This is a genomic window from Burkholderia sp. LA-2-3-30-S1-D2 (assembly GCF_001523915.2).
In the GTDB taxonomy this organism is placed as follows: Bacteria; Pseudomonadota; Gammaproteobacteria; order Burkholderiales; family Burkholderiaceae; genus Burkholderia; species Burkholderia diffusa.
The window spans coordinates 1,205,305-1,262,975 of sequence record NZ_CP013384.1 but is presented as its reverse complement, the minus strand read 5'-3'; the positions used below and the strand labels follow the sequence as shown (position 1 = coordinate 1,262,975).

Sequence of the window (57,671 nt, the reverse complement as noted above, 5' to 3'; positions counted from 1 at the left end):
CCACAGTCCCTTCGGATGGAGATCGTCCTGCCACAGGTCGTACGCCCAGTCGCGCCAGCGGGTCGGAATCACCGGGCGTTCGCGCGGCAGATACGCTTGCGCGAGCCGCGCGGTGAGCGCGCGATACGCATCGTCGTCGCGCAGCGCGAGACGCGTGCGCGCGTTCTGCTCGTCGACCCACGCGCGGGCGCGCTTGCTGTCGAGCGCTTCGAGAAAACGGAAGGGATCGGCCCCGGCGGGCCAGCGGAAGGAATCGGACATGACGGAACGCACCTGACGGCAAACCGCGATTATGTCCGATCGCGGCATGCGCGACACCCGCGCATGCCGCGACAGAAGCTTACGGCTCCAGATGCAGTTCCTGGATCTTGCGCGTGATGGTGTTGCGGCCGATGCCGAGCCGCTCCGCCGCCTCGACCTTGCGGCCGCGCGTGAAGTCGAGCGCCTCGCGAATCACGGCCGCCTCGAAACGGCGCGCGAGCTCGTCCATCACGTCGGCCGAATTCTCGCGCAGCAGCCGCGCGACTTCGGTGCGCAGCCCGCTTTCCCACATCGGATAGCCGGCCGGCGCACCGTTCGGTGCGGCCGCGACGGGCGCCGCCGTCAACGGCACGCCACCCGCCGCCAGCTGCGCGCGCGCCGCGTCGCCCGCAACGCCGCCGCTCACGCCGCCGGGCGCATCCGCGCCATCGGCCATCGCGGTCACCGTTGCGCCTGCCGGCACGAGGTCGGGCGGCAAGTCCTTGATCTCGACCGTCTGCGCCGGCGCCATCACGGTCAGCCAGTTCGCGAGGTTCTCGAGCTGCCGCACATTGCCGGGAAACGGCAACGACGTCAGATACGCGAGCGCTTCGTCCGACACGCGCTTCGGCTCGACGCCGAGATCGCGTGCGCTCTTCTGCAGGAAGTGGCGCGTGAGGAGCGCGATGTCCTCGCTGCGCTCGCGTAGCGGCGGCAGCCGCAGCCGAATCACGTTGAGCCGGTGGTAAAGGTCCTCGCGGAACAGCCCCTGCCGCACGCGCGCCTCCAGATTCTGATGCGTCGCGGCGATCACGCGCACGTTCGCGCGCAGCGGGTTGTGGCCGCCGACCCGATAGAACTGGCCGTCCGACAGCACGCGCAACAGGCGAGTCTGCAGATCGAACGGCATGTCGCCGATTTCGTCGAGGAACAGCGTGCCGTTCTCGGCCTGCTCGAAGCGGCCCTGGCGCGTCGTCTGCGCGCCGGTGAACGCGCCGCGCTCATGGCCGAACAGTTCGGACTCCAGCAGGTCCTTCGGAATCGCCGCGGTGTTCAGCGCGATGAACGGGCCGTTCGCCCGCGGGCTGTGACGGTGCAGCGCCCGCGCGACGAGTTCCTTGCCGGTGCCCGATTCGCCGGTGATCAGCACGGTTGCGGCCGAATGCGACAGGCGGCCGATCGCGCGAAACATGTCCTGCATCGCGGGTGCCTGGCCGAGCATCTCGGGCGCCTCGGCGATGCGCTCGTCCTGCGGCGCACCGCCGCGCAGGCTCTCCTCGACCGCGCGGCGAATCAGCTCGACGGCCTTGTCGACGTCGAACGGCTTCGCGAGATATTCGAACGCGCCGCCCTGGAACGCCGCGACGGCGCTGTCGAGATCGGAGAACGCCGTCATGATGATGACGGGCAGGCCCGGCAAGCGCTCGTGCATCGCCTGCAACAACTCGAGGCCGGAGCCGCCCGGCATCCGGATGTCGGACACGAGCACCTGCGGCGTCTCGTGGTCGAGCGCGGCCAGCGCGTCGCGCACGTTCGCGAAGCTCTTCGTCGCGAAGCTGTCGCGGGCGAGTGCCTTTTCGAGCACCCAGCGGATCGATTGGTCGTCGTCTACTATCCAGATCGGCTTCATAGGTCGGTCAGGTATGGGTGAATCCGGTGAATCGCCATGCCGTCGCTCAGTGATCGAGCGGCAGCAGGATCTGAAATTCGGTACGGCCGGGCCGGCTCTCGACCTCGATCATCCCGTCGTGCTGCTGCACGAAGGTCTGCGCGAGCGTGAGACCGAGGCCGCTGCCGTCGTCGCGCCCGGACACGAGCGGGTAGAAGATCCGGTCGCGGATCTCCTCCGGAATGCCGGGCCCGTTGTCGACCACGTGCAAGTCCAGTGCCAGCTTGTACAGGCGCTTCGCGATCGTCACCTTGCGCGCGACGCGCGTGCGCAGCTCGATCTTCGCGTCGCCCTGCGCGATCCGTTCGCGCAGCGCCTGCGCGGCGTTGCGCACGATGTTCAGCAGCGCCTGGATCAACTGCTCCTTGTCGCCGCGCAGGTCCGGCACGCTCACGTCGTAATCGCGCTCGATGGAGAGCCCGCGCGGAAATTCCGCGAGCATCACCGCGCGCACGCGTTCGCACACTTCATGAATGTTGACGTCGCCGACGATGTGCGGATGCCGATGCGGCTCCAGCAACCGGTCGACGAGCGTCTGCAGGCGGTCGGACTCCTTGATGATCACCTGCGTGTATTCGCGCAACTCGCCGCGCTCGCGCTCGCTCAGTTCGAATTCGAGCAGCTGGGCTGCGCCGCGAATGCCGCCGAGCGGGTTCTTGATTTCATGCGCGAGGTTGCGGATCAGTTGCTTGTTGACCGCGGTCAGGTCGTGGATGCGTTCCTCGCGATCCGTGCGCGACTGCCGTTCGTTCTCGAACAGCTCGACGAGTACGAAATCGGGCGCGGTCTCGAGGAAGCCGACGATCGCATGCACGTGCAGCGGTTCTCGGCCGGGCCGATCCAGCACGGTATCGAGATGCGTCGCGTGAAAGCGCTCCTCGCCGATCGCGGTGATCGTCGACGCGAGCTCGTTCGCGTTCGGGAAAATCTCGCCCCACGGCCGCTGCGCGAGCTGCCGGCGCGAGATGTCGAGCATCGCCTCCGCGGATGGGTTCGCGTACGCGACCCGCAGCGTCTTGCGGTCGAGCACGATCACGACCGTCGGCAGCGCTTCCAGCCCCGCAAGCAGGCCCGAGCGCGTGAGCCGCTCGTCTTCCGTCAGTCGCTCGGGCTGCCCCGTCTTCGCCTTGATCAGATTCTTCAGAGCCATCGTGCGTGTCGTCGCGTCTCACCGGGTCGAAAAATGGAAATGCTCGGAACAAAAAAGGGACGGCTGGACGCCGTCCCCTTTCAGACTCCGCGGTTCCCGCCGCAAGCCGCGCGACGGGAACGAACCGGCATGACGGCGCTGAATCGAAGCGCCATCGCCGATTACAGCGAGTAGTACATCTCGAACTCGATCGGATGCGTCGTCATGCGGAACTTCGCCAGTTCCTGCTCCTTCAGCGCGAGGTATGCATCGATCATGCCGTCGGTGAATACGCCACCGCGCGTCAGGAACTCGCGATCCTTGTCGAGTGCTTCCAGTGCCTGGTCGAGGCCTGCGCAGACGGTCGGGATCTTTGCATCCTCTTCCGGCGGCAGGTCGTACAGGTTCTTGTCCGCGGCTTCGCCCGGGTGGATCTTGTTCTGGATCCCGTCGAGACCGGCCATCATCAGTGCCGTGAAGCACAGGTACGGGTTCGCCATCGGATCCGGGAAGCGCGTTTCGATACGGCGGCCCTTCGGGTTCGACACGTGCGGAATGCGGATCGATGCCGAACGGTTACGCGCCGAGTAAGCGAGCTTGACCGGTGCTTCGAAGTGCGGGACCAGACGCTTGTACGAGTTCGTCGTCGGGTTCGTGATCGCGTTCAGTGCACGGGCGTGCTTGATGATGCCGCCGATGTAGAACAGCGCCAGTTCCGACAGGCCGGCATAGCCGTTGCCCGCGAACAGGTTCTGGCCGTCTTTCCAGATCGACTGGTGAACGTGCATGCCCGAACCGTTGTCACCGACGACCGGCTTCGGCATGAACGTCGCCGTCTTGCCGTACGAGTGCGCGACGTTATGGATGATGTACTTCGACCATTGCGTCCAGTCGGCGCGCTGCACCAGCGTCGAGAACTTCGTGCCGATTTCGTTCTGGCCCTGGCCCGCCACTTCGTGGTGGTGCACTTCGACCGGGATGCCGAGCTGTTCGAGCAGCAGGCACATTTCCGAACGCATGTCCTGGAACGTGTCGACCGGCGCGACCGGGAAGTAGCCGCCCTTCGTGCCCGGACGGTGGCCCGTGTTGCCGCCTTCGAATTCCTTGCCTGCCGACCACGGTGCTTCTTCCGAGTTGATCTTCACGAAGCAGCCCGACATGTCCGTGTTCCACTGGACCGAGTCGAAAATGAAGAATTCCGGTTCCGGACCGAAGTAGGCCGTGTCGCCGATGCCCGTGCTCTTCAGGTACGCTTCGCCGCGCTTCGCGAGCGAACGCGGATCGCGCTCGTAGCCCTTGCCGTCGGCCGGCTCGACCACGTCGCAGGTCAGCACGAGGGTCGACTCTTCGTAGAACGGGTCGATGAACGCAGCGCTCGGGTCCGGCATGAGCAGCATGTCCGACGCCTCGATGCCCTTCCAGCCGGCGATCGACGAGCCGTCGAATGCATGACCGCTTTCGAACTTGTCTTCGTCAAACGCCGAAACCGGCACCGACACGTGCTGTTCCTTGCCGCGCGTATCCGTGAAGCGGAAATCGATGAACTTGACGTCCTCGTCCTTCACGAGCTGCATGACGTCGGCGACGGTTTTACTCATAACCTCTTCTCCTGATTGAACAATTCCGGCGGACTGGGAACCGCCTCGTTTATCGAGCTGCCCGGAGTCTGGCTTTGGCGCAGCGCGCCCCGGGTCGACCGAATTCTATATAGCAGCAACCGTGCCAGCCATGCACAGAAGCGACATGAATCGCGCCAGCCCGCGCCACGGCAGGGCCCGGCTGCGCGATTCCGGGGCCGGGCGCCGCATCGGCGATCGCCTCGCCGCACTTCAATGGTGCAAACGGCGAAGCGCGCCGATGCCGTTGAATCATTCTGGTGCATTCGTGCCATTCTGCACTTTTTTGGTGAACACGTGGGCGGTGCATACCCTGCCGGGCAAGCGGACATCCGCGCGGCGGCACCGCGCTAGAATGATCGTTTGACCGATACGGAGACCTCCTGCCATGAGTACGCTCGACCAGCTTTACGCGAAGGCCGAAGAACGCCGCGCCCAGGGCGCGCTCCCCTATGCCGGCGCACTGCTGCCGGTCGAGGCTTTCGAACTGTTGCAGCTCGACCCGTCGGCACGCCTCGTCGACGTGCGCACCCGCGCCGAGCTCGACTGGATCGGCCGCCCGCTCGTCGGCGACAGCCAGTACCTGCACCTCGAATGGACGCGCTACCCTGGCAGCGTGCCGAACGCCGAATTCGTCGATCAGCTGAAAGCGGCCCTCCCGGCCGATACGCCCATCCTGTTCCTCTGCCGCAGCGCCGCGCGCTCGAAGCTCGCCGCGGTCGCGTCGACGCAGGCCGGCTTCACGAAGGCCTTCGACCTGCTCGAAGGCTTCGAGGGCGGCAAGGATGCGGAAGGCCACCGCAAGACGGTCGACGGCTGGTGCTTCCGGAAACTGCCGTGGATCGGCGCCTGACGGCGCATCCGCCGAAGCACGCCCGATTGCGACATCGTCGGGGCGGGCGATGACATCCCGATGACGGGCCGCGTTGCGCGGCCCGTGGTTTTTGCGCGGCCTCTCCGCGGCCCGCATCGGTAACCGGTGCGCGGCCCTCAGGCGCGCGGCACGTCCGGCTCGACTACGTCGCCACCGAGCAGGTGGACGCCTTCGCGCAGCTTCACGAACGCGGCCGCGACCGCCTCCGGCTCGCCCTTCACGCCGAGGTCGATATGCCGGCGCGCGTAGATCCCGCCGCGCTCGGCGTCGCCCACGCTTGGCAGGCTGAACACGCGCACGCCCGGAAAATCGCGCTCGATCTTCTCCATCAGCGGCGTGAGCGTCGATTCCGGCAGTTCGAACACGTACAGCGAGCGCTCCGCGTGCGGCGTCGCGTGATGGAGATGCCCGTACTTCGTGTCGAGCACCCATTCGATCATCGGCCACGCCATCACCGGGAAGCCGGGCACGAAATGGAGATCGCCGACCGAGAACCCGGGAATCCGGTTGTAGCCGTTCGGGATGATCGTCGCGCCCGCCGGGAACACGCCCATGTTGAAGCGATGCTGGTTTTCCGGCGATTCGAAATCGACCGGCCTGGCCGGATCGGTGTGCGTCTCGCGGATGCGCTCCGAGATCAGCGCCTTTGCTTCCGGGTGCAGCTCGAGCGGCACGCCGAGCGCGGCGGCCGCGCACTGGCGCGTGTGGTCGTCCGGCGTCGCGCCGATCCCGCCGGTGGAGAACACGATGTCGCCGGACGCGATCGCGCGAGCGAGCGTGGCGGTGATCCGCACCGGATCGTCGCCGACGTATTCGGCCCAGTCGAGCGCGAGGCCGCGCGCGCCGAGGAGCTCGATGACCTTGCTCAGGTGCTTGTCCTGCCGGCGGCCCGAAAGGATTTCGTCGCCGATGATGATGATGCCGATGCTCATGCCTGCCCCATGTCGATTGCAGTGGCGCGCGAACTCGCGCGCAGGTCGTCCAGCGCGCGCAGGCAATAGTGCCCGAACCACAGCGCCGAGAAGACGAGGATGAAAGCGTAAACCCAGATCATGGCCGCCGCCACGAACGGAAACAGCACCATCATCCAGACCGACGACACCCACACGAAGGTGGGCACGGTACCGAGCAGCCCCGTCGCGACGCCGATGCCGATCAGCGGCCAACGATGCTGCCGCACCAGCGCACGGCGCTCGTCGCGGCTCGCGTGCTGCGCGAGCGCGTCGTAGGTCATCACGCGGTAGGTCAGCCAGCCCCAGATCACCGGCGGCAGCAGCGCGAAGAACGGCGGAATCAGCCACAGCGGGATCGTGACGACCAGCAGCACGACGCCGACGACGGCCGCGCCGAGCGAATTGAACACGCTGCCGAAGAACGTGCCGCCCCGCTTCGCCTCGAGCGTCGCGAACTGCCGGTTCGACAGGTGCTTGATCACGACCGGCATCGAGATCGTCGCGATCAGCAGCAGCACGGTCAGCACGATCAGCGGAATCGCGAGCGAGACGACGACGAACGGCGCGACGACCGCATGCAGCTGCGACATCCCGATCGCGTCGAACATGCGGTACAGCACGGCCGTGAGCACGAAGCCGTCGAGCGCGCCGCGCGCGGCATCGATCAGCGTCTGCCACGAGAACCACAGCACGACGCCCCACAGCAGCGCCGAGACGACGAACGGCATCAGGGTGAGCCACAGCATGCGCGGGTGCAGCGCGCTGACGAAGGCCCGGACGAAGGAGCGCAGCAAGTCGTTCATGCGAACCTGTATCGACGATGAAAAACGGGGAAAGGATAAACCACACGGCCCGCATGCGCCAAAGCGCATGCGGGCCGTGCAGGAGAGCCGTTCAACGGGAAAGCGACGGGGTCAGGCCGACGCCGCGCCGCGCTTCGCGGGAACGAGGCGCCGGAAGATGCGCACGAACGCGAGGCCGTGCTGCGCCCAGAAGCCGTCGCCGTAGGACACGCCTTCGACCTGCTCACGGATGCCGGTCGGCTCGACCGTACGGTTCCACGACGCGGTGCCGAACATCATGTCCCACCACGGGAACAGCACGCCGAAGTTGCACCCGTACTTGGTGCCTTCGTGGCCGTAGCCGACCGCGTGGTGGCGCCGGTGGAAGGTCGGGCTCACGAGCAGGCGCTCGCCGAGCCAGCCGAACGACAGCCGCGCATTCGTATGCTGGATGCTCTGCATGAAGTTCGTGACGGCGGTCAACACGACGAACTGCGACGGCGTCACGCCGATCACGAGCGCGATCGCCGCGAAGAAGCACGACTGGATCACGTTGTCGAGCAGGTGGTTGCGGTCGTCGCACCACAGCGACATCTGCCGCTGGCTGTGATGTACCGCGTGCAGTTCCCACCAGATGCCGAACTTGTGCTGCCAGCGGTGATACCAGTAGCCGGCGAAGTCGAGCACGACGAGGTAGATCGCGAACGCGACGATCGGCCGCGACGTCACGCCCGGCCACAGATAGTCGAGGTTGACGTTCGCGACGCCGTGCAGGCGCAGCCATGCCTGGAAGTGGTCGAACACCGGCTGCAGCGCGAAGAAGAAGAACAGCGTATAGATGCCGAGCTTCGAGATCGCCGTATAGATCACGTCGACCCGCACCGCGCGGCGGTTCTGCCAGCGCTCGACCGGCAGCAGCGCCTCGAGCGGGCGCAGCAGCGCGAACATCAGCACCATCTGCAGCGCGCCGATGATCACCCAGTACAGCGCGTCGTAGGTGTCCTCGTCATAGCCCATCAGGTTGAACTTGAAGAGGAGCGGCTGCACGACATCGACATACAGCCAGGTCTGGATGTCCGACACGAACGCATCGATCAGGTGCAGCATCGTTCGCCTCCGCCCGTCACGCGCCGTTCGCAGCCTTCCACGGCGCGCGGTCGTAGAAGTAGATCCCGTGCGGCGAACGGCCGACGGCGATCGTCTGCACCAGCTTGCGCGATGCGAGATCGATGATACCGACCTTCTTCGCGAAACGGAACGTCACCCACAGCGTCTTCTTGTCGGCGGACAATTCCATGTCGTCCGGCCCCGGCAGCAGGCCGGTGATGTCGCCGACGTTGGTGAGCGTGTTCTCGTCGATGATGCTGATCGTGTTCGCAACCCGGTTCGTGACGGCGACGTGCGTGCCGTCGGCAAGCGAGCGGAAGTTGTGCGCGCCGTTGCCCGTATGGATCTGCTTGACGACCTTCTGGTTGCGCCAGTCGACCACCGCGACGTAATCCGCGCCGGTCATCCCGACCAGCAGGAACTTGTCGTCCGGCGTGAGCCACAGGCCCGCCGGCACCTTGCCGACCTTCATCTTCCACTTGACCGTCTGCGTCGGCAGATCGATCGCCGCGATCTCGCCGGACACCTGCAGCGACACGAGCAGCGTCTTGCTGTCCTTCGTGAATGCGAGGTGGCTCGGCATCACCGCGAGCGGCACGCGCTTCGCGAGATGCACGTCGTGGCCGTCGTAGCTGTAGATGTCGACGCGGTCGAGCCGCAACCCCGCCGCCGCGAACCACTTGCGGTCGGGCGAGAAGCCGAGCTGGTACGGATCGTCGATCCCCTCGACGGTGCGCTGCAGCTTGCCCGTCTTCGGATCGAGGAACATCAGGCTGTTCGAGACCGAATTCGCGACGATCAGCGACGAATTGTCCGGCGTCGCCATCAGATGGTGCGGTTCCTTGCCGGTCGGCAGCGTGGAAACGACTTCGCGGGTCTGCTGGTCGATCAGGGAAAGCGTCGCCTCGGCCGAATTGAGGATGATCACGTTATTCGCGTGTGCGGCGGGCGCCAGCACGGCGGCGGCCAGCGCAAGCGTGCGGCCGAAGGAAAGGAAAGTGCGCATGAAGACTCACGTCGTGGAACAGCATTCATTGTAGAACGCTCGGCAAGCCCCACCGGTTGACCTGAGGCGGCATTGCGCCACTTCGACGCAGGTCGCGGCTGCCATGCGACCGGCGCCTTGGAGCGGCCGGGACCTGCAACCGGTGCGGGCCCGGCCGATCGCCGGTACGCTAGCGCTGCATCGACTCCCACACCTTGTGCAGACGCTTGACAGAGACAGGCATCGGCGTGCGCAGTTCCTGCGCGAACAGCGAAATTCGCAGCTCCTCCAGCAGCCAGCGGAATTCCGCGAGGCGCGGATCGGCGACACCGCCGCGCTGCGACACCGCGCGCTGATACTGCTGGACGAGCGGCAGCAGCTCGCCGGACTGCTTCGCGTCGCGCGCCGGGTCGGCCTTCAGCTTGTCGATCCGCAGCGCGATGCCCTTCAGGTAGCGCGGGAAGTGTGCAAGCTGCACGTAAGGCGTGTCGATCACGAAGCGCTTGCCGACCAGCGCAGCGAGCTGCTGCTGCAGATCGGCGTGAGCCTGCGCGAACGGCTTCGCCTGCGCGAGCTTCTTCGCAAGCCCCGCATACTCGGCGAGGATCTGCCCGACGAGCCGCGCGATCTCCTGCGCGAGCAGGTTCAGGCGGCTCCGGCCCTCGTCGCGGCGCGCGTGGAAGCTCGCGTCGTCGTCGGGCAGCGGATCCTGCAGGCACGCGCGGTCGAGCGCCGTGTCGATCAGCTGGTCGCGCAACTCGTCCTGCGTGCCGAGCGACATGTACTGCATCGCCATCTCGCGCAGCCCCGGCAGGTTCTTCTCGAGGAACTTGATCGGCTCCTTCAGCTGCAGCGCGAACAGTCGCCGCAAACCCGCCCGGTGGATCCGCGCGGCCTCCTCCGGCGAGTCGAACACCTCGACGTCGCAATGCGTGCCGCGATCGACGAGCGCGGGATAGCCGTACAGTGTCTGGCCACGGCGGCGGATCTCCAGCAGCTCGGGGAGCTTGCCGAAGTTCCACGTCGTCAGGCTCTCGTACAGCGCGGTCGCGCCGGCTTCCGCCGGGGCGGCCGTGTGCGGCGCCGCGCCCTTGCCCGGCTTGCCGCCCTTCGCCGCCGAACCCGGCACCGCGGCGAGCGCGGGCGCGTCACCCGCATCGCCCTCGCACGCTTCGCCGCCAGGCGCGATCGTCGATGCCGCCGCGATCTTCTGGAACTGCTGCTGCGCCTGCGCGCCGAGCTCCTGGCGCAGTTGCGCGAGATTGCGCCCCATCGCGAGCTGGCGGCCGTGCTCGTCGATCACCTTGAAGTTCATGAACAGATGCGCGGGCAACGTCTCGAGCTTGAAGTCGGCCGTCTTCATCGCGACCTGGGTCTCGCCGCGCACGTCGGCGATCAGCGCCTCGACGAGGCCGCCCGCGCCGAAGCGCTCGCGGCCCGTCCGCTCGACGAAGCCGGCCGCGTATTCGGGCAGCGGCACGCAGTGCCGGCGCAGCTTCTGCGGCAGCGACTTCAGGAGCAACTGCACCTTTTCCTTCAGCATCCCCGGCACAAGCCATTCGCAGCGGCGCGCGTCGACCTGATTCAGTGCGTACAGCGGCACCGCGAGCGTCACGCCGTCGCGCGGCGTGCCGGGCTCGAAATGGTACGTGAGCGCCATCTCGACACCGGCCATCGTCGCGCGCTTCGGGAACAGCTCGGTCGTCACGCCGGCCGCCTCGTGGCGCATCAGGTCGTCGCGCGACAGGTACAGCAGGCGCTGCTTCTCCTCTGCCTGACCGCCCTTCTTCGCCTCGTCGCGATACCAGCGCTCGAACGCGGCGCCCGTGTGGATTCCCTCCGGAATCGCCTGGTCGTAGTACGCGTAGATCAGCTCGTCGTCGACCAGCACGTCCTGGCGGCGCGACTTGTGCTCGAGCTGCTCGATGTCGGCGAGCAGCTTGCGGTTGTGCGCGAAGAACGGCAGCTTCGTGTCGAACTCGCCCTCGACCAGCGCGCCGCGGATGAACAGCTCTCGCGCCCGCGCCGGATCCTGCTTGCCGAACGCGACGCGGCGGCGGTGGTAGATCGGCAGCCCGTACAGCGTCGCGCGCTCGAACGCGCTGACCTGCGCGGGACGCTTTTCCCAGTGCGGCTCCGACAGCGATTTCTTTAACAGGTGCGCGCCGATCTTCTCGACCCACTCCGGCTCGATCTTCGCGAGACAGCGCGCATACAGCCGGCTCGTCTCGACGAGTTCGGCCGCCATCACCCAGCGGCCGGCCTTCTTCGCGAGTGCCGAACCCGGCCACAGGTAGAACTTGATCCCGCGCGCACCGAGGTAGTGCGGATCGTCGTCGGCCTTCATGCCGAGGTTGCCGAGCAGGCCCGTCAACAGGGCCAGATGGACCTGTTCGTAGGTCGCCTCGACCTCGTTGAGCCGCCAGCCGTGCTCACGCACGACCGTCAGCAGCTGCGAATGGACGTCGCGCCATTCGCGCAGCCGCAGGTGCGACAGGAAGTTCTGCCGGCACGCGTCGACCAGCTGGCGGTTCGACTTCTTGTGCGCGACGGCTTCTTCGAACCACGCCCAGATCTTCAGCCACTGGAGGAATTCGGAGCGCTCGTCGGCGAACCGGCGGTGCGCCTGGTCGGCCTGCTCCTGCGCCTCGATCGGACGGTCGCGCGGGTCCTGCACGGACAGCGCGCTCGCGATGATCAGCACCTCGCGCAGCGACTGCTGGTCGCGCGCGGCGAGAATCATCCGGCCGACGCGCGGATCGAGCGGCAGCCGCGCGAGTTCGCGGCCGAGCGGCGTCAGCGCGTTGTCGTCGTCGACCGCGCCGAGTTCGTTGAGCAGCTGGTAGCCGTCCGCGATCGCGCGGCCGGGCGGCGGCTCGAGGAACGGGAACGATTCGATCGCCGTCAGGTGCAGCGACTTCATCCGCAGGATCACCGACGCGAGCGACGAGCGCAGGATTTCCGGATCGGTGAAACGCGCGCGCGCCTGGTAGTCGCTTTCCTCGTACAAGCGGATGCAGACGCCGTCGGCCACCCGGCCGCAGCGGCCCGCGCGCTGGTTCGCGGCGGCCTGCGAGATCGACTCCACCTGCAACTGCTCGACCTTGTTCCGGTACGAATAGCGCTTCACCCGCGCGAGACCGGTGTCGACGACGTAGCGGATGCCCGGCACCGTCAGCGACGTTTCGGCCACGTTGGTCGCGAGCACGATGCGGCGTGCGTTCGACGCCTTGAACACCTTGTCCTGGTCGGCCGCCGACAGCCGCGCGAACAGCGGCAGGATCTCGGTATGCGGCGGATGATGCTTGCGCAGCGCCTCGGCCGCCTCGCGGATCTCGCGCTCGCCGGGCAGGAACACCAGCACGTCGCCGGGGCCTTCGCGGCACAGCTCGTCGACCGCGTCGACGATCGCGTCCATCAGGTCGCGTTCGGCCTCGCGCGCGGTCTTCACGCGATCGCGGCCGCCCGTGCCTTCGGCGTTCTTCACGGCCGGGCGATCCTCGGCCACCGGCCGGTAGCGCATCTCGACCGGATACAGCCGCCCGCTCACCTCGATCACGGGCGCCGGACGCTCGTCGGTGCCGAAATGACGCGCGAAGCGGTCGGCGTCGATCGTCGCGGACGTGACGATCAGCTTCAGGTCCGGCCGCCTCGGCAGGATTTCCTTCAGGTAGCCGAGCAGGAAGTCGATGTTCAGGCTGCGCTCGTGCGCCTCGTCGATGATCAGCGTGTCGTACGCCTTCAGCAGCGGATCGGTCTGCGTCTCGGCGAGCAGGATGCCGTCCGTCATCAGCTTGACGGACGCGCCCGGCGCGAGATTGTCGGTGAAGCGCACCTTGTAGCCGACCACCTCGCCGAACGGCGTGCCGAGCTCCTCGGCGATCCGCCGGCCGGTCGACGACGCGGCCAGGCGCCGCGGCTGCGTATGGCCGATCAGGCCGGTGCCGCCGGCGCCGAGGCCGCGGCCGAGATCGAGACAGATCTTCGGCAGCTGGGTGGTCTTGCCCGAACCCGTTTCACCGCAGACGATGACGACCTGATGACCGGCGATCGCGCGCGCGATTTCGTCGCGCTTGCCCGACACGGGCAGGCTTTCGGGGTAGGTGATCAGCGGAACGGGATTGGGCGCGATGGCGGCGCGCGGCGGACGTTCACGGCGCGGCGCGCGCTCGCCGGCGGCCTGTGGTGCGCCCTGCGCGGCCGGCTGGCCCGGTTCGCGGCGCCGCTCGTCGCCACGCGGCGGCTGACCCGCCCGCTGTTGCTGCTGGCGCGCCGGCTGGCCCTGCTGCTGACGCGCATCGGCCGCACCCTCCGGGTGCCGGGCCGACGGCGCTTTGGCCCGCGTCGGCGCGGGACTTTTAGGTACATTCGACATGGGGGCGCATTATAATCCCGCCCATGAATTCCCAAACCGACCTCCCACCCGCCCAGACCGGCGCCGCGACGCCGCCGGCCGCCGACGATTCGGCCGCCAGCCACGCGCAGTTCGTCGACTGGATGCGCTCCGTCGCGCCCTATATCCACAAGTTCCGCAACAGCACGTTCGTCGTGGGGTTCGGCGGCGAGGTGGTGCAGCAGGGGCTGCTGAACGCGCTCGTGTCCGACATCGCGCTCTTGCAGGCGATGGGCATCCAGATCGTGCTCGTGCACGGCTCGCGGCCGCAGGTCGAGGAGCAACTGAGCCTGCACGGTGTCGAATCCGAGTTTTCGCACGGGCTGCGCATCACCGATGCGCGCGCGCTCGAATCCGCGAAGGAAGCGGCAGGCGAAGTGCGTCTCGACATCGAGGCCGCGATCAGCCAGGGTCTGCCGAACTCGCCGATGGCGCACGCGCACATCAGCGTCGTGTCCGGCAACTTCGTGACCGCACGGCCAGTGGGGATTCTCGACGGGGTCGATTTCGCGCACACGGGCATCGTGCGCAAGATCGACGCCGAATCGATCCGTCATTCGCTCGCGAGCCGCAAGCTCGTGCTGCTGTCGCCGCTCGGCTTCTCGCCGACCGGCGAGGCGTTCAACCTGTCGATGGAAGACGTCGCGTCGGCCGCCGCGATCGCGCTGCGCGCCGACAAGATCATCTTCCTGACCGAAGCGCCCGGCATCGTCGACGACGAAGGCGGGCTGATCCGCGAAATGTCGCTCGACGCGGCCGCCGAGCTGCTCGATTCCGGCAACATCCAGGGCGACGATGCGTTCTTCCTGAAGCACTCGATCCGCGCATGCCGCGGCGGCGTGACCCGCGCCCACCTGATTCCGCAGTCGCTCGACGGCAGCATGCTGCTCGAACTGTTCCTGCACGACGGCGTCGGCACGATGATCTCGTACGAGAACCTCGAGAGCCTGCGCGAAGCGACGCCGGACGACGTCGGCGGCATCCTGTCGCTGATCGAGCCGCTCGAGTCGGACGGCACGCTGGTGCGGCGCGGCCGCCACCAGATCGAACGCGACATCGACCACTTCTCGGTGATCGAGCACGATGGCGTGCTGTTCGGCTGCGCGGCGCTGTACCCGTACCAGCAGGAGAAGATCGGCGAGATGGCGTGCCTGACGGTCGCGCCGGAAGCACAGGGCTCGGGCGACGGCGAACGCCTGCTCAAGCGCATCGAGCAGCGCGCCCGCGCGCGCGGCCTCACGCACATCTTCGTGCTCACGACGCGCACCGAGCACTGGTTCCTCAAGCGCGGCTTCGTCAAGGTCAGCGTCGACGACCTGCCGGAAGACCGTCGCAAGCTCTATAACTGGCAGCGCAAGTCGCTCGTGCTGATGAAGCAGCTCTGAGCGCAGGCACGACTGCCCTTCCCCCCAGACACCGATTACAGGAGAAGTACACGATGGCTCGAATGATCCAATGCGCGAAGCTCGGCAAGGAAGCCGAAGGCCTCGATTTCCCGCCGCTGCCGGGCGAACTCGGCAAGCGCATTTACGAGAGCGTCTCGAAGGAAGCGTGGCAAGGCTGGCTGAAGCAGCAGACGATGCTGATCAACGAAAACCGCCTGAACATGGCCGACCCGCGTGCGCGCCAGTACCTGATGAAGCAGACCGAGAAGTACTTCTTCGGCGACGGCGCGGACCAGGCGTCCGGCTACGTGCCGCCGACGGAAGGCTGAAGCACCGCGAATCGCGCAGGCCGGTCGCACCGGCAGCGACGATAAGCCAAGCAAACGGCACCGTGTATCGCACGGTGCCGTTTGCTTTTGGGAGGGCGGAATCGGGTCGCTGCGATCCGGCCGGCGCGTTCGCTGCCGCCGAATCGGCACGTCACGCCGGCCCGGCGGATTCAACCCGCCGGTTTCAACGCACCGCGGTCGCCCGCCTGCGCGGTCTCGCCGGACGGACTTTCAGCGCTCGCGCCTTCGGTGCCCCATTCCGCCGCATCGCTGCGTTCGGCGCTCGACAGCTCGTCCGCGCGATACCCGGTGCGATTCAGCAGCGCCAGCATGCACGCGAGCGACACGAGCGCGTACAGCCCCGATGCGATCGCGACGCCGACGATGCTGCCCGTCGCATTGAGGATCGCCTGCGCGAGCACCGGCGTGCCGCCGCCGACGACGAGCGCGCTCAACTGATACGCGAGAGACAGGCCCGTATAGCGGATGTTGGCCGGAAACACGCGCGCGAGCACGCCGCCGACCGCGCCGTAGAACATCGCCGACGGAATCGTCGAGATGCACATGCCCGCGACGGCGACCCAGTACGAACGCGTCGCGAGCGCATGGAACATCACGGGCATCAGCACGATTTCGGGAATCAGGATCCAGCACATCGCGCGCCGCATGTCGACCTTCGACACGAACCACGCGCCGACCGGCTGCATCAGGAACTGCACGACGAGCGAGATCGACAGGATGCCGAGGAACGTGCCCTGCGCGTAGCCGAGCTCCTTCGTCGCCCACGACAGCGCGAACGTGCTGCGGAAATACGTGACGTTGATCACCGGCAGCGTGCCGGCCGCGAGCAGCACGACGGGCCAGTGGTCGCGCACGACGTCGCGCAGCGGCAGCTTCACCGTGCGCTTGCGTGCGAGCACGCGCTGCATCTCGATCGACTCCTCGAGCCGCAGCCGGATCACCATGCCGATGATCACGAGCACGGCCGACAGCAGGAACGGAATGCGCCAGCCCCACATCAGGAACGACGGCGTCGGCAGCGCGCTCAGCGCGAAGAACGCGGTGGTGGCGAGCAGGTTGCCGGTGGGCGAGCCCTGCTGCGCGAACGCCGCATAGAGGATGCTGCGATGCTTCGGCGCATTCTCGCTCGCGATCAGCACCGCGCCGCCCCACTCGCCGCCGACCGCGATGCCCTGCAGCACGCGCAGCACGACGAGGCCCGCGGGCGCCCACACGCCGATCGACGCATAGCCGGGCAACAGGCCGATGCCCGTCGTCGCGAGCCCCATCATCACCAGCGTGATCACGAGCGCCGTCTTGCGGCCGACGCGGTCGCCGAGATGCCCGAACACGATGCCGCCGAGCGGCCGCGCCGCGAAGCCGGCCCAGAACGTGACGAACGCGAGCAGCGTCGCGACGCCCGGATCCATCGTGCGGGAAAAGAACACCTTGCCGAACACGAGCGCCGCGGCCGTGCCGTAGATGTAGAAGTCGTACCACTCGATCGTGGTGCCGACGAACGCCGCGAGGGCGGCACGGCCGGGCCGCGGCTGCGCGGCGGATGGGGATTGCGGACGGCTCATCGATGTCTCCATGTTCGTGATCGGCGGCGCGACTGTCGCGCGCCTTGCCGGATGGCCGGCCTTGCGCCGCCGGCTGGCGGTGGTGCTTTACTGCGCTTTGAGTTGCCTTGCGTTGCGCTGCTTTTCCCTGCGATGCGTCGGCCGAGGATGCTCGCGTGCGAGCGCCACCCGGCCGGTCACGCCGGGTCCGGCGCGACCTTCAGCACGCCGGCGTCGAGCAGTTGCTGCTGGAGCGCGGGATCGACGCCGAGGCGGTCGAGCACCGCGCGCGTGTCGCGGCCGAGCGCGGGTGGCGGCAAACGATAGGTCGCCGGCGTGCGCGACAGCTTCACCGGCGATGCGGTGCCGCGATATGCGCCGATCTCGACGAACAACGCGCGGTGCAGCGCATGCGGGTCGCGCGCGACATCGGCAACCGTGCGCACCGGCCCGCACGGTACGCCCGCCGCCATCAGGTCGCGCGCCAGCGGCTCGCACGGATGGGCGGCGAGCCGTGCCTCGAGCTCGACCTTCAGGTCGAGCCGGTGCGCGCAGCGGCTGCGGTTGTCGGCGAAGCGCGGATCGCCCGCGAGCGCCGGCGCGCCGAGATATGCGACGAGGCGCGCGAACTGCCGGTCGTTGCCGACCGCGAGAAAGATCGGCACCGTCGCCGTGCGGTAGCTGTCGTACGGCGCGATGTTCGGATGCGCGTTGCCGCTGCGCTCGGGCACGCGCCCCGATCCGAAGAAGTTCGGCAGGTGCGGATGCAGCAGCGACACGCCGCAGTCGTACAGCGCGATGTCGATCGACTGCCCCAGCCCGCTCTTCTCGCGCTCCGCGAGCGCCAGCAGGATGCCGGCAAGCGCGTTGAGCCCCGTGACCATGTCGACGATCGGCAACCCGATGCGCATCGCGTCGCCGTCGCGCTCGCCATTGACGCTCATCAGCCCGGCCATCGCCTGGATCACCGCGTCGTAGCCGGGCAACCCGCCGAGCGGGCCGTCCTCGCCGAAGCCCGTCACCGCGCAGTGGATCAGGCGCGGGAAACGCGGCTGCAGGTCGCGCGCATAGTCCATCCCCCAGCGCGCGAGCGTGCCTGGCTTGAAGTTCTCGACGAGCACGTCGGCGTCCTCCAGCAGGCGCCACAGGATCGCGCGCCCTTCGTCGCGGGACAGGTCGAGCGCGAGCCCTTCCTTGTTGCGGTTCACGCCCATGAAGTACCACGCGGTGTCGCCGAGGAACGGCGGCCCCCAGCCGCGCGTCTCGTCGCCGCCCGGCGGCTCGATCTTGATCACCGTCGCGCCGTGATCGGCGAGCGCCTGCGTGCAGTACGGACCGCCGAGCACGCGGCTCAAGTCGACTATCTTCAGGCCGTCAAGTGCGCCGCGCGGCGCGTTCATCGCTTCCGTCGCGCTCATCGTTCGACCTCCGGCAGCAGGTCGAGCGCCATGTCGAGCGGCACCGTCGTGCCGCGCAGCAGCGCGTCGAACGCCGCCGCTTCGTCGTCGCGCGACGCCGGCGCGAGCGGGTCGACCGGCAGCAGCTTGTGACGCACGATCAAGTGCGCGAGCGCGAGGCGCCGGTAATCGGGTGCGAGCTCTGCACCCTCGCACGCCATCAGCACGGCCGCGCTCGCGTAGTAAAGCGCCGACGCAGCCTGCCGCACGCGCGCGTCGTCGCCTTCAGCCGCAACCCGTGCGAGCGCATCGCACGCGCGCACGAGAATGCGCCGCAGCGCCGCGCGGCTCGCGTCGGGCAGCGGCGCCGCGCCGAGCCGGTCGCCGAGGAACGTGCGCAGCGCGTCGAGCGCCTGCTCGCGCTGCGCGGCGCGCGCGACGTCGAGCGCGACGATGTTGCTGGTGCCTTCCCAGATCGAGCCGAGATGCGCGTCGCGCACGAGACGCGCATCGCTCCATTCCTCGATGTAGCCGGTGCCGCCGCGCACCTCCATCGCATCGCCCGTCACGCGACGCGCATCGCGGCACGCGCGGAACTTGATCAGCGGCGTCAGGATGCGCACGCAGCGTGCAGCCTGCTCGTTGCCCGCGTCGGCCCGCGGCAGCAGCATCGCGATCTGCATGAACATCGCGCGCGCGGCCTCGGCGGGCAGCAGCATCTTCATCAGCTGACGCTGCATCAGCGGCATCTCGATCAGCTTGCGGCCGAACGCCTCGCGATGCGCAGCGACGTGCAGCGCCTCGTTCAGCGCGCGCCGCATCAGTCCGGCCGCGCGCACGCCGTTCGACAGCCGCGACATGTTGATCATGTCGGCCATCTGGTGGAAACCGCGGCCGATCTCGCCGATCAGGTAAGCCTGCGCGCCTTCGAGCGCGATCTCGCCGCTCGCCATCGAGCGGCTGCCGAGCTTGTCCTTCAGTCGTACGATCCGGTAGCCGTTGCGCGTGCCGTCCGGCAGCGTCTTCGGCAACAGGAACAGCGCGAGGCCCTTGATGCCGTCCGGCGCGCCGTCGGGCCGCGCGAGCACCATCGCCAGGTCGGCGTCCGCGTTCGAGCAGAACCACTTGTCGCCGTACAGGCGCCACACCGCCCCGCCCTGCGCGTCGGTTTCGCGCACGGCGCGCGTCGCGATGCGGCCGACGTCGGAACCGGCCGCCTGCTCGGTCATGAACATCGCGCCCTGGAACAGCGTGTCGAAATCGCGCGACGCGAGCATCGGCAGATACTGCTCGACGAGCGCCCGATCCCCGAAACGGCGCAGCGTGCGCGTCAGCGAATCGGTCATGCTGACCGGGCAGCACAGCCCGAATTCCGCCTGGACGAACAGGAACGTCAGCGCGTACTTGACGAGCGGCGCCGCCGCCTCGGGCTGGTGACTCAGCGCCGCGAGCCCGAGTTCCGAATAGGCGACCCGTTCGAGCGCGACATACGCGGGATCCTTGTCGATCCGCTGCACGGCTTCGCCGCGCCGGTTGCGATGCTCGAGCACGGGCGGATGCTTGTCCGCGCGCGACGCCCACGCGTCGAGTTCGCCCGACACGCGCGCGCCGAGCGCGTGCAGTTGCGGTTCGAGTTCCGCGTATCGGGTCGCGCCGAGATGCAGCCTCAGCAACGCGCCGAGGTCGGGATCGGCCGTGAAGAAATTGATGCCCCGGCTATCGGGGATGTTGTTGGCCGCGCCGGTGTCCGGCGTGCGAGCGGTGTCGTTCATGCATGCGTCTCCATGGTGGCCCGGCTGCCGGCCGGTGCCCGCGCCGTGGCGGCGCGGCCGGCGGGTGCCAGGCGTTCAGCAGAGCGTAGGCGCGCGATCGATAAGCGTCCAATACAGGATTTATCCGGTACGATAGACGACACTTATCGATGCCGATGCGGGGAGGAGACACCATGGAACTGAGGCAGTTGCGCTACTTCGTGGCGGTCGCCGAGGAACTGCATTTCGGGCGCGCGGCGAAGCGCCTGTTCATCTCGCAGCCGGCGCTGAGCTTCGACATCCGCAAGTTCGAGGATGCGCTCGGCGTGCAGCTTTTTTCCCGTACCAACAAGACGGTCGCACTGACCAACGCGGGCGCCGTGCTGCTCGGCGAAGCGCGCCGGCTGCTGCTGCAGGCGGCCGAGGCCGAGCGTCTCACGGTGCGCTCGGCGTCCGGTCTCGCCGGCCGGCTGCGGATCGGCTTCGTCCATTCGATGCTGTATCGCGGGCTGCCCGATGCCGTGCGGCGCTTCGAGGCCGACTATCCGAGCGTCGAGATCGTGCTGAGCGAGATGAACACGCAGGCGCAGGTGCAGGCGATCCAGCGCGGCCAGATCGATCTCGGCTACGCGCACTGGGGCCACTGCCCGCCCGAGGTCGAATCGGCGCCCGTCTACGCCGAACCGTTCGTGTGCTGCCTGCCGGCCGCGCATCCGCTCGCGCGGCGCCGGCAGGTCACACTCGCCGCGCTGGCGGCGGAACCGTTCATCCTGTTTCCGCGCGACGCGGCGCCGCATTATCACGACCTGATCATCGCGCAATGCGTGAACGCGGGATTCAGCCCGCTGATCCGTCATGAGGCGCGGCTGTGGCAGACGATCCTGTCGATGATCGAATTCGGGATGGGCATCGCGCTCGTGCCGCGCGTGCTGCAGCAGGTGAAGAGCGACCGGCTCGTGTTCCGGCCGCTGAAGGATGCGTCGCTCGAATCGCGCACGCTGGAGTTGAAGCGCAGCGGCACCGCCGAACCGGTCGCGCTGCGCTTCGCCGACTACGTGCGCGCGTCGATCGACGCGCTGCCCGCGCTCGCGGGCTGAGCAGGCGCCGGCACTCCTGCGCTACTTCGCTTCCGGCTGCAGCACCGGCTGCGCGCGCCGATACCACACCGCGTACACGACGGACAGCGCGAAAAGGAACGGAATGCCGAAGATCAGCGTCATGTGGAATTCGGCCGTGAAGTAGGTCGTCACCATCACCGCGAGCATCAGCGCGGCGCCGAGCAGCGTCAGCAGCGGAAAGCCGCGCATCCGGAACGCGGGCGCCGGCAGGCCGAGCGCCGCGCGACGCCGCCGGAAGCAGTAATGCGTGACGAAGATCATCATCCACGTGAACAGCGCGCCGAACATCGACACCGACATCATGATCGTGAACGACGCGTCCGGATACAGCACGCTCAGGACCGTCGCGAGCGCGATGCCAAGCGTCGAGAGCATCAGCGCGCCGAACGGCACGCCGCGCGCGTTCACCTCGCCGAGCGCCTTCGGCGCGTGACCCGCGCGCGACAGGCTGAACATCATCCGCGTCGTGATGTAGAGCTGGCTGTTCATCGCGGATAGCGCGGCGATCAGTACGACGAAGTTGATCAGCCCGGCCGCTCCCGGCAGGTGGATCGCCTCCATCACCTTCACGAACGGGCTCTCGTCGCGACCCGCCGCCGTCCACGGCACGATCGCGAGCATCAGCGCGAGCGTGACCAGGTAGAACAGCACGAGCCGCACGATCGTCGAGCGGAACGCGCGAGTCACCGCACGCTCGGGATCTTCCGCCTCGCCCGCCGCGACCGCGATCATCTCGATGCTCAGGTAGCTGAAGATCGACACGATCACCGCGACCCACATCCCCCACATCCCCTTCGGGAAGAAGCCGCCATGCTCGGTGTAATGGTGGAAGCCCGCGCCGGCCGCGCCGTCGCCGACCAGCGCCGGATTACCGAACACGACGTATGCGCCCAGCACGATGAAGCCGACGATCGCCGCGATCTTCACGACCGAGAAGCCGTATTCGACCGCGCCGAACACGTCGACGCTGCGCGCGTTGACGAACACGAGCAGCGCCGAGAAGCCGACGATCCACAGCCAGCCCGGCACGCCCGGGAACCAGTACTTCATGTACAGCGCGATCGCGGTGACTTCGGTGCCGACCGCGAGCACGATGCACGCCCAGTACGCATAGCGCACGAGGAACCCGGCCCACGGGCTCACGTAATGTTCGGCGTACGCGCCGAACGACCCGGAGGTCGGGTGCGCGACCGTCATCTCCGCGAGACAGCCCATCAGCAACAGCGAGATGAACGCGCCGATCGCGTAGCTGACGAGCACGCTCGGGCCGGCAAAGCCGATCGCGAACCCGCTGCCGAGAAAGAGACCCGTGCCGATCGCACCGCCGATCGCGATCATCGCCATCTGCCGTGCGGAAAGCGTGCGGCGCAGACCCTGCTCGCGCGCCGCGATGTGCTGGAATTGCCCTTCTGGTTGCATCGAATGACCTCGTTCGAAAGCGTGTGTCCGGTCGAAACGTCGACGGCGCACGGACCGGTGCCGGACCGCACCGGCCACCGCGCGCCGCGTGCTCAGAACATGTGGCGCAAGCCGGCCGCGATACCCGTCTGGTTGCCGCGTCCGGGCATTTCGGTGAACGCGCCGCCGGTCACGCGGTTGTAGTCGACCGTCGCGTAGACCTGCGTGGCCTTCGACAGAGCGTACTCGGCCTCGAGCACGCCCGTATAGCGCTTGCCGCCGTTACCTGCGATGCCGTTGACGTTGCGGATGTCGTCGTAGTACGCGACGCCGGTCACCGACACCGCTGGCGTGACCTTCACGCTCGCACCGGTATAGAAGATCGCGTCGCGGCGCGGATTGTCTGCGAACGAACCGTAGGTCACGTCGCGGCCCGGCGCGTTCAGCAGTTGCCGGTCGAGCATGCCCGTGCGATCGATGCCGCCGAGATAGCCCGCGTACAGCGTCGCCGCGCCGAACGCGTAGCGCGCGCCCGCGCCCCATGCCTGCTGCGCACGGCTGTTCAGGTCGCGCACCTGCTGGTAGGTCGCGCCGACCATGAGCCCGCCGAGCGTGTACGACACGTGCGTACCCCAGTACGCATTCGCGCCGAGGCTGCCCGCGACGCCGCCGAAGCCGTAACTCGCGCCGACGTTCAGCCCGCCGAACGTGCCGTCGTAGCTGACCACGTTGCTCGCACGGCCCTGCGTGAGGAAGTACGGCCACATGTTGGCCGTGTAGTTGCCGACCGTCAGCGGATCGAGATCGCCGAACAGGTTGAACGCCTCGGTCGCCTGCCGGCCGAGCCTCACGGTGCCCCAGTCGCTCGCCAGGCCGACATACGCGTAGCGGCCGAACAACGCGCCGTCGAGCTGCCCGTTCTGCGGCTCGAAGCCGCTCTCGAGCTGGAAGATCGCTTTCAGCCCGCCGCCGAGCGCTTCGCTGCCCTTCAGGCCCCAGCGGCTGTTGGTGATCGCGCCGTTGGTCATCTGCACGCTCGCGTCGTTCGACGCGTTCGCATGCGTCGTGTAGCGAATGCTCTGATCGACGATGCCGTACAGCGTCACGCTGCTCTGCGCCATCGCGCCGCTTGCGGCGAGCAGTCCCGCTATCGTCGGTAGTGCGAATCGAGTGATACGCCTCATCTTCGTCTCCATCCTTGTCTGAATATTTGATGTTTGTCGGGGGGGTGTTGGTGCTTGTCGGTAATCGTGGGTGCTGCAATCGTCGCGAAGTCGCGTGCCGGCTAGCCGCGTGCCGCCGGCAACGCGACGTACGCGACGAGTTCGACGCGCATGTCAGGGTGCGCGAAGCCCTGCACGCCCACGCACGTGCGGTTCGGATACGGCTCGCGGAAATGACGCCGGTATTCGGCATCGAATTCGGGCATCGCCTTCACGTCGGACAGGTAGACGAGCACCTGCGCGACGTCGTCCATCGTCGCGCCCGCCGCCGCGACGGCCTTCGCGAGATTGCCGAGCGTGATGCGCGCCTGCTCGGCCATCGTGTCGCCGGCGATCGCGCCGGACGCATCGACTGGCCCATGGCCGGTAAACATCAGCCCGCCTGCGCGGGTCGCCCACGAGAACGGCTGCGCGAGCTGGGGCAAGTCGACGGGGATGGTGTCTGCCATCGTGTCCTCCTTCGGTTCGGGATCGGCCGCTCAAGCGGCCTGACGCGACGTGCCGCCGAGCACCTCGGCGATCGCGTTCGCGACGTGGTCGACGTTCGCGTCGCTCAGGCCCGCGATGCACATGCGGCCCGAGCGCAGCAAGTAGACGCCGTGTGACGCGCGCAGCCGGTCCACGTCGCTCGCGGCGATGCCCGTGTAGCTGAACATGCCGCGCTGCGTGACGAGCGCATCGAACGCAGGCGCAGGCAGGCGCGCGTCGAGCCGCGCCTTCAGCGCGCCGCGCATCCGCTTGATGCGCGTGCGCACCTGGGCCACCTCGTCTTCCCAGCGCGCACGCAGGACGTCGTCGTTCAGCACGGCCGACACGAGCTGCGCGCCGAACAGCGGCGGGCTCGAATAGGTGCGGCGCACGCCGGCCTGCAACTGGCTCAGCACCGTCGCCGCCTCGCCCGCGCTCGCGCAGACGATCGACAGACCCCCGACGCGCTCGCCGTACAGCGAGAAGTTCTTCGAGAACGAGTTGCTGACGATCGCCGGCAGTCCCGCCTCGACGATCGCGCGCACGGCCCATGCGTCGTCGTCGAGCCCGTCGCCGAAGCCCTGGTACGCCATGTCGAGGAACGGAATCAGTCCGCGGCGCGCGAGCACGTCGATCACCGCGTTCCACGCATCGCGGCCGAGATCGAGGCCCGTCGGGTTGTGGCAGCACGGCTGCAGCAGCACGATGCTGCGCGCGGGCAGCGCGTCGAGCGCCGCGAGCATCGCGTCGACGCGCAGGTTGTTGCGCGCTGCGTCGTAATACGGATACGTGTGCACGTCGAGGCCGGCCGCCGCGAAGATCACGCGATGGTTGTCCCACGTCGGATCGCTGACCCAGATCGCGCTGTCGGGGAAATAGCGCTTCACGAATTCCGCGCCGAGCCGCAGCGCGCCCGAGCCGCCGAGCGTCTGCAGCGTCGCGACGCGCCCTTGCGCGAGCGCCGCGCAGTCGGCCCCGAACACGAGGCGCTGCACGCCCTGCCGATACGCGGCAAGCCCTTCCATCGGCAGGTAGGTATGCGGCGCACCGGCTTCGCGCACGCGCTCGGCCGCGAGACGCGTGCTCTCCAGCACGGGGATGCGGCCCGCGTCGTCGTAGTAGAGACCGATGCTGAGGTTGACCTTGTGCGGATGGGCATCCTGCTGGAACGCCTGGAACAGCGACAGGATCGGGTCGCCCGGATAGGCGGGAATGTGTTCGTACATGACGCAATGACGGTAAGAGTTGAAGGCGGCGATACGGCCGGCGGCGTGACAGCGCGTCAGGCCGTGCGATCGAGGCATGGGGCGCATGTTATCGAGGACGAAATAGAATGAGCTTCACTTTTCGATGACGAATCGCCGCCATTGCAGTAGAGTCTGCGCTTGTCATCTCAAAAATTACGGGATTCTGCGAAATGAATCTGGATCGAACCGACATGCGGATCCTCCGGCATCTCGAGCGGGACGGCCGCATCAGCAATCAGGACCTCGCGAACGCGGTCGCGCTGTCGCCGTCGGCGTGCCTGCGGCGCGTGAAGTTGCTCGAGGAACGCGGCGTCATTTCGGGCTACCGCTGCACGATCGAGCCGAAGAAGGTCGGCGTCGCATTCGAGGCGCTCGTGCATGTGTCGATGCGGCCGGACGTACCCGAATGGCACGACCGGTTCGTGGAGGCGATCCAGGAGTGGCCGGAAGTCATCGCCGCGCAGATCGTGACGGGCGGCTCGAACTACGTGCTGACGGTTCGGGCGCGCGACCTCGACCACTACTCCGACTTCGTGATCAATCGCCTGCACCGCGCGACAGGTGTGATGTCGATCAATTCGAGCATCGTGCTCGCGACGCTCAAGCGCGACGGCTCGATCCTCGATCTCGTCGAGCCGTCGACGGCCGGCTGACGAACTGTTTGCACCGGCCTGAAAAATATTTGAAGAAAGTGCTTTACGAACCCGAAAAGCTCTGACATAATTTCAGCTTCTTTGGGCGGTTAGCTCAGCGGTAGAGCACTGCCTTCACACGGCAGGGGTCACTGGTTCGATCCCAGTACCGCCCACCAAAGAATTCAAGGGCCTGCGTCTCACGACGCAGGCCCTTTTCGTTTTGCGGCCGCCTTTCTGCTGCGGCGCGCCTCCCCTGCACGCTTCCTTGCGCTCGCGAACAAGTTCGACGGGCAGCGACGCTTCGACCACATGCAATCGAAGCGTCGCGACGACTGACTACCCTGCCCGCCTCACCTGCTGCGCCGTCGCATCGAACGCGCGCTTCGCCTTGTCGACGATCTCGTCGACCTCCGCCTCCCGGATCACGAGCGGCGGCGACAGCAGCATCCGGTCGCCGGTCGCACGCATGATCAGATTGCCGTTGAAGCAGAAGTCCCGGCAGATCGTCCCGACGTCGACGCCGGCGTCGAACCGCTCGCGCCGCGCGCGATCGCGCGCGAGCTGGACCCCCGCGACCAGCCCCGCCCCCGCGATCTCGCCGACGATCGGATGATCGCCGAGCGCTTCCCGCAGCCGACGCTGGAAATACGGCCCGATGTCACGCTTGACGCGCTCGACGATCCCTTCGTCGCGCAGCAGCTTCAGGTTCGCGACCGCCACCGCCGCCGCGACCGGATGGCCCGAGTACGTGAGGCCGTGATTGAATTCGCCGTTGTCGATGATCGGGCGCGCGATGCGTTCATGGATGCCCACCGCGCCCATCGGCACGTAACCCGACGTCAGGCCCTTGGCCATCGTGATCAGGTCCGGCTCGAAGCCGAAGTGCTGATGCGCGAACCATTCGCCGGTGCGGCCGAAGCCGCCGATCACTTCGTCGGCGACGAGCAGGATGTCGTACTTGCGACAGATCCGCTGGATTTCCGGCCAGTACGTCGACGGCGGGAAGATCACGCCGCCCGCGCCCTGGAACGGCTCGCCGATGAACGCCGCGACGTTCTCCGCGCCGAGTTCGAGGATCTTCGCCTCGAGCTGCTGCGCGCGTGCGAGGCCGAATGCCTCGGGCGTCTCGCCGGCCTGCGCTTCGCCGAAGAAATACGGCTGATCGATGTGCACGATGTGCTCGACCTTCGACGGCATCTGCTCGTGCATGTAGCCCATCCCGCCGAGCGTGCCGCCCGCGATCGTCGAGCCGTGGTAGCCGTTCTTGCGCGAGATCACGTATTTCTTCTGCGGCTTGCCCTGCACGCGCCAGTACTGGTGCACGAGGCGCAGCACGGTGTCGTTGCCTTCCGAGCCGCTGTTGCAATAGAAGAAGTGGTTGAAGCCGGCGGGCGTCACTTCCGCGAGCATCGCGGAAAGCTCGATCACCGGCGGGTGCGTCGTCTTGAAGAACGTGTTGTAGAACGGCAGTTCCTGGAGCTGGCGATACGCGGCGTCGGCGAGTTCCTTGCGGCCGTAGCCGACGTTGACGCACCAGAGGCCGGCCATCCCGTCGATGACCTTGTTGCCGTCCGAGTCCCACAGATAGACGCCGTCGGCCTTCACGATCACGCGGCTGCCCGCGCGGTTGAGCGCACCCATGTCCGAGAACGGGTGGATGTGGTGCGCGGCGTCGAGCGCGCGGTATTCGGCGGTCGAGCGTGCGGCGACGGCTTCGCTTCGTTCTGTCATGTTGCCTCCGCTGGTCGATGCCGCACGCTCACACGTGCAGCAGGAGATGACGGCGTTCCCACGAACTGATCACGCGGAAGAACGCTTCGTATTCGGTTTCCTTCAGCGCCAGGTACGCCTTCACGAACTTGTTGCCGAGAATGTCGGCAAGCGGCGTGCACGCGGCCATCAGCGAGATGCCCTCCTCGAGATTGCGGGGCAGCTGGTACGGCAGGTCGTAGCCGTCGGACGCGATCGGTTCGGTCGGCGCGAGCTGCTGCGTGAGACCGAGATACCCGGCCGCGAGCGTCGCCGCGAATGCGAGGTACGGGTTGCAGTCGACGCCCGGAATCCGGTTTTCGATGCGCCGCGCGACCGGCGTCGACTGCGGGATGCGGAAGCCGACCGTGCGATTGTCGTAGCCCCACTGCACGTTGATCGGCGCGGCCATGAAGCGCGACAGTCGGCGGTACGAGTTGATGTACGGCGCGAAGATCGGCATCAGCGCGGGCGTGTATTTCTGCAGCCCCGCGAGATAGCTGTGGAACATCGGCGATACGACGCCGCCCTCGTCGGCGAACAGGTTGTGGCCGGTGCGCGCATCGGCAAGGCTCTGGTGGATATGCATCGCGGAGCCCGGCTCACCCTCCATCGGCTTGGCCATGAACGTCGCGTACATGTTGTGGCGCAACGCCGCCTCGCGCACCGTGCGCTTGAACAGGAACACCTGATCGGCGAGCGACAGCGCGTCGCCGTGCACGAAGTTGATCTCCATCTGCGCGGCGCCGACCTCGTGGATCAGCGTCTCGATGTCGAGGCCCTGCATCTCGCAGTATTCGTAGATGTCCTCGAACAGCGGATCGAACTCGTTGACCGCCTCGATCGAATACGACTGACGGCCCGTCTCCGCGCGGCCCGTGCGCCCGACCGGCGGCCGCAACGGCAGGTCCGGGTCGGCGTTCATGTCGACCAGATAGAACTCCAGTTCAGGCGCGACGACGGGCTTCCAGCCCTTCGCCTTGTACAGGTCGAGCACGCGGCGCAGCACGTAGCGCGGCGAGATCTCGACGGGCGAGCCGTCGAAATGCACGCAGTCGTGAATCACCTGCGCGGTCGGATCGACGGCCCACGGAATCAGGCAGATGGTCGACGGATCGGGTACGCACACCATGTCGGGATCGGTCACGCCGGTCAGCGACCCGTCTTCCGGATAGTCGCCTGTGACGGTCTGCACCATCACCGCCTGCGGCAGGCGCATCGATTCGCCGGACTCGAACTTGTTGCGCGGAATGATCTTGCCGCGCGCGATGCCGGCCATGTCGGGAATGATCGCCTCGACTTCGGTGATGCGGTGCTGACGCAGGAATTCGCTCAGTTCGGGTTGCATGATCGGCCTCGTTCAGTCGATGTCGGATGCGGCCGGCGACGGCATGGTGCCGCCGGCCGCGTGCATGCGGTGTGTCATGCGCGCGCGGCACGCCGCGCCGAATGCCGCGAAGATGTCGCGCGACAGCGGCTGTTCCGCGAAGCGCCATTCGGGATGCCACTGCACGCCGAGCGCGAACGCGCGTGCGCCGCGCACGCTGACGGCCTCGATCAGCCCGTCGGGCGCGCTCGCTTCAACCGCGAGCCCCGCACCGAGCCGCGCGATGCCCTGGTCGTGCAGCGAATTGACCATCGCGTCGTGCGCGCCGCGCGCGACCCGTTGCAACAGGCCGCCCGGCGCGAGCTGCACGCGGTGCGCGGGGCCGTACTGCCGTTCGAGCGGATCGCCGTCGCGCTCGCGATGATCGTGGAAGCACGCGCTCGCATGCAGCCGCTGATGCAGCGTGCCGCCATACGCGACGTTCAGCTCCTGCATGCCGCGGCAGATCGCGAGCACGGGCACGCCCGCGTCGATCGCCGCGCGGATCAGCGGCAGCGCGGTCGCATCGCGCGAGGGATCGTGCAGCGTGTCCGGCGGGCTCGCCGGGCCACCGTAGTGATGCGGCTCGACGTTCGAATAGCTGCCGGTCAGCAGCAGCCCGTCGATGGACGCGACGATCGCGTCGACCGGCTGGCGCGTGCCGAGCGCGGGCAGCACGAAGGCGAGCGCGCCGGCACCGTCGACCAGCGCGACGAGATACTTCTCGCCGGCCGTATGGTTCGGATGGGCGCCGCGCATCACGCGGTCGGCGGTGACGGCTACGAGCGGGCGCGGTCGCATGATCGTCTCCACGATGAAGGTGCGACGCGTGCATGGGCGCGAGACGATGGCAACGCGCGGTCGCGCCGCACGCGCCCAACCGCGATCCTGCCGCGCGAACGGCGCGGCAACGGACGGTGCGACCCGATGCGAAGGCAGAAACGGACGCTAGGGCAACAATGAAGCGCTGCCGTCGCACTGCACCGCGCTGAATACGTGCGCGGTCACGAGATTGAAGCGGCGCAGGCTGCAATGGGACACAGCGAAGGGACGAGGCTCGCGTATGAGGACGGCGCGCGTGCCGCGATCAGCATGCCGGATCGGCCCGGCCTGAGGCGACGCGCCCGCCGACGGACTTCGGGTCCGGCATATCGAAGGGCTGGCGGCTTTCACGATCGTACTCGACTGACTGATGAAGACAGGACACGTGTCGCAATGAAGCGGAGGCGGCAATGCCGCGCGGCGACACGTCGGCAAGTGTTTCGCAGCGGATTCCGGCGCGGTGCGGCGCTGATCAACGCCGTCGCGGCCGGCGCGCGTGACGACTTCCTGACATTCAGCTTATATCACCTAAAAATTGCGTCAAATTTTCAGGTATCGATCCCGACATCGATCAGACGAAAAAAAACGGCATCGACCCGGCCGGTCGATGCCGTTTTGTGCGCTGCGTCGGCGCGTGCGGTGTTCGCTGACAGGCCGCGGCGCGAGGTGGCGCCGCGCCGCCGCACGCAACGCGGGCCGGCGGCTCAGCGATGCGCGAGCGCGGTTTCGACGAGCGTCTGCAGCAGCGGCACGATCCGCGCGGCGCGCGCTTCGTCGTACGCATACGGACGCGTCTCCTCCATGTAGGTGATCTGCGACAGCTCGAGCTGCACGGCTTCGACGCCGGTGGCGGGCACGCCGTAGTGACGCGTGATGTAGCCGCCCTTGAAACGCCCGTTCGCGACGGCCGTATAGCCGCCGTGTGCGCTCACGCATGCCGCCAGCGCCTCGGCGAGGCCGGGCGCGGCGCTCGCGCCGCTCGACGTGCCGAAGTTGAAGTCCGGCAGGCGGCCTTCGAAGAAGCGCGGCACATGCGAGCGGATCGAATGCGCTTCCCACACGAGCACGCGGCCGTGCTCGCGCTTCAGACGCGCGATCTCGCCTTGCAGTGCGTCGTGATACGGGCGCCAGTAGCGGTCGCGACGGCGCATGATCTCGTCGTTGCCGGGCAGCGCGTTCGCCGGATACAGCGGCGCCTTGTCGAACGTGTCGACCGGCACGAGCCCGGTCGTGTCCTGCCCCGGGTACAGGTTCTCGTTGTCGGGCGGACGGTTCAGGTCGACGACGTAACGCGCGTGCGACGGCACGAGGATCGACGCGCCGAGCGTCGCGGCGAACCCGTACAGCCGCTCGAGGTGCCAGTCGCAATCGTCGACGAAGCGCGCGTCGGGCGTCATCGTCGCGGCGATGTCGTCGGGAATGTGGGTGCCTGCGTGCGGAATCGAGATCAGCAGCGGCAGCGTGCCCTGCTTCAGCGTGAAAACAGCCGGTTGTTCAGTCATGTCGCATCACCGTAAGAGTCTGCCGGCGCACGCTCGCGGCGCGCGCCGGGTGCCGCGCGTTCAGCGCAGCAGTTGCGCCAGCGCGGCGCGGTAGTCGGCATACGCGACGGCTTCGTCGCGATGGCGGCGGCCGCTCACGACGCGTTCGCCGCCGGTGTAGACGTCGAGCACCGGCGTCTCGCCGTGCTCGGCGAACACCGCGCCCGACAGCCACGACGCGCTGCCGTGTTCGGCGATCGCCGGATGATCGGGATCGAGCACGAGCCAGTCGGCGCGGCAGCCTTCACGCAGCGCGCCGATGCGCCGCCCGCTGGCCTGCGCGCCGCCTGCGAGCGACGCGTCGAACAGCCGGTCGGCGACATGCGCCTGCGTGTCGCTCGCGAGTACGTTGCGCGCGCGATGCACGAGCCGCTGCCCGTATTCGAGCAGGCGCAGTTCCGAGCGCCAGTCGACCGACGCATGGCTGTCCGAGCCGACGCCGATCACGCCGCCCTGCGCGAGATAGTCGACGGCCGGGAACACGCCGTCGCCAAGGTTCGCCTCGGTGGTCAGGCACAGGCCGGCCACCGCACGACGCTTCGCGAGCGCGGCCGTTTCGGCCGCATCGACGTGCGTCGCGTGCACGAGGCACCAGCGCACATCGACATCGAAGCGATCGAGCAGCCATTGCACGGGACGCGCGCCGTAAGCGCGCACGCAATCGTCGACTTCGGCCGTCTGTTCGGCGATATGGATATGCACGGGCGCATCGTCGGGCAGGCCGTCGAGCAGCACGCGCAATCCGCTCTCGGACACCGCGCGCAGCGAGTGCGGCGCGACGCCGTAGCGCAGTCCGCCGTGCTCGGGCGCGACGCGGCGCATCGCATCGAGCAGTTCGAGCAGCCCGTCCGGCGTGTTGATGAAGCGGCGCTGGTCGTCGCGCGCCGGCTTGTTGCCGAACCCGGCGAACTGGTACGACACGGGCAGCATCGTGATGCCGATGCCGGCCGAGCGGGCCGCGTCGATCACGCGCGTGCCGAGTTCCGCGATCTGCGGGTAGCGCGAGCCGTCCTGCGCGTGATGCACGTAGTGGAATTCGCACACCGACGTATAGCCGCACTTCAGCATCTCGACGTACAGCCAGCGCGCGATCGCCGCGAGCGCGTCGGGCGTGATCTTCAGCGCGAAGCGGTACATCAGGTCGCGCCAGCTCCAGAAGCTGTCGGCGGGATTCGCGCGGTATTCGGTGAGACCCGCCATCGCACGCTGGAACGCATGCGAATGCAGGTTCGGCATGCCGGGCAGCACGGGCCCTGCCGCGCGGGCGACGCCGGCCGGCGCGTCGGCATCGGGCGTCACGTCGGTCAGCGTGCCGGCCGCGTCCCAGCGCAGCAGCACGTTGCGGCGCCAGCCATCGGGCAGCCAGGCATGGTCCGCGAACAGCGTCATTTCGGTCATCGTGAGTCTCGTCTGTTGCAAGGCTAGCCGTTCATCCGGCGAAACACGGTCGTACCGCCGCGCACGACCTGCTCGCACAGCGGCCGGCCGATCCAGTACGCGAGCTCCGACAGCGAGCCGACCGACCAGGCCGCGAAATCGGCCTGGCGGCCGATCTCGAGCGCGCCGTGACGATCCGCGCGGCCGAGTGCCGCGGCCGCATGGCGCGTGACGCCCTGCAGCACCTCGGGCACCGTCATGCGGAACAGCGTGCAGCCCATGTTCATCGTCAGCAGCAACGATTCGAGCGGCGACGTGCCGGGGTTGTGATCGGTCGCGAGCGCGATCGGCACGCCGTGCTTGCGCAGCAGCGCGATCGGCGGCAATTGCGTTTCGCGAATGAAGTAATACGCGCCGGGCAACAGCACGGCGACCGTGCCGGCCGCCTTCATCGCCTCGATGCCGGCTTCGTCGAGAAATTCGAGGTGATCGGCGGACAGCGCGCGATAACGCGCAGCGAGCGCGGTACCACCCGCGTTCGACAACTGCTCCGCGTGCAGCTTCACCGGCAGGCCGCGCCGCGTCGCGGCCTCGAACACGCGCTCGGTCTGCGCGAGCGAGAAGCCGATGCGCTCGCAGAACACGTCGACGGCGTCGACGAGGCCTTCGTCGGCGAGTGCCGGCAGCATCCGTCCACACACTTCGTCGATGTATTCATCCGGGCGGCCCGCGTATTCCGGCGGCAGCGCGTGCGCGCCGAGGAACGTGGTGTAGACCGTGACCGGAAAGCGCTCGCCGAGCTGGCGCGCGACGCGCAGCATCTTGCGCTCGCTCGCGAGGTCGAGCCCGTAGCCCGACTTGATCTCGATCGCGGTCACGCCTTCGGCGAGCAGCGGCTGCAGGCGTGCGGCCGCCTGCACGAACAGCGTCGTCTCGTCGGCCGCGCGCGTCGCGCGCACCGTCGACACGATCCCGCCACCCTGCCGCGCGATCTCCTCGTAGCTGACGCCGGCGAGGCGCTGCGCGAACTCGTCGGCGCGCGTGCCGCCGTACACGAGGTGCGTATGGCAGTCGACGAGGCCGGGCGTCACCCACGCGCCGTGCAGGTCTTCCCGCTGCCAGTGCGCATAACCGTGGGGCAGCGCGGAAAACGCGCCGAGCCACACGATCGTGCCGGTTTCGTCGACGGCGATCGCCGCGTCGTCGATCGTTTCGTCGGGATGGCCGTGCGGACACAGCCTCAGGTGATGCCAGACAATCGGTTTCATGCGTTCAGTCTCGTTCGCCGACGGCGAGCGACACGGCGAGCAGCGCGCCGCCTCCGCTCACGACGACGTCAAACGCACGTTGCGGCCCGTCGAGCCGCAGCGTGTCCATTTCCTGCAGTGCGTAGTGCGCGCCGTCGATCTCGATGCCGACCGCGCCTGTCGCGCAGAACAGCAGCACGGTATCGGCGCGCTCGACGCGGTGCGTGCCTTCGGGCCACACGTCGACCGTCCCGCGCGCGGCCGAACGGCGCGTCATCAGGTTGAAGTCGCGCGTCGCGCCGTCGTGCAGCGTCGCATCGATCGCCGTTTCGCCGGCGAAATCCGCGCGGGCGAGCGGCGCGTCGAGCACGTGGCGTGCGCCGCCCGCTTCCGCGAGCGTCATGCCCGCCCCGGACAGCAACACGAGCGTGCGGTCGATGCCGTCGAAACGCGAGAACGGCCCGGCCGCGCCGACGTCCGCGACGCTCACGCGCCAGGCGAACGCGTCGAGCGCCGCGCCCGGCGGGAACGCGCCGATTTCGCGCGTCACGCCGCCGCCGTTCTTCCACGGCGACGCAACGAGATCCGCCGCGCGGATCATCGTTGCGTGCACCGGCGCCTGGTCGAGCGCCGTCATGCTCAGCGGCCGAGCATCGGCAGCTTCAGGCCGGCTTCGCGGGCCGTCTGCTGCGCGAGTTCGTAGCCGGCATCCGCATGACGCATCACGCCCGTCGCCGGATCGTTCAGCAGCACGCGACCGAGACGCTCGTGCGCGTCAGCCGTACCGTCGGCGACGATCACGACGCCCGAGTGCTGCGAGAAGCCCATCCCGACGCCACCGCCGTGATGCAGCGACACCCACGATGCGCCGCCCGCGGTGTTCAGCAGTGCGTTCAGCAGCGGCCAGTCGCTCACGGCGTCCGAGCCGTCCTTCATCGATTCCGTCTCGCGGTTCGGGCTCGCGACCGAACCGGTGTCGAGGTGGTCGCGGCCGATCACGATCGGGGCCTTCAGTTCGCCGTTCTTCACCATCTCGTTGAACGCCTGGCCGAGGCGATAGCGATCCTTCACGCCAACCCAGCAGATCCGTGCGGGCAGGCCCTGGAACGCGATGCGCTCACGTGCCATGTCGAGCCAGTTGTGCAGGTGCGGATCGTCGGGGATCAGCTCCTTCACCTTCTGGTCGGTCTTGTAGATGTCTTCCGGATCGCCCGACAGCGCGACCCAGCGGAACGGGCCCTTGCCTTCGCAGAACAGCGGGCGGATATAGGCCGGCACGAAGCCCGGGAAGTCGAACGCGTTCTCGACACCCATTTCCAGCGCCATCTGGCGGATGTTGTTGCCGTAGTCGAGCGTGGCCGCGCCGCGCTCCTGCAGCGTCAGCATCGCGCGCACCTGCACTGCCATCGACTGCTTCGCCGGATGCACGATGCCTTCCGGATCGACCTTCTGCGTCTCGCGCCATTGCGCGACGCTCCAGCCTTGCGGCAGGTAGCCGTTGATCGGGTCGTGCGCGCTCGTCTGGTCGGTCACGCAGTCCGGCGTGATGCCGCGCTCGACGCACTCCGTGAACACGTCGGCCGCGTTGCCGAGCAGGCCGATCGACACCGGCTTGCCGGTGCGCTTCGCTTCCTCGATCATGCCGAGCGCCTCGTCGAGCGTCGTCGCCTTCTTGTCGACGTAGCGCGTCTTCAGGCGGAAGTCGATGCGCGTCTCGTCGCACTCGACCGCGATCATCGAGAAGCCGGCCATCGTCGCCGCCAGCGGCTGCGCGCCGCCCATGCCGCCGAGACCGCCCGTCAGGATCCAGCGGCCCGACGGGTCGCCGTTGAAATGCTGGTTCGCGACCGAGAAGAACGTTTCATAGGTGCCCTGCACGATGCCCTGGCTGCCGATATAGATCCAGCTGCCGGCCGTCATCTGGCCGTACATCATCAGGCCCTTGCGGTCGAGCTCGTTGAAGTGCTCCCAGGTCGCCCAGTGCGGCACCAGGTTCGAGTTCGCGAGCAGCACGCGCGGCGCATCCTTGTGCGTGCGGAACACGCCGACCGGCTTGCCCGATTGCACGAGCAGCGTCTCGTCTTCGCCGAGATCCTTCAGCGACGCGAGGATCTGGTCGAAGCATTCCCAGTTGCGCGCCGCGCGGCCGATGCCGCCGTACACGACGAGCGCGTGCGGATGCTCGGCGACTTCCGGATCCAGGTTGTTCTGGATCATCCGGTAGGCCGCTTCGGCCAGCCAGGTCTTGCAGACCTTCTCGCTGCCGCGCGGCGCGCGGATCGTACGCGTCGGATCGAGACGGGGATCGATGTGTTTCGGATGGTTCATGACGACTGCTCCCGAGGGAAAGTGAATATCAAATAGGAATCAGAAATGCCCGGTGAAGCGATAACGGCTGCCGGGGTGCCACAGATTCGCCACCGAGGCGACGACGCCCTGCGACCAGGTGCGCCTATGTAAAACGAGACACGGCTCGACGTCGTCCATTCGCAGCTGCTCGCGCCGCTCGGGCGCCGGGGCCGCCGCTTCGATCCGGTACTCGACGCGCTGCAGCGGGGCCGCGCGCATCAGGTACAGGTTCGGCGTCGTGTTCGTGAAATCCTGCTCGGCATAATCCGGCGCGACCGCCGGATTCACCCACCGTTCTTCGAGCTGGACGGGTTCGTCATTCTCGAAGTGCAACACCTGCGAATAAAACAGCTTCGCGCGCACGGTCATCTGCATCTCGTCGGCGAGCGCCTCGTCGGCGCGGATCGTCTCGAGGCCGAGCACGCTGGCGCGGTACGCATGCCCGCGCGCGTCGACCTCCTCCGAGATGCTGCGAATCGCGACGAGCGTCGACTCGTACTTCGGCCGCGCGACGTAGGTGCCGGCGCCCTTCATGCGCGTGAGCACCTGCTCGGCCGTCAACTCGCGCAACGCGCGGTTGACGGTCATGCGCGCGACCTTGAACTCGCGGGCCAGTTCGTTCTCGGAGGGCACCTGATCGCCCTCCGCCCACTCGCCGGCGTGAATGCGGCCCAGGATGAAATCCTTGATCTCCTGGTAGACCGGCGCGCTCATGGGCTTACTGTTCCGATGCGAACGAGAACGGCGCGATCTTCGCGAATGCGCGCTCGTCGACGAGCTTCGCGACCGCTGCGATGTCCGGTGCGAAGTAGTGGTCGAGCTCGTAGTGCGCAACCTTGCCGCGGATCGTTTCCATCACGGGCGCGAGCTTCGGGCTCGTGTGGTACGGCGCGCGCAGGTCGACGCCTTGAGCGGCGGCCAGCAGTTCGATCGCGAGGATGTGCTTGGTGTTTTCCGCGATGTCGGCGAGCTTGCGTGCGGCGAACGTCGCCATCGACACGTGGTCTTCCTGGTTCGCCGAGGTCGGCAGCGAGTCGACCGACGCCGGGTGCGCGAGCGTCTTGTTTTCCGATGCCAGGGCGGCTGCCGTCACGTGGGCGATCATGAAGCCCGAATTCACGCCGCCGTCCTTCACGAGGAACGGGGGCAGGCCCGACAGCGTCGCGTCGATCAGCAGTGCGATGCGGCGCTCGGCCAGCGCGCCGATTTCCGATGCGGCGAGCGCCAGGTTGTCGGCCGCGAATGCGACGGGTTCGGCGTGGAAGTTGCCGCCCGACAGCACTTCGCCGGTATCCGGGAAGATCAGCGGGTTGTCCGACACGGCGTTCGCTTCGACCAGCAGCACGTCGGCCGCGTGGCGCATCTGGTCCAGGCACGCGCCCATCACCTGCGGCTGGCAGCGCAGGCTGTACGGATCCTGCACCTTGTCGCAGTCGCGGTGCGACTGGTTGATCGGCGAACCTTCGAGCAGGTCGCGGTACGACGCGGCCGCGTCGATCTGGCCTTGATGGCCGCGCAGTTCGTGGATGCGGGCATCGAACGGCTTCACCGAGCCGGCCGCCGCGTCGACCGACAGCGCACCCGCGACGAGCGCGGTGCGGTACAGGTCTTCGATCGCGAACATGTTGTCGAGCGCCAGCGCCGTCGAGGCTTGCGTGCCGTTCAGCAGCGCGAGGCCTTCCTTCGCCTGCAGCGTGAGCGGCGCGAGGCCCGCGACGCGCAGACCGTCGAGCGCGCTGGCGCGCTCGCCGCGGATGAACACTTCACCGACGCCGAGCAGCACGGCCGACATGTGCGCGAGCGGCGCGAGGTCGCCCGATGCGCCGACCGAGCCCTTCACCGGGATCAGCGGCAGCACGTCGGCGTTGAACAGCGTGATCAGCGCGTCCATCACCTCGCGGCGGATGCCCGAGTGGCCGCGGCCGAGGCTCGACAGCTTCAGCGCCATCAGCAGACGCACCGACGAGCGTGCCATCGGCTCGCCCACGCCGACCGCGTGCGACAGCACCAGGTTCTTCTGCAGCAGCTCGAGCTGGTCGTGCGGGATGTGCGTGCTGGCCAGGCGGCCGAAGCCCGTGTTGATGCCGTATGCCGGCTCGCCCTTTGCCGCGATGTCGGCGACGGCCTTCGCGCCTGCATCGATCTTCGCGAAGCTCGCCGGGTCGAGCGTGAGCTGCACGGATTCGCGAGCGATCTTGCGCAGTTGCGGGAGGGTCAGGTGGCCGGGGGTCAACGTAATCATGTGATCAATCCTGTCTAGACAAGTTCGTGATGGATTGCAGTGTAGCCATCGCAACTTGTCTAGACAACCCCGTTTTTCACGATTTCGACTCGGGAGTTTCCCTGATATTCGGGGCGACCCGCCGGAGTGGCCCGACAGCCCCGGCAATTAACATCCGTTGCAGTTTATTTTTCGTTGGCAACGTACGAATTGACGCTTCCTCGCGATCCGTCCACGCAGACTTGCCATGACCATCCCGCCCCGGTTGACCGCCCTCCTCGGCCGCAGCCTGCTCACGCGCACAAGCCCGGGCACCGGCGGCTTCCCCGATCTCGCCGGCAAGACGGTCGTGACGAACCAGGGCACGACGTCCGAACGCCTGCTGCGAACGATGAACGAGGAGAAGAAGATGACACGTGGTTCACGAAGCCGGTGTCGCCGAAAGCGCGCGCGTTCGACTGCCCGATGAGCGACGTGATCAGGGCGCGCTACGCGACGCCGAACGACGTGCCGCTCGAGTGAGCGTCGCGTGCCGAAACGGGTTCAACGCGTCCACGCGACGCACGCCGCGTAGCCGGGCGCCGCGTCGAGCCAGCCCGCATCGAACGCGGCCACGCCGGCCGCGGGCGCGGCCGGCTCGACGATCGTCGTCGCGGGTGTCGCCGCATCGCGCGGCGGCACGACCGCGAACGCGCGCAGCCCGCCGACGATGCCGGTGCCGAGCGCCTTCAGTAACGCCTCCTTCGCGGACCACACGCGCATGAACGCGTCGGCACGCGCGGCCAGCGGCAGGCCGTCGAGATACGCGGCCTCGGCGGTCGCGCACACTTCGCACGTCAGCGCACGCCAGTCGGTCGAACGGTTGCAGCTTTCGATATCGACGCCGACACGTCCCGTCCCTGTCCATGCGATCAGCGCGTGATCGCCCGCATGCGACACGTTGAAATCGAGCGATGCGCGATGCGCGGGGTCGAGCGACGGCCGTCCCGATGCGTCGACGACGATCACGATGTCCTTTGCCGCCACGTCGAGCGCCGCGCCGAGCACGTCGCGCAGCGCGGCGCGCGTCGCGGCACTGCGCACCGCATCCTCGTGCCGCAGGTAGCGCCCGGCACGCGCGCGCTCGGCGTCGCTCAGTGCCGCATAGGCCGGCGACGCGAGCGGCACATGCCAGTCGAAATCGATGCGCGCAACCTGCACGCCGGCCCGCGACGCGGCTGGCGGCACGTCGAGCAGGTGCATGCGCCACGCGCGGGACGCGTCGGCGGGAATCCCGGAATCGGGTGGAATGTACGTCGGCACGGGGCAGCCAGTCGAATGAAACGTCCGATGTTAATCGATCGCGCGGCGCGGCCGCGATCGTCGGCAGTGGCGGCAGGCGCGGCCGCCGCATCGACGCGACGGCCTGGCCGCCCTCGCCTGCGCGGTCACCCGTGCGCGACGGCGCCCGGCACGCCGCTTCCCGCCAGCCGCGCACGCTGCGCCGGATGGCGCGCGTGGACGCGGCCCGGTGCGTCGGCCGGCAGCGCGCCGTGTTGCAGCCAGTACAGCGCCACGGGCCACAACGTGTCGGTGAAGCGGCTGTGGAAGAACGCGAAGTGGCCGATCGCGTCGATGCCGATGTCGCGCGGCGCGATCCGCAGATGCGTGACGTCGCTGCCCGTGTAGTAGCCGACCAGTCGCTCGATCGCGTCGACCGTGCCGAACCCGTCGTCGTCGAGGCCGATCGCGAGCATCGGCGCCAACAGCCGCGCGAAGCGGGCCGGCAGCGCGGCGCGGCTCGCCGCGGGTTCGGCGAGCGGGCCGTGTGTGTAGGCATCCTCGAAACGCGGCTGCGAACGCACCCACGACAGCGCGACGCCGCGCGGCGTATCCTCCATCCAGCCAAGCCGTTTCGCGGGCACGTAGCCGAACACGGCCGCGAGCGCCGGCATCGCGACGTGCCACTTCCACCACATGCGCCGCCGCTCTGCCGGCCGATAGTCACGCCAGTACGCATACTGCGCGCCGACGGTCACCGCATGACGCACGTGTGCGTTCGACGCCGCGAGCCCGAGCACGCAGCCGCCGATGCTGTGCGCGACGACGTCGAGCGGCTGGCCGGGAAACGCGTCGCGCGCGTACTGCAGCGCGGCCTCGCAATCGAGCCGCCCCCAGTCGAGCCAGTTCGCGCGCAGCTTCGCGAGCCGCGCGGGGCGCGATCCGCCGATCCCGCGATAGTCGTAGACGAGTACGTCACGCCCCTGCGCGAACAGCCAGGCCGCGAAGCGGAAGTAATAGTCGCAGCGCACCGACGTCGCGCAATTGACGACCGTCACGGGCCGCGCGGCGCCGCCGCCGCGATGCCGCCACACGTAGCCGCGCAGCACGTAACCGTCGGCCGCGGTCAGTGTCACGGCCTGCGGCGGCAACGCGCCCGCCGCGCGCCCGGCCGCCTGATCCGCCCCGGCTGCTTCGTTCGAAATCGTCATCCTGTCTCCTGTGCGGCACCGCATCACGCCGCGCTCGCCCGATCGGCCAGCCTCCATTGAACTTGACGCGCCCGGCGTTCTCAACCAATCTTGCTGCTCCGTTCGCATGAGCCCTACGCATGTCAGCGCCGCTCGTCCGTCTCCCGTCGCTCGACCTCGTGCGCGGCTTCGTCGCCGTCGGCCGCCGCATGAGCATCACGCTCGCCGCGCAGGACCTGTGCGTCACGCAGTCGGCGGTCAGCCGCCAGGTGCACGCGCTCGAGGCGCACCTCGGCGTCGCGCTGCTGCAGCGCGGCTATCGCAAGATCGCGTTCACGCCGGAAGGCGAGCGGCTGTTTCGCGCCGCCGACGCGGCGCTGCTCAGCCTGCAGGACACCGTCGCGTCGCTCGCCGCCACGCGCGAGCGCCAGCCCGTCACGATCACCGCGAGCATCGGCGTCACCGCGCTGTGGCTGCTGCCGCGGCTCGGGCGCCTGCAGGCACGCCTGCCCGACGTCGACTTGCGCGTGGCCGCGAACGACAAGGTACTCGATTTGCGCGCGGAAGGCATCGACCTCGGCATCCGCTACTGCCCGCGCGAGCGCGCGCCGGCCGGCGCGCTGCACCTGTTCGACGAGGTCGTCGTGCCGGTCGCGCACCCGGCGCTGGCCACGCGGCCCGTCACCGACGCGGCCGCGATCGCCGACCATGTGCTGCTCGAATTCGACGGGCCGCCGCAAACGCAGCTGCAGTGGCGTGCGCACCTGCACGCGGCCGGGCTCGGCGACGCGCGCCCGAAGGGCGTGCTGCGCTTCAACCAGTACGACCAGGTGATCCACGCCGCGATCGCCGGCCAGGGCGTCGCGCTCGGGCGGCTCGCGCTCGTCGCGCCGATGCTCGCGGACGGCCGGCTCGCGGTGCTCGGCCCGCACTCGCAGGCGTTGTCGGATACGTACGGCTACTGGCTGTTCCGGCACGATCCCGCACCGCGCCGCGAAGTCGCCGACGTGCGCGACTGGATTCTCGCGGAAGCGGCCGAATGCGACGCGGCGATGCGCGCGTACGACGTGGCGCAACGGTAAGCCGCGAGCGAGTTGCCTCATCGAGCCGATGCCGGCGCGGCGTTGCGCACGGAATGCGCGCAGCCGCGGGCGATGCACTGACGCCCCGGCTACGCTGCATCGGCCACGCATCACGCTGGCTGCATGCGTCGCCGCGGCGCCACGCATCCGCCCCCGGCATCGCGTCCGAACCCCGCATCACATTCCCCACGCGCATGCGAACGCGACCGAATGATCGCTTGAGCGCGCGGCGCCCGGATCGTCTAATCGAATCGAACGCGGCGCCGCGCCGCACGCATTCATCCGGAGACCCGCATGACCCCGATCGAACAAGACACCCGGCGCCGCTGGCTGCCGGTGCTCGCGGGCGGCCTGATCATGGGCGCCGCGCTCGGCATCCGCCACGTGCAGGGGCTGTTCCTCGCCCCCGTCACGCTCGACCACGGCTGGTCGCGCGAAGCGTTCGGCCTCGCGCTCGCGCTGCAGAACCTGATCTGGGGCATCGCGCAGCCGTTCACCGGCATGATCGCCGACCGCTTCGGGTCGGTGCGCGTGATCGTCGCCGGCATGCTGCTGTATGCGGCCGGGCTCGTCACGATGGCGTTTGCCGCGTCGGCCGGCGTGTTCACGGTCGGCACCGGGCTCGTGGTCGGCATCGCGCTGTCGGGGTCGGCCTTCGCGTCGATCTACGGCGCGCTGAGCCGGCTGTTTCCGCCGGACCGGCGCGGCTGGGCGCTCGGTGTCGCCGGCGCGATCGGCGGGTTCGGCCAGTTCTGCATGGTGCCGGTCGCGCAGGTGCTGATCGGCGACATCGGCTGGCAACATGCATTCGTCGCGCTCGCGCTCGTCGCCGGGCTGCTCGCACCGCTCGCCGTGCTGGTGCGCGACCGGCACGCGCAAGCCGCGAGTCGCGCGGACGGCCCCGACCAGTCCATCGGCGCGGCGGTGCGCGAAGCGTTCGCGCATCGCGGCTTCTGGCTGCTGAACGCGGGGTTCTTCGCGTGCGGGTTCCAGCTCGCGTTCATCGCGACCCACCTGCCCGCCTACCTCCTCGATCACGGCCTGCCGGCGCGCCATGCCAGCGTCGCGCTCGCGCTGATCGCGTTGACCAACGTGGCCGGCACCTACGCATGCGGCCATCTCGGCGGCCTGCTGCGGCGCAAGTACGTGCTGTCCGTGCTGTATCTCGTCCGCGCGCTGGCGATGGCCGCGTTCGTCGCGGCGCCGTTGTCGCCCGCGAGCGTCTACGTGTTCGCGGCCGTGATGGGCTTCACGTGGCTCGGCACCGTGCCGCTGACCAACGGCGTGATCTCGCAGGTGTTCGGCGTGCGCTACATCGCGACGCTGTTCGGCTTCGTCTTCTTCGGGCACCAGCTCGGCAGCTTCTTCGGTGTATGGCTCGGCGCGCTCGTGTACGACGCGACGCATTCGTATCTGCCGCTGTGGATCGGCTCGATCGCGCTCGGCGTGCTGGCCGCGCTGCTGCACCTGCCGATCGACGACGCGCGCATCGCGCGCCCGGTGCCGGGCAAGGCCGCGTGGGCATGATGCGCGCGGCGCTGGCCGTCGGCGTGCTCGCGTTCGTCGCGTGGTGCGGCGCGGCCTACTTCAATTCGGACATCGCGCTTGCGCTGCTCGAGCACGCAGCATTCTGCAACTGACATGGCAAGCCGCACCGCGCGCACGGAGGGACGGCTGCGCCCCGCGACGCCTAGTGACGCTTCGGCAACGTGGCCAGCGCATCGAGCGCACGCCGCCGCGCGCCGTCGTGATCGACGATCGGCGCCGGATAGTCGTTGCCGAGCCGCACGCCGGCCGCCGCGAGTTCCACCGGCGACGCCTCCCACGGCGCATGGATCGTCGCGGCGTCGAGGCCCGCGAGTTCCGGCACCCAGCGGCGCACGTATGCGCCCTGCGGATCGAACTTCCGGCCCTGCGTCACCGGATTGAAGATACGGAAATACGGCGCGGCATCGGCGCCGCAGCCAGCGACCCATTGCCAGTTCGCCGGGTTGTTCGCGACGTCCGCGTCGACGAGCGTGTCGTAAAACCAGCGCTCGCCGGCCCGCCAGTCGATCAGCAGATGCTTGACGAGAAACGACGCGACGACCATCCGCACACGGTTGTGCATCCAGCCGGTCGCCCACAGCTCGCGCATCCCCGCATCGACGAGCGGATAGCCGGTCAGCCCGCGCTGCCAGGCACGCAGCGCGGCGGGATCGTCGCGCCACGGCATCGCGTCGAACTGCGCGCGGAAGTTGTCGGTCGCGAGCGCCGGGAAGTGATACAGCAGCACGTGGCTGAATTCGCGCCAGCCGAGCTCGCTCAGGAATTTCTCGGCGCCGGCCGCGCAGGCCGGGCCGCCCGCCAGTGCGGCACCCTGCACCGCATGCCACACCTGGCGCGGCGACACGTTGCCGAAGCGCAGGAGCGGCGACAGCCGGCTCGTCGCCGACCGGTCGGGCCGGTCGCGCGTATCGGCATAGCCGGCCAGCGACTCGACTGAAAACGCGTCGAGCCGCGCATGCGCGCCGGCCTCGTCGGGTGTCGGCCACGCGTCGCGCAGGCCGCCCGCCCAGTCCGGCGCACTCGGACGCAACGCGAGCGAGTCGAGCGCCAGCGCACGTTCGCGCACGCCGGCCGGCCACGGGTGAAACGCGATCCGTTCGGGTTCCGGCAGCGGCGCCGCCACCGTGCGATCTCGCCGCACCGCGCGCCAGTATGCGGTGAACACCTGGAATGGCGTGCCGGCGCCTGTCAGCACCTCCCACGGTTCGTTCAGCAGGCTGCCGTTGCTGCTCTCGACCTCGATGCCGCGCGCCTTCAGCGACGCCTTCAACGCCGCATCGGCATCGCGCTGCGGCAGCGCATAGCGGCGGTTCCAGTACACGGCCGCCGCACCCGTTTCGTGCACGACGCGTTCGATCTCGCGCGGCGCATCGCCGCGCAGCAGCAGCAGGCGGCCGCCATGACGCACGAGCGCCGCGTCGAGTCCGGCGAGCGCCCCGTGCAGCCACCAGCGCGCCGCGCCGCCGAGCGCGCGCCCTGCGCCTTCGCCCGTGTCGTCGACGTACACGCACACGAGCGGCCGGCCCGACGCGACCGCGCGCGTCAGCGCGGGCTGGTCGGTCACGCGCAGATCGTCGCGGAACCACACGACGGCAGGAGCAACGGACGACTTCGCTGGCACGGGCACCTCGATCGGGAAACGGAAAAGTGACCGGTATTGTCGCGGCACGGACGCGCGATGTCGATGTCCGGCACACGTGCGGCGCCCGCCAACGCGTCGCGGCCCGACGACGACGCCCGGCCGGGTCGCGAGCCCGGTGAAACGCCTTAGTCCATTCCGACGATTCTTCACCGGACGCACCGGCCTACGCTCGATGTCGGGTTCAACGCGATGCGCGGCACGCACCGGCCGCCGGTCGGCCACGCGCATCGCGCGACGCATCCGTCAGGTCCGCCGCCGCGCGCGCGGACCGTTCCGGCCGTCGCGGCGCGCACCCGCCCGGGCGCGCCTGCGGTCTCGCCCTCATCGTCAATCTCACCCGATACCCGCCATGACCAAACCAGCCAATCTCGTCACCTCGATCACGGTCGCGATCGACGCCCCCGCTTCCGTCGTCTGGGAAGTGCTGACCGACTTCCCGCGCTATGGCGAATGGAACACGTTCTGCGTCGGCCTCGAAACGACCGGCCGGATCGGCGACTTCGCGTACATGCAGGTGCGCATTCCGGGCACGGAGACGGTCATTCCCGTCAACGAAATCCTCGTCGCGTGCGAGCCCGAGCGTCTGCTGTCGTGGGAGCAGCGCCCGATCGACGACAACAAGGACGCCGCGCGCCGCGACCAGTACGTCGAAGCCGACGGCGCCGAACGATGCCGTTACTTCACGACCGACCAGTTTCTCGGCATCAACGCGGAAACGATCATGCGCGAGCACGGCGGCTGGGTGAAACAGGGATTCGACCAGTGCGCGCGCGACGTGAAGCGGCGCGCGGAAGCGCTGCACGCGTCCCGCCGGCGTGAAAGCGTGTGACGGAGAACGGCCGATGCCCGATCTGCAGGCCCTCTCCGATCATCACGACATCCGCGAGCTGATCGTCGTGTACTCGAGCGCGATCGATGCGCGCGACTTCGACGCGCTCGACGCGGTGTTCACGCGCGAGGCGACGATCGACTATCGCGCGATGGGCGGCGTCGCCGGCATCTATCCGGACGTCAAGGCGTGGCTGCGCACCGTGCTGCCGCGGTTCCCGCAATACCAGCACATGGTCGGCAACCTGTCGATCACGCTCGACGGCGACACCGCGCGCGGCCGCACGATCTGCTTCAATCCGATGGAAGTCGCGCTGCCGGACGGCGGCACGCAGGTGATGTTCCTCGGGCTGTGGTACGTCGACCGGTTCGTGCGCACCGCGCAGGGTTGGCGCATCGCGGAGCGCGTCGAGGAGCGCTGCTACGGCCACAACGTGCCGGCCGTGCTCGCGCACGCGACCGGCTGATGCGGCACGGCGCGCGCCGTGACATCGTTGCACGGCGCGCGCGTCGCGGGCCCCCGGTTTCAGTCGAGACGGAAGGCCGCCTCGAAACGTTCGGCGAACGCGTCGAACTCGGTTTCCGGCAGATGGTTGATGCCGCCCGCGCGCTTGCGCCCGCCGCCGGTCGGGAAACCGCGGCAGAATTCGTCGGCGCCGAGCGGCCGGCCGTCGGGCACGCGCACGCTGACGACGAGCCCGCCCTGCGCACGCGGCGACAGCACCGCGAGCGCCGCATGCGGCGCATTGCGCATCCGCTCGTTCGCGAGCATCCCCGTCGCGCGCCGCGCCCACGGATGATCCGGCATCCTGATCAGCGTCGCGCCCGGCACGTCGCGCAGCGGCGCAAGCGCACATGCCCGTGCCATGTCGTCGCGATAGCCGTCACGCAGCGCGGCGAACACCGGCGTGTCGCGCACGAAGTCGAGTGGATCCGCGCACGGCAGCATCGCATCGGCGAGCACCGCCGGATCGAAATGCAGATCGTCGACGCAGTCGCCGTAGGCGTTGTAGTTCAGGTAGAGCCCGAGTTCGGCGAGCGTGCCGCGTTCAGCCTCGTCGAGCCCGTATTCGCGCGCGAGCGCGTCGCCGAGCGCCGGCAGTTCGTCGCCGAACGCCGCGACGATTGCCCAGCGCACGTGGCGGCCGCCGAGATGGCGGTTCACGAGCGCGCTCGTGCAGACGTCGGCGGCCGTGTCGATATACGCGTCGAAACGCGGATCGCCCGGCAGCTCGCCCGCGAAGTGGTGGTCGAAGTAGCGGATCGCCGCGCCTGCGCGCAACAGCCGCGCGCAGGCGTCGCGGTTCTGGTCGTGCGACACGTCGAGCACGGTCACGCGGTCGCCGGCCCGCGCGTCGATTCGCTCGAGCAGCCTGATGTCGCGCTTCACGCCGGTCACGAGCGTGCCGCGTTCGCCCTCCGCGAGCCGCAGTTGCTGCAGCGCGCACAGGCCATCCGCGTCGCCGTTGAACGCGAAGAAATGTCGTCCCCGGTGGGGTTGCCGTTCCTGCATCATCCGTCGCTCCGTCCTCAGGGCATGAAGTCGCCGCCGTTCGCGTCCAGCGTCGCGCCGGTCACAGCGTTCGCATAATCCGACGCGAGGAACAGCGCCGCGCGCGCGCAGTCGTCGTCGGTCGGCAGCTTCGCGAGCGCGATGTTCGACGCGATCGGCGCGATGATCTCCTCCTCCGTCATTCCGTACGCGGCCGCCGCCTGCCGGAAATACGTCTGCGTCGGCACGCCCCACATCCAGCCCATGTGGATGCTGTTCGCGCGGATCCCGTGCACGCCGAGCTCGCGTGCGAGGTATTTTGCCGCAACCGCGAGCGCGCCCTTCGATACAGCGTAGCCCGATTCCCCTGCAAACGGCTTGCGGGTGGCCTGCGTGTTGATCATCACGATCGCGCCGCGCTTCTGCCGCTTCATGTGCGGGACGATTTCCTGCGTGAGCGTCATCGTGCCGAACACGTTGGTGTCGAACACCGCGCGCCAGCCGTCGAGATCGGCTTCCTCGACCGCCTCCGGAAACGTGCCGTGCACGAACGCGCTGTTCACGAGCGCGTCGATCCGGCCGAAGCGCTCGACCGCCTGAATCGCGAGCTGCCGGCACTGCGCGCGTTCGGCGATGTCGGTTTGCACCTTCAGCACGTCGCACGCGACGCCGAGTGCGCCGATCCGCGCCTGCGCGTCGTCGAGTTTTTCCATCGTGCGTGCCGCGACGACCACGCCGCGCGCGCCCTCGCGTGCCGCCTCGACGGCGAGCTTCACACCGAGCCCCGGCCCGATTCCGGAAATCACGACGATCTTGTCCTTCAGCAACATGGGTTGTCTCCTGGTTTTCGTTGGTTTCGCGGGCGCGCCGTCAGCCGGCCGGCCGCAGGTGCCGCGCGCGATACGCGGCGAAGTCGTGCGCCAGTTGCGCATCGGTGAAGCCGAAGCGCGCGATCGAGTAATCGTGCGCGGCGCGCTTGTCGCGGCCGTTGCGCGTCATCCAGTCCGTCATCGCCGCGCGCTGCCGTGCATCGAGCGGCATGCCGGCGAAGCGGTACACGGCTTCTGCAACGCCGAGCGGATTCGACACGGTGTCCTCGAAACGCACGTCGAGAAACCGCTCGGCCGGCAACGCGTCGCGCGCCGCCATCGCCGCGCGGATCGCGCGGGCCATTCCCGCGTGCCACTGCGCGCCGACCGTGCGCGGATCCGGGTCGTCCGCGTACATCTGCCACAGCGTGTGCGCCATGCTCGCCATCGACGGAATCGTCTGCGCCGGGTCGCGGTGCGTGAGCACCACCTGCGCGTGCGGAAACACGCGGCACAGCACGTCGAGCGCATGCAGGTGCTGCGGCGTCTTCAGCAGCCAGCGCTCGGCCGGCGCGACGCCCCGCTGCATCTTCTGCCACTGCAGGAACTGCAGCATGCGCTTCAGGTACGTATAAACGGGCGTCAGGTCCTGCTGCTCGAGCCACGCCGTATAGCCCGGCACGTTTGCGTACGAATCCATCGCGCACACGAACGAGTGCTCCATCAGCATGAACTCCTCGTCGACGAGCATCGCGTCGAGCGGATGAATCGCCAGGATCTGCGGAATGCAGTCGATCATGGCCGCGACCTCGGCCTGCGCGCGCGCGATGCGCACGGTCGGCGCGTCGAGCGTCTCGCCGGAAAGCGGCGCCGGATAGCGCGTTTCCCACCACGCGGCCGAATGAAAGCGCGGGTCGACCGCGAGCAGCCGCTGCAGCAGTGTCGTGCCGGTGCGCGGCAGCCCGACGATCACGAGCGGATCGTCGATCTCGATATCGACGATCTCCGGATGACGCCGGCAGTAATCCTCCACGACGAGCCGATTCACGAGCTGGCCGACGAGCTTCTCGCGCATCATCTCCGCGCCGCGCGCGGACAGCTTCGCTTCATCGATCAGCGATGCGCACATCACGTCGAGCGCCTCGCGATACGGGCCGTCGCCGAACGCGGCAAGGCCGCCCGTGCGCGACACGGCTTCGGCGATCAGCCCGTCGGCATCGAGCAGCGTGCGGATCCGGTCGAGCGGTGCGTTCATGCGGCCTCCTTCAGCGCGGCGAGCTTGACGACGCGCGTGCGCGGATGCACCGGTCGCGCGGCGCCGACCCAGCGCCAGCAGATCGTGCCGCTGCGATGCCCGGCCGTATCGAGCCAGTTCGCATCGCCCGGCCGCGACGCGGCGACCACCACCGTCACGCCGCCGTCGGCATTCAGGCGCGCGCTGTGCTTGTTCACGCAGATGTCGAAGTGCCGGTAGTCGAGCGACTCCATCCAGTGGTTGTTGAGCTGCACGTTCCAGAAATCGCAGTCGGGCACCGTGTCGACGTCGATCACGAGCGCCTCGTCATCGGCCAGCGACCAGCACGAGTGGTAGTAGTAGATGTTCGGATCGCCGCCGACCGACTGGCACAGCGCCTGGTCCGCGGGCGGCAGCGCGTTGACGTGCGCCCCGTAGCTCCCGGCCCAGTCGGCGAACAGCTTCGACGTCCGCTCGACGAACTGCGCGGCGCGCATGAGGCCGCCCTGCAGCACGAGCGGGTCGAGCGGCGCCGGGCGGTCGTGCGCGCCGATGCGCTCGATCTTCAGTTGCGCGGGCGTCTCCGCGCGCCGGTCGAGGAAGGTCTGGCGCACCAGCAGCGCGTTCGTGCCCTGCTCCATGCGTACCCAGTTGCCCGCGCGCGGCGTCGCGCTCAGCACGATCTCGAAGCTGCCGTCCGGCGCGATCTCGAGTTGCTTCGCATCGAGAAACCCCGTCTGCAGCATCTTGCCGTCCGTTTCGTAGCCGCCCTTCTGCGTGCCGAAGCTCAGGTACGCGACCGTGCCGCGCCGCCCCGTCACGCGATATTCGCAGCGGCCGTCGAGGCGCGCGTACTGGTACAGGTTGTCGGGATTGTCGGCGCCGATCTTCGCGGTCTCGTGCGACGGCGAGAAGAAGCCGGGCCACGCGCCGTCCGCGAACTCGACGTGCATTTCGAGCGCGATGCGCATCAGCCGGCTCAGGTAGCGGAACCCTTCCGCGCGCGTGAGCGGATCGTCCGGCGCGTCGGCGCGCAGGATCTGCTGTCCGCTGCGCTTCAGGGTGTCGCAGAAATCGGCCCAGGTCTGGCCCGAAAGCAATTGCGTGGCACGTGTTTCGTCCGTCATGTGTCGTCTCCGCCGATGGTCGAGCGCTCACCTTAAGCGAGCGCTCCACGCGCCACTTCGTCCGGGTGGACTAAGGAAAGATCCGCTGCGCCGCCGTGTCGGTTCCGTCCTGTTCCGGCCGATAACGCACGCTTCCCCGAACAAGAAAATTCGTGGGGCTGGCGCAAGCCCGTTGTTGGCCGGAACAGGCCCTAGTCCACCCGGACGAAGAACGGCACCGCCCTCGCTCGATACCGTTGGCGTCATGCACGAAACGCCGCACATGTCGCGCGGCGCCGGCATGCAACCAGGAGACGAACGATGTTGACCCACTTGGAGCGACTGGAGGCCGAGAGCATCCACATCATGCGCGAGGTGGTCGCGGAAAGCGAAAACCCGGTGATGCTCTATTCGATCGGCAAGGACAGCTCGGTCATGCTGCATCTCGCCATGAAGGCGTTCTACCCGGCGAAGCCGCCCTTTCCGCTGCTGCACGTCGATACGACGTGGAAGTTCCGCGAGATGATCGCGTTTCGCGACGAGACGGCCGAGCGCCTCGGCCTCGACCTGCGCGTTCACGTGAACCCCGACGGCGTCGCGAACGACATCAATCCGTTCACGCACGGCTCGGCCGTTCACACCGACGTGTGGAAGACGCAAGGGCTCAAGCAGGCGCTCGACCATTACGGCTTCGACGCCGCGTTCGGCGGCGCGCGCCGCGACGAGGAGAAATCGCGCGCGAAGGAGCGCATCGTGTCGCTGCGTTCGACGCAGCACCGCTGGGACCCGAAGCGCCAGCGGCCCGAACTCTGGTCGCTGTACAACGCGCGCAAGCGCAAGGGCGAAAGCCTGCGCGTGTTTCCGATCTCCAACTGGACCGAGCTCGACATCTGGCAATACATCCGGCTGCACGACATTCCGATCGTTCCGCTCTACTACGCGAAGGAGCGGCCGGTGGTCGAGCGCGACGGCGCGCTGATCATGGTCGACGACGAACGGCTGCCGCTGCGCGACGGCGAAGTGCCGCAGATGCGCAAGGTGCGCTTTCGCACGCTCGGCTGCTATCCGCTGACGGGCGCGATCGACAGCGACGCGAGCTCGCTCGACGACATCCTGCAGGAGATGCGCGACACGCGCACGTCCGAGCGCCAGGGACGGCTGATCGACAGCGATTCGGCCGGCTCGATGGAAAAGAAGAAACAGGAGGGATATTTCTGATGGCACACGTTCTCACCGCACCCGAGGCACCCGGTATGCGCGCCGACGATGGGCAGACGAAGGACCTACTGCGCTTCATCACGTGCGGCAGCGTCGACGACGGCAAAAGCACGCTGATCGGCCGCATGCTCTACGAATCGAACATGCTGTTCGACGATCAGCTGACCCAGCTCGAAGCCGATTCGAAGAAGGTCGGCACGCAAGGCGGCGACCTCGATTTCGCGCTGCTCGTGGACGGCCTGTCGGCCGAGCGCGAACAGGGGATCACGATCGACGTCGCGTACCGCTTCTTCGCGACCGCGCGGCGCAAGTTCATCGTCGCCGATACGCCCGGCCACGAGCAATTCACCCGCAACATGATCACCGGCGCGTCGACTGCCGATCTCGCGGTGATCCTGATCGACGCGCGCAAGGGCGTGCTCACGCAGACACGCCGCCACAGCCATCTCGTCGCGCTGATCGGCATCAGGCGCGTCGTGCTCGCGATCAACAAGATGGATCTGGTCGACTACGACCGAGCGGTGTTCGAGCGCATCGACGCCGACTATCGCGCGTTCGCGGCCGAGCTCGGCCTCCAGGAGATCGTCAGCATTCCGATGTCCGCACTGCGCGGCGACAACGTGATCGCGTCGAGCCCGCGCATGCCGTGGTACGCGGGCCCGCCGCTGATGCAGCATCTCGACACGCTGCCGCTCGTCGAGCGCGTGACGCGCGACGAACCGTTCCGCCTGCCCGTGCAATGGGTCAACCGCCCGCATCTGAACTTCCGCGGCTATGCCGGCAGCATCGCGTCCGGCGAAGTGCGCGTCGGCGAACGCGTGCGCGTGCTGCCGTCCGGCAAGGAAAGCCGCATCGCGTCAGTGATCACGCCGGCAGGCGAAGCCCACGTCGCGCGCGCTGGCGAAGCGGTGACGCTCACGCTCGCCGACGAAATCGACATCAGCCGCGGCGACATGATCGCGCGCGCCGACGCGCCGCCGGAGGTGGCCGATCAGTTCGAGGCGACGCTCGTGTGGATGCACGACGAACCGCTGCTGCCGGGCCGGCCGTATCTCGTGAAGCTGGGCACGCAGACGGTCGGCGCGACCTGCGCGACGCCGAAGTACAAGATCGACGTGAACACGCGCGAGCATCTCGCCGCGCGCACGCTCGCGCTGAACGAGATCGGCGTGTGCAACCTGAGCTTCGACCGGCCCGTCGCGTTCGATCCGTACGACCAGAATCGTCATACCGGCGGCTTCATCGTGATCGACCGCTTCACCAACGACACGGTCGGCGCCGGGATGCTGCACTTCGCGTTGCGCCGCGCGCACAACGTGCATTGGCAGGCGGTCGACGTCGACCGCGACGCGCGCGCGGCGCAAAAGGCGCAGACGCCGCGCATCGTGTGGCTGACCGGGTTGTCCGGCGCGGGCAAGTCGACGATCGCGAACCTCGTCGAGCAGCGGCTGCATGCGCTCGGCAAGCATACGTACCTGCTCGACGGCGACAACGTGCGGCACGGGCTCAACCGCGATCTCGGCTTCACCGAGGCCGATCGCGTGGAGAACATCCGGCGCGTGGCCGAAGTCGCGCGACTGATGCTCGATGCCGGGCTCATCACGCTCGTATCGTTCATCTCGCCGTTCCGCGCGGAACGCGACATGGCGCGTGCGCTGGCCGGCCCCGAGGAGTTCGTCGAAGTGTTCGTCGACACGCCGCTCGCGGTGGCCGAGGAACGCGATCCGAAGGGGTTGTACAAGAAGGCGCGCAAGGGCGAACTGAAGCACTTCACGGGCATCGACTCGCCGTACGAGCCGCCCGCGCAGCCGGAACTGCGCATCGACACGGTGGCCGAGTCGCCGGAAGCGGCGGCCGATCGCATCGTCGCGTACCTGCTGCGCGAGCGCGTCGCCTGACCCTCGCCGGCCGCGTCGCGCGGGCACTGCCCGCGTCGTCTACTCCGTTCGGATGACGCGGGCCGCCGGCCGGCCGGTATGCTCGTTCGGAAGCATTCACCCCGCCCCAGGAGAACACGAGCATGCGGATCGCGCTGGCGCCCGACGACACGGCCGCGCACGACGGTTTCGACGACGCCGCGTGGACGGCTCGCGAACTCAGCGCGTGGCTCGGGCTCGTCTATCAGGGCCTGTCGGAAACGACGCCATGGGCGCGCTTTCTCGAAGCGATCCGCGTGCGGCTCGACGCGCGCTTCACGACGCTCGTGCTGCGCAACCCCGGTGGCTCGCGGCGCGGGCTCATCATCAACGCGTCGGCCGACGGCCCGCTGCTGCCCGGCGAGCCGTCGTACAGCGAGCAGTTCTATGCGCTGTGCCCGTTTCTCGACCAGCCGCCCGGCCAGGTGTTCACGGCAGACGGACTGTTCGGCGCCGCCCGCTGGTGCGCGCACGATTTCTACCGGCAGTACCTGCAGCCGCTCGACCTGCGCTTCATCCTCGGCGCGAACCTGCGCGGCGAGCGCGGCGTCGAGTGCGCGTTCTTCGTGAGCCGCGCGCATCATGCCCGCGACTTCGACGCGGCCGAACGCGCGCAGGTCGCGACGCTGTTGCCCCACCTGCAGCGCGCGGTCGAGCTGCATGCGGCGCTCGACGTGCTCGACGCCGAGCGCGCGCTGTACGCGGGCACCGTCGACCGGCTCGACGTCGGCACCGCGATCCTCGACGAGGATGGCCGCGTGATCAAGCACAACCGCATCGCCGAACGGCTGCTCGCGCAGCAGGACGGCCTGTGCCTGCGCCAGGAGCGGCTCCATGCGTCGTGCCCGCTCGACGAGCGCCGGCTGCAGAAGGCGTTGCAGGCCACGCTCGAGCATTTCCGCGCGGGCGCGCTGGGGCGCATCGAGGCCACCACGCTATCGCGCCCCGGCGGCGCGATGCCGTTGAACGTGCTGCTGCGCCCGCTCGCGCCCTATCACGGCGCGGAGGACCGCCAGCACCGGCCGGCCGTCGCGGTGTTCGTCCGCGATCCGGCGTCGTCGCCGCAGACCTCGCGCGACATGCTGCACCGGCTGTTTCGCCTCACGCCGATGGAAACCGAGATCGCACTGCTGCTCGTCGACGGCCTGACGCTCGACGAAGCGGCCGCCGCCACCGGCATCACGAAGAACACCGCCCGCGCACACCTGCGCGGCATCTTCGCGAAGACGGGCGCAACGCGCCAGGCCGTGCTCGTGAAGATGCTGCTGAACAGCGTCGTGTCGATGGCGTAGCGGGCGGCGCCCACCCGGGGGCGACGCCCATCGCAGCGTAGAGCGGGCCGCCAAGGGTACAGCTGCCGTCGAGCTGCCGAATCACGTCATACGTCATCAGACGTGATGGCGCCCAATTATCTCCCGCTGCGATGTCTCATTATTTGGCCGAATTTCGGGTAAACCCGCGACGTCACGCCGGAATCTGAAGCGTACCATGTCGTACGACAACATACTACTTAGCTCACCACCCGACGCCGACGCGGGCCGCCGCCCCGTCCGCCGCCCGACCGGAGACTCCATTGACCACGCCTGCCCTGCCCGGCCGCGACCCGCTCGCGTCCGCCGTCTCGAAAGTGAAATGGCACGTGCTGCCGCTCGTGCTGATCATGTTCATCGCGAACTACATCGACCGCGTCAACGTCGGCTTCGTCGATCGCCACCTCGAAGCGTCGATCGGTATCGGCGCGGCGGCGTACGGACTCGGTGCCGGCCTGTTCTTCGTCGGCTACGCGCTGTTCGAAGTGCCGTCCAACCTGCTGATGCAGCGCTACGGTGCACGCATCTGGCTCGCGCGGATCATGGCGACGTGGGGCATCGTCGCCGCCGCGATGGCGTTCGTGTGGAACGACACGTCGTTCTACGTGCTGCGCTTCCTGCTCGGCGCAGCCGAGGCCGGCTTCTTCCCCGGCGTCGTGCTGTACCTGTCGCAATGGCTGCCGCCGCAGGAGCGCGGCAAGGCGATGGCGATCTTCCTCGGCGGCTCCGCGTTCGCGTCGGTGCTGTCCGGGCCCGTGACCGGCGCGCTGCTGTCGATCCACGGCTTCGGCCTGCAAGGCTGGCAGTGGATGTTCCTGATCGAAGGGATGTTCTCGGTCGCGCTGTGCGGCGCGAGCTGGCTGCTTCTGAAATCGCACATCCGCGACGCGACGTGGCTCACCGCCGACGAACGCGCGGCGCTCCAGAACGCGCTCGATGAAGAACGCGCGACCCGCGACGTGCGCTCGAAGGTGCACGTATCGGCCGCCACGCTGCTGCGCGACCCGCAGATCATGCTGTTCTGCTTCCTGTATTTCGCGATCCAGCTCACGATCTACGCGGCCACCTTCTGGCTGCCGACCATCATCCGCAAGATGGGCGGCCTCACCGACTTCCAGGTCGGCCTCTACAACACGATTCCGTGGATGATCGCGATCGGCGCGATGTACGCCTTCGCGGTGCTGTCCGCGAAGTGGAAACATCCGCAGCGCTGGCTGTCGTTCGCGCTCGTGCTCGCCGCGTGCGGGCTGTTCGCGTCGACGTCGCACGATCCCGTCTGGTCGTTCGCGTCGATCTGCTTCGCCGCACTCGGCTTCAAGGCCGCGTCGTCGCTGTTCTGGCCGATCCCGCAGGGCTATCTCGACACGCGCGTGGCCGCGGCCGTGATCGCGCTGATCAACTCGATCGGCAACCTCGGCGGCTTCGTCGCGCCGACGGCCTTCGGCTATCTGAAGCAACATACGGGTTCGATCACGGGCGGCCTGTATGCGCTCGCGATCGCATCCCTCGTCGCCGCGGTCGCCGCGCTGTTCGCCCGCACGCACCGGCGCAGCGATCCGCCGCGCGGCCTGCCGGCCGACGAGTCCTTCACGAACACCGCACTGCTCCGCCATGCCGAACACTGACCGCCTGACCGTCGTCGTCTCGAATGCCGTCGACGGCGACCTCGCCACGTTCTCGCTCACCTCCGACGGCGCGCTCGCCCCGCTCGCCCGCTACCCGGCCGGCGACGTCGCGATGCCGGTCGCCGTGCAGCCCGATCGCGGGCGGCTGTACGTCGCGACGCGCGGCGCAGAGCCGACGATCGTCGCATTCCGCATCGCTGCCGGCACCGGCGCGCTCGCCCGCATCGGCGCAACCGCGATCGACGCGAGCCACGCGTACCTGTCGCTCGATCGGAGCGGCCGCTGGCTGCTCGGCGCGTCGTACGGCGGCAACTCGCTGAGCCTCTACGACGCCGCGCGCGTGCGCGACGGCGACGGCGCGCCGCTGCAGGTCGCGCACGGCATCGCGAACGCGCATGCCGTCGTCGTGTCGCCGGACAATCGATTCGCGTACGTGAGCTCGCTTGGCTCGGACCGGATCTTCACGTTCGCGCTGGTC

General features: G+C 68.4%; 47 protein-coding genes, 1 tRNA gene and 1 pseudogene (2 of these 49 only partly in view). 16 read left to right on the top strand and 33 right to left on the bottom strand.

Translation table 11 applies throughout. The annotated features are described in order from the left end of the window. The 4 genes from WS66_RS18575 to glnA form a co-directional block, all read right to left on the bottom strand. A protein-coding gene (locus tag WS66_RS18575; RefSeq protein WP_059608422.1) for a prolyl oligopeptidase family serine peptidase crosses the window boundary here: on the bottom strand, positions 1-261 show its beginning. The gene continues 1,866 nt to the left of window position 1, outside the view; 261 of the gene's 2,127 nt are visible here — the first part of the coding sequence; the start codon lies at positions 259-261; its stop codon lies beyond the left edge, outside the window. Positions 262-340: 79 nt separating this feature from the next. Beyond that, the gene (ntrC, locus tag WS66_RS18570) at positions 341-1,870 is read right to left on the bottom strand and encodes a nitrogen regulation protein NR(I) (protein ID WP_059608423.1); all 1,530 of its coding nucleotides are present in this window, start codon (positions 1,868-1,870) and stop codon (positions 341-343) included. A gap of 46 nt (positions 1,871-1,916) precedes the next feature. Next, the gene (gene glnL, locus WS66_RS18565) at positions 1,917-3,059 is read right to left on the bottom strand and encodes a nitrogen regulation protein NR(II) (RefSeq protein ID WP_059608424.1); all 1,143 of its coding nucleotides are present in this window, start codon (positions 3,057-3,059) and stop codon (positions 1,917-1,919) included. A 161-nt stretch (positions 3,060-3,220) separates the two neighbouring features. Further along, entirely contained in the window at positions 3,221-4,636 is a 1,416-nt protein-coding gene (gene glnA / locus WS66_RS18560) for a type I glutamate--ammonia ligase (protein ID WP_059608425.1), read from the bottom strand. A gap of 406 nt (positions 4,637-5,042) precedes the next feature. Between glnA and WS66_RS18555 the strand changes: the two genes are divergently transcribed. Next, positions 5,043-5,507 carry a rhodanese-like domain-containing protein gene (locus WS66_RS18555; protein WP_059608426.1) on the top strand — a complete coding sequence of 155 codons (465 nt, stop codon included), beginning with the start codon at positions 5,043-5,045 and terminating at the stop codon, positions 5,505-5,507. 137 nt (positions 5,508-5,644) lie between these two features. Here the strand turns inward: WS66_RS18555 and WS66_RS18550 are convergent, their stop codons facing one another. The 5 genes from WS66_RS18550 to hrpA all read right to left on the bottom strand — a co-directional run bounded on the left by WS66_RS18550 (position 5,645) and on the right by hrpA (position 13,730). Then, the gene (locus WS66_RS18550) at positions 5,645-6,460 is read right to left on the bottom strand and encodes a competence/damage-inducible protein A (protein ID WP_059608427.1); all 816 of its coding nucleotides are present in this window, start codon (positions 6,458-6,460) and stop codon (positions 5,645-5,647) included. Further along, positions 6,457-7,284 (bottom strand): EI24 domain-containing protein, encoded by an 828-nt coding sequence (locus tag WS66_RS18545; RefSeq protein WP_059608428.1) that lies wholly within the window; start codon positions 7,282-7,284, stop codon positions 6,457-6,459. The genes WS66_RS18550 and WS66_RS18545 overlap by 4 nt, the downstream gene beginning before the upstream one ends. 111 nt (positions 7,285-7,395) lie before the next feature. Further along, positions 7,396-8,370, bottom strand: coding sequence for a sterol desaturase family protein (locus WS66_RS18540; protein WP_059608429.1), 975 nt, complete (start codon positions 8,368-8,370; stop codon positions 7,396-7,398). A 16-nt stretch (positions 8,371-8,386) separates the two neighbouring features. Then, entirely contained in the window at positions 8,387-9,376 is a 990-nt protein-coding gene (locus WS66_RS18535) for a YVTN family beta-propeller repeat protein (RefSeq protein ID WP_059608430.1), read from the bottom strand. Between the two features lie 169 nt (positions 9,377-9,545). Continuing rightward, complete coding sequence (hrpA, locus tag WS66_RS18530; RefSeq protein WP_059608431.1) at positions 9,546-13,730, bottom strand: ATP-dependent RNA helicase HrpA; 4,185 nt, start codon at positions 13,728-13,730, stop codon at positions 9,546-9,548. Positions 13,731-13,753: 23 nt separating this feature from the next. On the opposite strand from hrpA, the gene argA reads away from it, so the two are divergent. Continuing rightward, entirely contained in the window at positions 13,754-15,133 is a 1,380-nt protein-coding gene (gene argA, locus WS66_RS18525) for an amino-acid N-acetyltransferase (RefSeq protein WP_044847668.1), read from the top strand. Between the two features lie 53 nt (positions 15,134-15,186). Further along, positions 15,187-15,462: an oxidative damage protection protein gene (locus WS66_RS18520; RefSeq protein WP_006478357.1), complete on the top strand. Its 276-nt coding sequence runs from the start codon at positions 15,187-15,189 to the stop codon at positions 15,460-15,462. Between the two features lie 170 nt (positions 15,463-15,632). On the opposite strand, the gene WS66_RS18515 is transcribed toward WS66_RS18520, so the two are convergent. The 3 genes from WS66_RS18515 to WS66_RS18505 all read right to left on the bottom strand — a co-directional run bounded on the left by WS66_RS18515 (position 15,633) and on the right by WS66_RS18505 (position 20,193). Then, positions 15,633-17,045 carry an MFS transporter gene (locus WS66_RS18515; RefSeq protein ID WP_059608439.1) on the bottom strand — a complete coding sequence of 471 codons (1,413 nt, stop codon included), beginning with the start codon at positions 17,043-17,045 and terminating at the stop codon, positions 15,633-15,635. 176 nt (positions 17,046-17,221) lie between these two features. Next, entirely contained in the window at positions 17,222-18,424 is a 1,203-nt protein-coding gene (locus tag WS66_RS18510) for a CaiB/BaiF CoA transferase family protein (protein WP_059608440.1), read from the bottom strand. A 14-nt stretch (positions 18,425-18,438) separates the two neighbouring features. After that, a complete protein-coding gene (locus tag WS66_RS18505; protein WP_059608432.1) occupies positions 18,439-20,193 on the bottom strand; it encodes an acyl-CoA dehydrogenase family protein in 1,755 nt (584 codons plus the stop codon). 173 nt (positions 20,194-20,366) lie between these two features. Here WS66_RS18505 and WS66_RS18500 point away from each other — a divergent pair, with 173 nt between their 5' ends. Next, positions 20,367-21,269 (top strand): LysR family transcriptional regulator, encoded by a 903-nt coding sequence (locus WS66_RS18500; protein ID WP_059608433.1) that lies wholly within the window; start codon positions 20,367-20,369, stop codon positions 21,267-21,269. A 21-nt stretch (positions 21,270-21,290) separates the two neighbouring features. On the opposite strand, the gene WS66_RS18495 is transcribed toward WS66_RS18500, so the two are convergent. The 4 genes from WS66_RS18495 to WS66_RS18480 all read right to left on the bottom strand — a co-directional run bounded on the left by WS66_RS18495 (position 21,291) and on the right by WS66_RS18480 (position 25,605). Beyond that, entirely contained in the window at positions 21,291-22,709 is a 1,419-nt protein-coding gene (locus WS66_RS18495; RefSeq protein ID WP_059608434.1) for an amino acid permease, read from the bottom strand. 92 nt (positions 22,710-22,801) lie between these two features. Further along, positions 22,802-23,872 carry a porin gene (locus WS66_RS18490; protein WP_425127077.1) on the bottom strand — a complete coding sequence of 357 codons (1,071 nt, stop codon included), beginning with the start codon at positions 23,870-23,872 and terminating at the stop codon, positions 22,802-22,804. Positions 23,873-23,973: 101 nt separating this feature from the next. Further along, positions 23,974-24,360 (bottom strand): RidA family protein, encoded by a 387-nt coding sequence (locus tag WS66_RS18485; RefSeq protein WP_059608436.1) that lies wholly within the window; start codon positions 24,358-24,360, stop codon positions 23,974-23,976. Positions 24,361-24,390: 30 nt separating this feature from the next. Further along, positions 24,391-25,605 carry an amino acid aminotransferase gene (locus WS66_RS18480; protein WP_059608437.1) on the bottom strand — a complete coding sequence of 405 codons (1,215 nt, stop codon included), beginning with the start codon at positions 25,603-25,605 and terminating at the stop codon, positions 24,391-24,393. A 191-nt stretch (positions 25,606-25,796) separates the two neighbouring features. Between WS66_RS18480 and WS66_RS18475 the strand changes: the two genes are divergently transcribed. Next, positions 25,797-26,279 (top strand): Lrp/AsnC family transcriptional regulator, encoded by a 483-nt coding sequence (locus WS66_RS18475; RefSeq protein WP_059608438.1) that lies wholly within the window; start codon positions 25,797-25,799, stop codon positions 26,277-26,279. An 83-nt stretch (positions 26,280-26,362) separates the two neighbouring features. Further along, positions 26,363-26,437 (top strand) — tRNA-Val (locus WS66_RS18470). 160 nt (positions 26,438-26,597) lie between these two features. Here WS66_RS18470 and WS66_RS18465 read toward each other — a convergent pair. The 10 genes from WS66_RS18465 to hutH form a co-directional block, all read right to left on the bottom strand. Beyond that, positions 26,598-27,992 (bottom strand): aspartate aminotransferase family protein, encoded by a 1,395-nt coding sequence (locus tag WS66_RS18465; protein ID WP_108064699.1) that lies wholly within the window; start codon positions 27,990-27,992, stop codon positions 26,598-26,600. 28 nt (positions 27,993-28,020) lie between these two features. Next, on the bottom strand, positions 28,021-29,358 hold the full coding sequence (locus WS66_RS18460) for a glutamine synthetase family protein (RefSeq protein ID WP_059599064.1): 1,338 nt from the start codon (positions 29,356-29,358) through the stop codon (positions 28,021-28,023). 12 nt (positions 29,359-29,370) lie between these two features. Beyond that, positions 29,371-30,177, bottom strand: a complete 807-nt coding sequence (locus WS66_RS18455; RefSeq protein ID WP_059599069.1) for a gamma-glutamyl-gamma-aminobutyrate hydrolase family protein — start codon at positions 30,175-30,177, stop codon at positions 29,371-29,373. 725 nt (positions 30,178-30,902) lie between these two features. Beyond that, positions 30,903-31,700, bottom strand: coding sequence for an N-formylglutamate deformylase (gene hutG / locus WS66_RS18445; protein WP_059535682.1), 798 nt, complete (start codon positions 31,698-31,700; stop codon positions 30,903-30,905). Positions 31,701-31,760: 60 nt separating this feature from the next. After that, positions 31,761-33,137 (bottom strand): formimidoylglutamate deiminase, encoded by a 1,377-nt coding sequence (locus WS66_RS18440; protein WP_059599068.1) that lies wholly within the window; start codon positions 33,135-33,137, stop codon positions 31,761-31,763. Positions 33,138-33,160: 23 nt separating this feature from the next. Beyond that, the gene (gene hutI, locus WS66_RS18435) at positions 33,161-34,384 is read right to left on the bottom strand and encodes an imidazolonepropionase (protein WP_059599063.1); all 1,224 of its coding nucleotides are present in this window, start codon (positions 34,382-34,384) and stop codon (positions 33,161-33,163) included. A 4-nt stretch (positions 34,385-34,388) separates the two neighbouring features. Beyond that, the gene (locus WS66_RS18430; protein WP_059599062.1) at positions 34,389-35,000 is read right to left on the bottom strand and encodes a HutD/Ves family protein; all 612 of its coding nucleotides are present in this window, start codon (positions 34,998-35,000) and stop codon (positions 34,389-34,391) included. 2 nt (positions 35,001-35,002) lie between these two features. Next, complete coding sequence (gene hutU / locus WS66_RS18425; RefSeq protein WP_059599061.1) at positions 35,003-36,691, bottom strand: urocanate hydratase; 1,689 nt, start codon at positions 36,689-36,691, stop codon at positions 35,003-35,005. Between the two features lie 39 nt (positions 36,692-36,730). After that, complete coding sequence (gene hutC / locus WS66_RS18420) at positions 36,731-37,426, bottom strand: histidine utilization repressor (RefSeq protein ID WP_059599060.1); 696 nt, start codon at positions 37,424-37,426, stop codon at positions 36,731-36,733. 4 nt (positions 37,427-37,430) lie between these two features. Beyond that, positions 37,431-38,954: a histidine ammonia-lyase gene (gene hutH / locus WS66_RS18415; RefSeq protein ID WP_059599059.1), complete on the bottom strand. Its 1,524-nt coding sequence runs from the start codon at positions 38,952-38,954 to the stop codon at positions 37,431-37,433. Between the two features lie 268 nt (positions 38,955-39,222). Here hutH and WS66_RS34885 point away from each other — a divergent pair. Further along, positions 39,223-39,345 (top strand): annotated as a pseudogene (locus WS66_RS34885) (amino acid ABC transporter substrate-binding protein); the annotation flags it as partial. Between the two features lie 131 nt (positions 39,346-39,476). Here the strand turns inward: WS66_RS34885 and WS66_RS18405 are convergent. Beyond that, complete coding sequence (locus WS66_RS18405) at positions 39,477-40,175, bottom strand: 4'-phosphopantetheinyl transferase family protein (protein WP_059599067.1); 699 nt, start codon at positions 40,173-40,175, stop codon at positions 39,477-39,479. Positions 40,176-40,360: 185 nt separating this feature from the next. Beyond that, entirely contained in the window at positions 40,361-41,404 is a 1,044-nt protein-coding gene (locus tag WS66_RS18400; RefSeq protein ID WP_059599058.1) for an alpha/beta hydrolase family protein, read from the bottom strand. A gap of 119 nt (positions 41,405-41,523) precedes the next feature. Here WS66_RS18400 and WS66_RS18395 point away from each other — a divergent pair, with 119 nt between their 5' ends. Then, positions 41,524-42,465: a LysR substrate-binding domain-containing protein gene (locus WS66_RS18395; protein WP_059599057.1), complete on the top strand. Its 942-nt coding sequence runs from the start codon at positions 41,524-41,526 to the stop codon at positions 42,463-42,465. 294 nt (positions 42,466-42,759) lie between these two features. Beyond that, positions 42,760-43,992 (top strand): MFS transporter, encoded by a 1,233-nt coding sequence (locus WS66_RS18390; RefSeq protein WP_059599056.1) that lies wholly within the window; start codon positions 42,760-42,762, stop codon positions 43,990-43,992. A gap of 163 nt (positions 43,993-44,155) precedes the next feature. On the opposite strand, the gene WS66_RS18385 is transcribed toward WS66_RS18390, so the two are convergent. Continuing rightward, positions 44,156-45,634, bottom strand: a complete 1,479-nt coding sequence (locus WS66_RS18385) for a cryptochrome/photolyase family protein (RefSeq protein WP_059599066.1) — start codon at positions 45,632-45,634, stop codon at positions 44,156-44,158. 370 nt (positions 45,635-46,004) lie between these two features. On the opposite strand from WS66_RS18385, the gene WS66_RS18380 reads away from it, so the two are divergent. Beyond that, on the top strand, positions 46,005-46,484 hold the full coding sequence (locus WS66_RS18380; protein WP_059599054.1) for an SRPBCC domain-containing protein: 480 nt from the start codon (positions 46,005-46,007) through the stop codon (positions 46,482-46,484). A gap of 13 nt (positions 46,485-46,497) precedes the next feature. After that, the gene (locus WS66_RS18375; RefSeq protein ID WP_059599053.1) at positions 46,498-46,950 is read left to right on the top strand and encodes a nuclear transport factor 2 family protein; all 453 of its coding nucleotides are present in this window, start codon (positions 46,498-46,500) and stop codon (positions 46,948-46,950) included. Between the two features lie 59 nt (positions 46,951-47,009). On the opposite strand, the gene WS66_RS18370 is transcribed toward WS66_RS18375, so the two are convergent. Genes WS66_RS18370 through WS66_RS18355 form a run of 4 tightly spaced genes read right to left on the bottom strand, consistent with a single transcriptional unit; the run spans position 47,010 to position 51,145 of the window. Continuing rightward, a complete protein-coding gene (locus tag WS66_RS18370; RefSeq protein WP_442859299.1) occupies positions 47,010-47,999 on the bottom strand; it encodes an acetyltransferase in 990 nt (329 codons plus the stop codon). Positions 48,000-48,013: 14 nt separating this feature from the next. Next, positions 48,014-48,805, bottom strand: a complete 792-nt coding sequence (locus WS66_RS18365) for an SDR family oxidoreductase (RefSeq protein WP_059599052.1) — start codon at positions 48,803-48,805, stop codon at positions 48,014-48,016. A 40-nt stretch (positions 48,806-48,845) separates the two neighbouring features. Then, positions 48,846-50,039 (bottom strand): sulfotransferase family protein, encoded by a 1,194-nt coding sequence (locus tag WS66_RS18360; protein ID WP_059599051.1) that lies wholly within the window; start codon positions 50,037-50,039, stop codon positions 48,846-48,848. Next, positions 50,036-51,145 (bottom strand): DUF1214 domain-containing protein, encoded by a 1,110-nt coding sequence (locus WS66_RS18355; RefSeq protein WP_059599050.1) that lies wholly within the window; start codon positions 51,143-51,145, stop codon positions 50,036-50,038. Before WS66_RS18355 ends, WS66_RS18360 begins: the two co-directional genes overlap by 4 nt. Positions 51,146-51,445: 300 nt before the next feature. Here WS66_RS18355 and cysD point away from each other — a divergent pair, with 300 nt between their 5' ends. The 5 genes from cysD to WS66_RS18325 all read left to right on the top strand — a co-directional run. Beyond that, positions 51,446-52,342, top strand: a complete 897-nt coding sequence (gene cysD, locus WS66_RS18350; RefSeq protein ID WP_059599049.1) for a sulfate adenylyltransferase subunit CysD — start codon at positions 51,446-51,448, stop codon at positions 52,340-52,342. Further along, a complete protein-coding gene (cysN, locus tag WS66_RS18345; protein ID WP_059599048.1) occupies positions 52,342-54,240 on the top strand; it encodes a sulfate adenylyltransferase subunit CysN in 1,899 nt (632 codons plus the stop codon). The genes cysD and cysN overlap by 1 nt, the downstream gene beginning before the upstream one ends. Before the next feature lie 122 nt (positions 54,241-54,362). Further along, on the top strand, positions 54,363-55,550 hold the full coding sequence (locus tag WS66_RS18340; RefSeq protein ID WP_059599047.1) for a helix-turn-helix transcriptional regulator: 1,188 nt from the start codon (positions 54,363-54,365) through the stop codon (positions 55,548-55,550). A 281-nt stretch (positions 55,551-55,831) separates the two neighbouring features. Further along, positions 55,832-57,193, top strand: coding sequence for an MFS transporter (locus WS66_RS18330; protein ID WP_059599046.1), 1,362 nt, complete (start codon positions 55,832-55,834; stop codon positions 57,191-57,193). Beyond that, positions 57,180-57,671 carry the start of a lactonase family protein gene (locus WS66_RS18325; RefSeq protein ID WP_059599045.1) on the top strand. The gene runs 558 nt beyond the window's last position, so the window shows 492 of its 1,050 coding nt (coding positions 1-492); it begins with the start codon at positions 57,180-57,182; its stop codon lies off the right edge, out of view. The genes WS66_RS18330 and WS66_RS18325 overlap by 14 nt, the downstream gene beginning before the upstream one ends.

What these genes read in the sequence shown, in the direction of transcription:
- WS66_RS18505 (WP_059608432.1), bottom strand. Translation starts at nt 20,193, where the DNA reads ATGAACGACACCGCTCGCACGCCGGACACCGGCGCGGCCAACAACATC.
- hutI (WP_059599063.1), bottom strand. Translation starts at nt 34,384, where the DNA reads ATGAAACCGATTGTCTGGCATCACCTGAGGCTGTGTCCGCACGGCCAT.
- argA (WP_044847668.1), top strand. Translation starts at nt 13,754, where the DNA reads ATGAATTCCCAAACCGACCTCCCACCCGCCCAGACCGGCGCCGCGACG.
- WS66_RS18430 (WP_059599062.1), bottom strand. Translation starts at nt 35,000, where the DNA reads ATGACGGCGCTCGACCAGGCGCCGGTGCACGCAACGATGATCCGCGCG.
- WS66_RS18465 (WP_108064699.1), bottom strand. Translation starts at nt 27,992, where the DNA reads ATGACAGAACGAAGCGAAGCCGTCGCCGCACGCTCGACCGCCGAATAC.
- WS66_RS18540 (WP_059608429.1), bottom strand. Translation starts at nt 8,370, where the DNA reads ATGCTGCACCTGATCGATGCGTTCGTGTCGGACATCCAGACCTGGCTG.
- WS66_RS18535 (WP_059608430.1), bottom strand. Translation starts at nt 9,376, where the DNA reads ATGCGCACTTTCCTTTCCTTCGGCCGCACGCTTGCGCTGGCCGCCGCC.
- hutC (WP_059599060.1), bottom strand. Translation starts at nt 37,426, where the DNA reads ATGAGCGCGCCGGTCTACCAGGAGATCAAGGATTTCATCCTGGGCCGC.
- WS66_RS18510 (WP_059608440.1), bottom strand. Translation starts at nt 18,424, where the DNA reads ATGAACGCGCCGCGCGGCGCACTTGACGGCCTGAAGATAGTCGACTTG.
- WS66_RS18380 (WP_059599054.1), top strand. Translation starts at nt 46,005, where the DNA reads ATGACCAAACCAGCCAATCTCGTCACCTCGATCACGGTCGCGATCGAC.
- WS66_RS18365 (WP_059599052.1), bottom strand. Translation starts at nt 48,805, where the DNA reads ATGTTGCTGAAGGACAAGATCGTCGTGATTTCCGGAATCGGGCCGGGG.
- hutU (WP_059599061.1), bottom strand. Translation starts at nt 36,691, where the DNA reads ATGAACCATCCGAAACACATCGATCCCCGTCTCGATCCGACGCGTACG.
- cysN (WP_059599048.1), top strand. Translation starts at nt 52,342, where the DNA reads ATGGCACACGTTCTCACCGCACCCGAGGCACCCGGTATGCGCGCCGAC.
- glnA (WP_059608425.1), bottom strand. Translation starts at nt 4,636, where the DNA reads ATGAGTAAAACCGTCGCCGACGTCATGCAGCTCGTGAAGGACGAGGAC.
- WS66_RS18500 (WP_059608433.1), top strand. Translation starts at nt 20,367, where the DNA reads ATGGAACTGAGGCAGTTGCGCTACTTCGTGGCGGTCGCCGAGGAACTG.
- WS66_RS18400 (WP_059599058.1), bottom strand. Translation starts at nt 41,404, where the DNA reads ATGACGATTTCGAACGAAGCAGCCGGGGCGGATCAGGCGGCCGGGCGC.
- hrpA (WP_059608431.1), bottom strand. Translation starts at nt 13,730, where the DNA reads ATGTCGAATGTACCTAAAAGTCCCGCGCCGACGCGGGCCAAAGCGCCG.
- WS66_RS18495 (WP_059608434.1), bottom strand. Translation starts at nt 22,709, where the DNA reads ATGCAACCAGAAGGGCAATTCCAGCACATCGCGGCGCGCGAGCAGGGT.
- WS66_RS18555 (WP_059608426.1), top strand. Translation starts at nt 5,043, where the DNA reads ATGAGTACGCTCGACCAGCTTTACGCGAAGGCCGAAGAACGCCGCGCC.
- WS66_RS18340 (WP_059599047.1), top strand. Translation starts at nt 54,363, where the DNA reads ATGCGGATCGCGCTGGCGCCCGACGACACGGCCGCGCACGACGGTTTC.
- WS66_RS18460 (WP_059599064.1), bottom strand. Translation starts at nt 29,358, where the DNA reads ATGCAACCCGAACTGAGCGAATTCCTGCGTCAGCACCGCATCACCGAA.
- WS66_RS18490 (WP_425127077.1), bottom strand. Translation starts at nt 23,872, where the DNA reads ATGAGGCGTATCACTCGATTCGCACTACCGACGATAGCGGGACTGCTC.
- WS66_RS18545 (WP_059608428.1), bottom strand. Translation starts at nt 7,284, where the DNA reads ATGAACGACTTGCTGCGCTCCTTCGTCCGGGCCTTCGTCAGCGCGCTG.
- WS66_RS18515 (WP_059608439.1), bottom strand. Translation starts at nt 17,045, where the DNA reads ATGAGCCGTCCGCAATCCCCATCCGCCGCGCAGCCGCGGCCCGGCCGT.
- WS66_RS18390 (WP_059599056.1), top strand. Translation starts at nt 42,760, where the DNA reads ATGACCCCGATCGAACAAGACACCCGGCGCCGCTGGCTGCCGGTGCTC.
- WS66_RS18480 (WP_059608437.1), bottom strand. Translation starts at nt 25,605, where the DNA reads ATGTACGAACACATTCCCGCCTATCCGGGCGACCCGATCCTGTCGCTG.
- hutH (WP_059599059.1), bottom strand. Translation starts at nt 38,954, where the DNA reads ATGATTACGTTGACCCCCGGCCACCTGACCCTCCCGCAACTGCGCAAG.
- ntrC (WP_059608423.1), bottom strand. Translation starts at nt 1,870, where the DNA reads ATGAAGCCGATCTGGATAGTAGACGACGACCAATCGATCCGCTGGGTG.
- cysD (WP_059599049.1), top strand. Translation starts at nt 51,446, where the DNA reads ATGTTGACCCACTTGGAGCGACTGGAGGCCGAGAGCATCCACATCATG.
- hutG (WP_059535682.1), bottom strand. Translation starts at nt 31,700, where the DNA reads ATGACTGAACAACCGGCTGTTTTCACGCTGAAGCAGGGCACGCTGCCG.
- WS66_RS18475 (WP_059608438.1), top strand. Translation starts at nt 25,797, where the DNA reads ATGAATCTGGATCGAACCGACATGCGGATCCTCCGGCATCTCGAGCGG.
- glnL (WP_059608424.1), bottom strand. Translation starts at nt 3,059, where the DNA reads ATGGCTCTGAAGAATCTGATCAAGGCGAAGACGGGGCAGCCCGAGCGA.
- WS66_RS18405 (WP_059599067.1), bottom strand. Translation starts at nt 40,175, where the DNA reads ATGCACCTGCTCGACGTGCCGCCAGCCGCGTCGCGGGCCGGCGTGCAG.
- WS66_RS18455 (WP_059599069.1), bottom strand. Translation starts at nt 30,177, where the DNA reads ATGCGACCGCGCCCGCTCGTAGCCGTCACCGCCGACCGCGTGATGCGC.
- WS66_RS18355 (WP_059599050.1), bottom strand. Translation starts at nt 51,145, where the DNA reads ATGACGGACGAAACACGTGCCACGCAATTGCTTTCGGGCCAGACCTGG.
- WS66_RS18520 (WP_006478357.1), top strand. Translation starts at nt 15,187, where the DNA reads ATGGCTCGAATGATCCAATGCGCGAAGCTCGGCAAGGAAGCCGAAGGC.
- WS66_RS18360 (WP_059599051.1), bottom strand. Translation starts at nt 50,039, where the DNA reads ATGAACGCACCGCTCGACCGGATCCGCACGCTGCTCGATGCCGACGGG.
- WS66_RS18370 (WP_442859299.1), bottom strand. Translation starts at nt 47,999, where the DNA reads ATGATGCAGGAACGGCAACCCCACCGGGGACGACATTTCTTCGCGTTC.
- WS66_RS18440 (WP_059599068.1), bottom strand. Translation starts at nt 33,137, where the DNA reads ATGACCGAAATGACGCTGTTCGCGGACCATGCCTGGCTGCCCGATGGC.
- WS66_RS18485 (WP_059608436.1), bottom strand. Translation starts at nt 24,360, where the DNA reads ATGGCAGACACCATCCCCGTCGACTTGCCCCAGCTCGCGCAGCCGTTC.
- WS66_RS18550 (WP_059608427.1), bottom strand. Translation starts at nt 6,460, where the DNA reads ATGAGCATCGGCATCATCATCATCGGCGACGAAATCCTTTCGGGCCGC.
- WS66_RS18375 (WP_059599053.1), top strand. Translation starts at nt 46,498, where the DNA reads ATGCCCGATCTGCAGGCCCTCTCCGATCATCACGACATCCGCGAGCTG.
- WS66_RS18395 (WP_059599057.1), top strand. Translation starts at nt 41,524, where the DNA reads ATGTCAGCGCCGCTCGTCCGTCTCCCGTCGCTCGACCTCGTGCGCGGC.